The following is a 57,671-nucleotide window of genomic DNA, read 5'->3' as shown; positions in this document are numbered from 1 at the left end:
AGGTAGGACGCGTAAGGGACGAGCACCGAAGACACCACCGACATGCGGTAAATCGTGTCACGCCGGTACTCCACAGGGGGGTGATCCCGGTCAGGGGAACAGATCTACGGGTCACGAGGACTTACGCTCTTGCCCATCGGACCGGCCGGCGTCGGTCGGTCCGGGGCCCTCCCCACCTGCAGGGGGGTCTCCCGCCGCTTCGTACTTGGGAGTCACCACAGTGACCGATGTGACCAACGGCGTCCTGCACACCCTGTTCCGCTCGGATCAGGGAGGCCACGAGCAAGTCGTGATCTGCCAGGACCGTGCCAGCGGCCTCAAAGCCGTGATCGCCCTCCACTCCACCGCCCTGGGCCCGGCCCTCGGCGGGACGCGCTTCTATCCGTACGCCTCCGAGGAGGAGGCCGTCGCGGACGCGCTGAACCTCTCGCGCGGCATGTCGTACAAGAACGCCATGGCCGGCCTCGACCACGGCGGCGGCAAGGCCGTCATCATCGGCGATCCCGACCGGATCAAGTCCGAGGAACTTCTCCTGGCCTACGGCAGGTTCGTGGCCTCGCTCGGCGGACGCTATGTGACTGCCTGTGATGTCGGCACGTACGTCGCCGACATGGACGTCGTCGCCCGGGAGTGCCGCTGGACCACCGGCCGCTCCCCCGAGAACGGCGGCGCGGGCGACTCCTCCGTACTCACCGCGTTCGGTGTCTTCCAGGGCATGCGGGCCTCCGCGCAGCACCTGTGGGGGGACCCCACGCTGCGCGGCCGCAAGGTCGGTGTCGCCGGCGTCGGAAAGGTCGGCCACCACCTGGTCGAGCACCTGCTGAGCGACGGTGCCGAAGTCGTCGTGACGGATGTGCGCGAGGAGTCCGTACGCCGGATCACCGAGCTGCACCCCGAGGTCTCCGTGGCCGTGGACACGGACGCGCTGATCCGCACCGAGGGGCTGGACATCTACGCCCCGTGCGCGCTCGGCGGTGCGCTGAACGACGCGAGCGTTCCCGTGCTCACCGCCAAGGTGGTGTGCGGCGCGGCCAACAACCAGCTCGCCCACACGGGAATCGAGAAGGACCTTGCCGACCGATCGATTCTGTACGCACCGGACTACGTGGTGAACGCCGGTGGCGTGATCCAGGTCGCCGACGAACTCCACGGTTTCGACTTCGACCGGTGCAAGGCGAAGGCCACGAAGATCTTCGACACCACGCTGGCCATATTCGCACGTGCGAAGGCCGACGGAATCCCGCCGGCCGCGGCGGCCGACCGGATCGCCGAACGGCGGATGGCGGACGCCCGCCGTCACTGACGCGTCGTCGCGCGTCAGCTCTCCGTCACCGGTTCCGTGAGGAAAACCCGGTGACGGAGGCCACGCCGGGAGCGGGAGAAGGACGGCGGGCACGGGGGAGACAAGACTCACTCCGGTCGGCGGGTCGGCCGTCCACAAGAGGTTAAAATCGGGGTTGACCAGCGAGGACGGGCTCCTCCGTGGTCCTGCGCGGAGGCGCGTGACGCGGGCGGCGTACCGTATGGCCGAGGAAGCAGGTACGGTTAAAGCCACGGGCGCGGTCTCTCTGCTGAGAGTCCGTCCTGAAACATGAACGCGTGTCAAGACTCTGGGGCCGTCGAGCCCCGTCACCGAGGGGGTCGAGCCATGGGGCGCGGCCGGGCAAAGGCCAAGCAGACCAAGGTCGCCCGCCAGCTGAAGTACAGCAGCGGCGGGACTGACCTGTCGCGTCTGGCCAATGAGCTGGGCGCATCGCCTTCGAGTCAACCACCGAACGCCGAGCCGTTCGAGGACGACGACGAGGAAGATGACCCGTACGCACAGTACGCGGATCTGTACAACGACAACGAGGACGCGGACGAGGACGACCAGTCCGGTCCGTCGTCACAGCGCCGCGGCGCTTGACCTCGCGCTGACACATCAACCCGGTCCGGGCCTGCCCGGACCGGGTTTTGTGCTGTACCGGTCCGGAGGGATGCGGCACCCTCGGGTGCGGCCGAAGGGCGACACCGCCCGTCGGTCCGGTGGAGTGCCGGACCGACGGGTGAAGCGTCCTAGCGCGCGTAGTCGCCGGTCAGCTCGGCGCCCGTGGCGTGGTCACCGCGCTCGGTGATCTCGCCGGCGACCCAGGAGTCGACACCCCGGTCGGCCAGCGTCGTCAGAGCCGCGTCCACCGAGTCCGCCGGGACGATCGCGATCATGCCGACACCCATGTTGAGCGTCTTCTCCAGCTCCAGCCGCTCGACCTTGCCGGCCTTGCCGACCAGGTCGAAGACGGCACCCGGAGTCCAGGTGGACCGGTCGACCGTGGCGTGCAGCCCGTCCGGGATCACCCGGGCCAGGTTGTTGGCCAGGCCACCCCCCGTGACGTGGCTGAAGCCGTGCACCTCGGTGGTGCGGGTCAGCGCCAGGCAGTCCAGGGAGTAGATCCTCGTGGGCTCCAGGAGCTCCTCGCCGAGCGTCCTGCCGAACTCCTCGACCTGGCGGTCCAGGGTCCAGCCGGCCCGGTCGAAGACCACGTGGCGGACGAGCGAGTACCCGTTCGAGTGAAGACCGGACGACGCCATCGCGATCACGGCGTCACCCTTACGGATACGGTCCGGGCCCAGCAGCAGGTCGGCCTCGACCACGCCCGTACCGGCGCCCGCGACGTCGAAGTCGTCCGGGCCCAGCAGGCCCGGGTGCTCCGCCGTCTCCCCGCCGACCAGTGCGCAGCCCGCCAGGACGCAGCCTTCGGCGATGCCCTTCACGATGGCCGCGACACGCTCGGGATGCACCTTGCCGACACAGATGTAGTCGGTCATGAACAGCGGTTCCGCGCCACAGACGACCAGGTCGTCGACGACCATGCCGACGAGGTCGTGACCGATGGTGTCGTACACACCCATCTGCCGGGCCAGATCGACCTTCGTGCCGACGCCGTCGGTGGCGGAGGCGAGCAGCGGGCGCTCGTAACGCTTGAGCGCCGAGGCGTCGAAGAGGCCGGCGAAACCGCCGAGGCCGCCGAGGCCCGCGACCTCGGGACGCTGCGTCTTCTTCACCCACTCCTTCATCAGCTCGACGGCGCGGTCACCGGCTTCGATGTCGACGCCCGCCGCAGCGTAGGAAGCACCTGTTGTCTCAGACATTGCCCGGGATCTTTCGTGTGGGAATACGGGGCTGGTGGGGAAGCAGCCGGTCGGTCCGGATCACGGACGACGCAGCGCGTCGGCCGCCGCGGTCGCGGCGGGGCCGGCCGCCAGCTCGGTCTCCAGCAGCTGCTTGCCGAGCAGCTCCGGGTCCGGAAGCTCCATCGGGTATTCGCCGTCGAAGCAGGCGCGGCACAGATTCGGCTTGGCGATCGTCGTTGCCTCGACCATCGCGTCGAGCGAGATGTACGCGAGGGAGTCGGCACCCATGGAGGTGGCGATCTCGTCGACGGACATGCCGTTGGCGATCAGCTCGGCGCGCGTCGCGAAGTCGATGCCGAAGAAGCAGGGCCACTTCACGGGCGGGGAGGAGATCCGGATGTGGATCTCGGCGGCGCCCGCCTCGCGGAGCATCCTGACCAGGGCACGCTGGGTGTTGCCGCGGACGATCGAGTCGTCGACGACCACCAGGCGCTTGCCCTTGATGACTTCCTTGAGCGGATTGAGCTTGAGACGGATACCCAGCTGGCGGATGGTCTGCGAGGGCTGGATGAAGGTCCGGCCGACATAGGCGTTCTTGACCAGTCCCGCACCGAACGGAATTCCGCTCGCCTCGGCGTAGCCGATGGCCGCGGGGGTTCCCGATTCGGGTGTCGCTATGACCAGATCGGCCTCGGCGGGGGCCTCGGCCGCAAGCTTCCGGCCCATCTCGACCCGGGAGAGGTAGACGTTCCGCCCGGCGATGTCGGTGTCGGGGCGGGCCAGATAGACGTACTCGAAGACGCAGCCCTTGGGCTTCGCTTCTGCGAAGCGGGAGCTGCGGAGGCCGTTCTCGTCGATCGCGACGAGCTCGCCCGCCTCGATCTCGCGGACGAAGCTGGCACCGCAGATGTCGAGGGCGGCGGACTCGGAGGCCACCACCCAGCCGCGCTCGAGCCGGCCGAGGACCAGAGGACGGATGCCCTGCGGGTCGCGGGCGGCGTAGAGGGTGTGCTCGTCCATGAAGACGAGCGAGAAGGCGCCCTTGACCTCGGGGAGCACCTTCGCGGCTGCCTCCTCGACGGTGAGCGGCTTGTCGTCGTCGTCCCGCTGGCCGGCGAGCAGCGCGGTCACCAGGTCGGTGTCGTTGGTCGCCGCGACCTGGGTGGCACGGCCGTCCTTGCGGGGGAGGTCGGCGACCATCTCGGCGAGCTGGGCCGTGTTGACCAGGTTTCCGTTGTGACCCAGGGCGATCGAGCCGTGCGCGGTGGCACGGAACGTCGGCTGCGCGTTCTCCCACACCGAGGCACCGGTGGTGGAGTAACGGGCATGACCGACCGCGATATGGCCCTGGAGCGATCCCAGAGACGTTTCGTCGAAGACCTGCGAGACCAGTCCCATGTCTTTGAAGACCAGGATCTGGGACCCGTTGCTCACTGCGATGCCCGCGGACTCCTGTCCACGGTGCTGCAGGGCATACAGTCCGAAATAGGTGAGCTTGGCGACCTCTTCGCCGGGAGCCCAGACACCGAAGACGCCGCAAGCGTCCTGGGGGCCTTTCTCTCCGGGGAGCAGGTCGTGGTTGAGTCGTCCATCACCACGAGGCACACCACCGAGTGTAGGCGAGATCGACCACCGGTCCGAATTGGGTGACCCCCTGGCAGGGGCTGCCGACGGGACTGCGGGGCGCTCCCCACGGGGGCCCGGGCGGGGGTCGGGCGACTACTCCGGGTGATCGCGGCGGCGCCTCCGCTCCTCCCCCGGAGGGCCCTGCAGCGGCCGACACCCGGGGCAGGCGGCGGTTACCGGCAGGTCCGGCAATTCAGCGGCTCCGCGCCGCGATCGCCCCGCTCGTGGCGCTCGGTGAACCGGGGCGGCCGGCAAGGCGAGTGGTGACCGAACGCTCGTTTCGTGGTGAGCCTCACACCGGGCGACCGCGACGGAAGCCGTGCGGGCCACTCCGGACGTCCTCATGGCCGGGCCCGGCCACTCGGGCCGGCCCCGGAAGCACCGAGTGATACCGGTGCATTCGGGACAGCCCGGCCGGTCAGCCCTTGGCCGCCGGGGCGGACGCGACGAGCCCCTTGCCGCTCTTCCCCTCGATCGACAGCGAGCGGTGATCGATCTCGTACGTCGTCTTCCCCGCCAGCACACCGAGCAGCGCACGCTCCAGCTCCATCTCGGAACCCGGGCACATCTTCCGGGTGGAGGTGAGCGGGCCGAAGGTGAGGGTGGAGCCGGAGACCGCCGCCTTGCCGTGGAAGGAGTTGCAGCCGAGGTTCCCCTCCACCGAGCCGCCCTCGCCGAAGGTGAGGTGCGCCTTGTCCTGCGCACCGGACGGCAGGGAGGTGGTGCCACTGCCCGATGTCAGGCCGGACACCTTCCAGGCGGTGCCGGTCAGCGGGGCCGGGGGCTCGGAGGTGAGGGCGATGGAATCGCCCTCCGCAGTGGTCAGGGTCAGGGTCTTCGCGTCGCTCCGGCCCGCCACGGCGGCCGTGAGTTCGCCGCTGAAGGCCCCGCCCATCGCCTTCTCGAACTGCTGGACATCCTTCTCGCACCCCATCTCGGTGGTCGTGCCCGGCCCGACGGTGACCTTGTCGCCCTCCGTACGGACATCGGCGGTGAAGCGGTTGCAGCCCAGATTGCCCGTGGCCTTCCCCGCGGAGTCGATCTCGACGTGCGCGCCGGCGGGGGCGGTGGTCTTCTTCCCGCCGACGGTCAGGGAGGCCACGTTCCAGTGGACACCGGTCACGGATGGTCCGGTCCGTACGGTGCCGCTGCCGTCCCCGGAGCCTCCGGATTCCCCGGAACCCGCTCCGGAGGAGCCCGACTCCGTACCGCAGGCGGCAAGGGTGAGGAGGGTCAGGACGCTGACAGCCATACGTTGTTTGCGCATGGCCCTGGGACGGATCGAGTAGCCGATCCGGTTCCCCTCAGCCCATCAGCGGCAGCAGCGGGGCCAGGTCGGCCCGCTCACCACTGGCGGTGACCTGCGCCGCGTCGAGGGCCTCCGCCCACCGCGTACGTCCGGTGGCCAGCCGGATCCAGGTGAGCGGGTCCGTCTCCACGACGTTGGGCGGCGTGCCCCGGGTGTGCTTCGGGCCTCCGATGCACTGGACGACGGCGAAGGGCGGGACGCGCACCTCGACGGAACCGCCGGGCGCCTTGTCCGCGAGCGCGTCGGCGAGCAGCCGGGTGCAGGCGGCGAGCGCCTGGCGGTCGTAGCCGACCGAGAGGCCGGCCGCGCGGTTCAGGTCGTCGGTGTGCACGACGAGTTCGACGGTGCGGGTGACCAGGAAGTCGCCCAGCCGCATCGTGCCCGCCCGGGTCGGCAGCAGCCGGTCGCCGGCGTCGGAAGGCACCAGCTCCGCGAACCGGGCCGCCGTCTCCTCGTACAGCGCGTCGAGGTCGGTCCGGGCCGCGGCGAGATCCCGGGCGTGGTCGGCGATCCCCGCGGCGTTCCCGGCGGTGGAGAACGGCCACTCCAGCAGGGCGGTCTCCGGCTTGGGCCCGCCGGGCGGCGCCGGCAGTTCCATGGCCCTGCTGACCCGCTCCAGCGCCGTCGTCATGTGGGCCACGAGTTCCCTGACGGTCCACTCCCCCAGTCCGGACGGGCCGGCCAGCTGGTCCGCCGTCAGCGCGGCCACCGTCTCCCGGACACGGTCGAACTGGGCCAGGACCGCGATGCGGGTCCGGCTGAGGTCGTAGGCGCGCGGGCGCTTCTTGGCCGGGGGCATAGGGGCGAGACTAACCGGCGCCTGTGACAACGCGCGCCCACCGTACGGGCGCTCGACCCCGTGCGAACTCCGAGGCCTCGGGCCACAGCCGGCGGAAGGGCGGACGGCTGCCTTCCTCGGGTTCGGCGAGGATGTCGACCGCGTGCTCCTGCCCGTAGGCGCGCGCGCCACGGCTCGGCACCTTGTCGGCCGGGCTGTGGACGGCGGACCGGCGGCCCGCCACGGGCGGCCTCACCTCCACAGCGGGCCGGGGGGCCGTCATGCCCGCGCCGCCGGAGCGGCTCAGCGCGGAGCCGGTGACGAGAGCCACCGCGGCGGGCAGGAACACCGAGGCGAACGGGTCCAGCGGTCCCGTGGGGACGGTGACCACCACCAGTGCGACAAAGACGATCCAGCAGCAGCGGTACAGGACCATCGCGGCTCTGCGTACGGGCATGACGGCGCCCTCGTTCGTGTCGGTCCGGCTCCTCAGGGCCGGGCGGCCGTGAGCATGACCAGCAGCGGCACGACCCGAGCACCGGGCACCTCGTAGCGCCCGCGCCCCTTCGTGTGCAGCCAGCCCGCGGCGGTGAGCAGGCGCAGATGGTGGTAGATCTGGCCGGTCGTGCCCGTCGCGTCCAGCCCGGCCAGCTCGGCAGCCGTACGCCGGCCCGCGAGGATCTCGCGGAGCAGCCGCAGCCGTACCGGATGGCCGAGCGCCGCCAGGGGTTCGGCGGCATCCGCCCAGTCGGGGCGGTCCTCGTCGGTCCCCAGGAGACCTGCGGTGAGCGCGCCGTACTGCCACTCGTGCCGCTCGCCTGCGGGCAGCTTCACCGCGCCCGTGAACAGCACCCCGCCGTCGGCTGCCGCCTCCCCGACCTGTGCGAGCTGGTCCTTCAGCCCGTCCAGCGCCCAGAAGTCGCCCTCGCCCAAGCTCGGTTGCCCGCCGCCCGCCGCCCGCTCCAGCGCCGCCATGCGGCGCTCCAGCTCGGCGACGCGTTCCTCAAGCTCCACAGAACACAACCTTACGTAATTACGTAACATGCATCAACAGTTTCCGGTGAGAACGCCGAAGCCCCCGTCCGGTAGACCCGGACGGGGGCTTCGGTACGGGCAGAAACTTAGGCGAACAGACCCGTCAGAGTCCCCTCGTGCGCCGTGCGCAGCTCGCTCAGCGGGATGCTGAACTCGCCCTGGATCTCGATCTCCTCGCCGTCGACGACACCGATCCGGGTCACGGGCAGTCCCCGCGCCCCGCACATGTCGTTGAAGCGGAGCTCCTCGCTGCGCGGGACCGAGACGACCGCGCGGCCGGCCGACTCCGAGAACAGGAAGGTGAACGCGTCCACGCCCTCCGGAACGACCAGCCGGGCACCCTTCCCGCCACGCAGGCAGGACTCGGTGACCGCCTGGATCAGACCGCCGTCGGAGAGGTCGTGCGCCGCGTCGATCATGCCGTCGCGGGAGGCCGAGATCAGGATCTCGCCGAGCAGCTTCTCGCGGCCCAGGTCGACCTTGGGCGGCATGCCGCCCAGGTGCTGGTGGATGACCTCGGACCATGCCGAGCCGCCGAACTCCTCGCGGGTCTCGCCCAGGAGGTAGAGCAGCTGGCCCTCTTCGGCGAAGGCGACCGGCGTACGCCGGGTGACGTCGTCGATCACACCGAGCACCGCCACGACCGGCGTCGGGTGGATCGCCGTCTCACCGGTCTGGTTGTACAGCGACACGTTGCCGCCGGTGACCGGGGTGCCGAGCTCCAGACAGCCGTCCGCGAGACCACGGGTGGCCTCGGCGAACTGCCACATGACGTCCGGGTCCTCGGGAGAACCGAAGTTCAGGCAGTCGGAGATGGCGAGCGGCTTGGCGCCGGAGGCGGCGACGTTGCGGTAGGACTCGGCCAGCGCGAGCTGCGCGCCGGTGTACGGGTCGAGCTTGGCGTAACGGCCGTTGCCGTCGGTCGCCATGGCCACGCCCAGGTTCGACTCCTCGTCGATCCGGACCATGCCGGCGTCCTCGGGCATCGCCAGCACGGTGTTGCCCTGCACGAAGCGGTCGTACTGGTCGGTGATCCAGGACTTGGACGCCTGGTTCGGGGAGCTGACCAGTTTGAGGACCTGCTCGCGCAGCTCCGCGCCGTTCGCCGGACGGGCCAGCTTGCCGGCGTCGTCGGCCTGCAGCGCGTCCTGCCAGGAGGGACGGGCGAACGGACGGTGATAGGTCGGGCCCTCGTGGGCGACGGACCGCGGCGGTACGTCCACGATCTGCTCACCGTGCCAGAAGATCTCCAGCTGCGAGCCTTCGGTCACCTCACCGATGACGGTGGCGATGACGTCCCACTTCTCGCAGATCTCCATGAAGCGGTCCACGTGCTGCGGCTCGACGATCGCGCACATGCGCTCCTGCGACTCGCTCATGAGGATTTCCTCGGGCGAGAGGGAGGAGTCACGCAGCGGCACGGTGTCCAGCTCGACGCGCATACCGCCGGAGCCCGCGGAGGCCAGCTCGCTCGTGGCGCAGGAGAGCCCGGCGCCGCCGAGGTCCTGGATGCCCGCGACGAGCTTCTCCTTGAAGATCTCCAGGGTGCACTCGATGAGGAGCTTCTCCTGGAACGGGTCGCCGACCTGGACGGCCGGCCGCTTGGTGGGCTTGGTGTCGTCGAAGGTCTCCGAGGCCAGCACGGAGACGCCGCCGATGCCGTCGCCGCCGGTGCGGGCGCCGTAAAGGATCACCTTGTTGCCGGGGCCGGAGGCCTGGGCGAGGTGGATGTCCTCGTGCTTCATCACGCCGATGCAGCCGGCGTTGACGAGCGGGTTGCCCTGGTAGCAGGCGTCGAAGACGACCTCGCCGCCGATGTTCGGCAGGCCGAGACAGTTCCCGTATCCGCCGATGCCCGCGACGATGCCCGGCAGGACCCGCCGGGTGTCGGGGTGGTCGGCCGCACCGAAGCGCAGCGGGTCGACGACCGCGATCGGACGGGCACCCATGGCGAGGATGTCGCGGACGATGCCGCCGACGCCGGTGGCCGCGCCCTGGTAGGGCTCGATGTACGAGGGGTGGTTGTGCGACTCGACCTTGAAGGTGACCGCGTACCCCTGGCCGACGTCGACCACACCGGCGTTCTCGCCGATGCCGACGAGCATGGCGTCGTTGTCGGGGACCTTCTCGCCGAACTGCTTGAGGTGGACCTTGCTGCTCTTGTACGAGCAGTGCTCGGACCACATCACGGAGTACATGGCGAGCTCGGCGCCGGTGGGACGGCGGCCCAGGATCTCGCGGATCCGGGCGTACTCGTCCTCCTTGAGGCCGAGATCCTTCCAGGGCTGCCCGGCGTCCGGGGTTTCGGCCGCGTGCTTGACCGTGTCCAGGCTCATGCGTTGACCAGCTTCTTGATGATCGAGGTGAAGAAACCCAGGCCGTCGGTGCGACCGGTGCCGATCAGCGGCTCGACGGCGTGCTCCGGGTGCGGCATCAGACCGACGACGTTGCCCGCGGCATTGGTGATGCCGGCGATGTCGCGCAGCGAGCCGTTCGGGTTGACGTCGGCGTAGCGGAAGGCGACGCGGCCCTCGGCCTCCAGCTCGTCGAGCGTGTGCTCGTCGGCGGTGTACCGGCCGTCCACGTTCTTCAGCGGTACGGAGATCTCCTGGCCCGCGGTGTAGTCCGAGGTCCAGGCGGTCTCCGCGTTCTCCACCCGCAGCTTCTGGTCGCGGCAGATGAAGTGGAGGTGGTTGTTGCGCAGCATCGCGCCGGGCAGCAGGTGTGCCTCGGTCAGGATCTGGAAGCCGTTGCAGATGCCGAGGACCGGCATGCCGGCCTTCGCCTGCTCGATGACGGTCTCCATGACCGGCGAGAAACGCGAGATGGCGCCGGCGCGCAGATAGTCGCCGTAACTGAATCCGCCCGCCAGGATGACGGCGTCGACCTGGTGGAGGTCCTTGTCACGGTGCCAGAGGGATACGGGTTCGGCACCCGCGATCCGCACGGCCCGCAGGCTGTCCTGGTCGTCGAGCGTGCCGGGAAAAGTGACGACTCCGATACGGGTGGTCACTTCTCCTCCTCCACCTTGACGGTGAAGTCCTCGATGACGGTGTTGGCGAGGAACGTCTCGGCCATCTCGTTAATACGGGCGAGGGCGGCATCGTCGACCGGCCCCTCGACCTCGAGCTCGAAACGCTTTCCCTGACGAACGTCCGCGATTCCGTCGAAGCCGAGACGGGGCAGTGCGCGCTGCACAGCCTGTCCCTGCGGGTCGAGGATCTCCGGCTTGAGCATGACGTCGACTACGACGCGTGCCACTGGCACTCCCGGTGGTGTGGTGCGGCTGTGTCTCCGAGGGGTTCCCCAGATCCCCGCGGGTCCTCTCAGCGTACCTGGCCTGAAATTCTACGCGGGTAGATATCACCGGGGCCGATCACGGACAGATATCGGAGGCGACAACACCCGGGAAAAATCCCGGGAAAAATCTTCACCCGGATTGCACGCGGACACACGGAGGCAACACGCGGACGCAACCCACGGATGCAACACGCGGATGTAATTGGCCGGGCTTCACAATGCGGCTCCTTCCGCTGTACAAATGAATAGCGGGAAACCACGATTGCCCCGGAACAGTCGACAGCAGTCGATCCGCATCCGCCCAGCCGCCGGAAGGCCGGCATCAGCGCACGTCAGCGCGACGGTGCCGAAGGAAAGGACCGATATCCGTGGCTCAGCGCGTAGTAGTTACGTTCTCCGACGACATCGACGGGGGAGAAGCGGCGGAAACGGTCACCTTCGCCCTGGACGGGAAGTCGTACGAGATCGACCTCAATCCCACCAATGCAAAGAAACTGCGTAAGACACTCGCCCCGTACGTAGCGGCCGGCCGAAAGCAGACAAATACCGGCAAGCGCGGCAAGCCTCCCATGTCGTACCACCACACGTCGCTCGCACCGGACCCCGCGGCCGTGCGCGCCTGGGCCCGCTCGCACCGCATGGAGGTGCCGGCCCGCGGCCGGATCCCCAAGAAGGTCTACGAGGCGTTCAGCGCGGCCAGTTGAGAGCATCGCCCGGAATGTTCCATTCCGCTTCGATGCCCTCCGGAACCCCGGAGCCGCACCTCGGGAAGCCGACTTGCACAACACCCCTGCAGGTCGGCTAGAGTCTGGAGCACGCCGAAGGGCAAGGCCGAAAAGCCGGGTCCGACGCAGCGTGCGGGTGTAGTTCAGTAGTAGAACATCCCCCTTCCAGGGGGAAGGCGCAGTGTGCAATTCCTGTCACCCGCTCTGCACTGCCTTACCGGACCACTGAGTGGATCGGGTAGAGTAGTGAGCGCTCCACCGGTGAAAGCCGAGTGGTGGCATTGCGGACGTAGCTCAGTTGGTAGAGCGCAACCTTGCCAAGGTTGAGGTCGCCAGTTCGAACCTGGTCGTCCGCTCTTGGTTCAAAGGCCCCGGTCGATCTCGACCGGGGCCTTTGACGTTCCCGGATATCCTACGCATGACGTTTGTCATGCACAGTGATGACAACGCGCATTGCTCACGACCGCGAACCGGCTGAAGACTTGATCCATGACCGGCGCGGGTTTTCCCGTCCGGAACCGAATGGTTCCGGACGGGACCCGCGCAGCTGAGGTCCACGGAGGCAGGGGGAGCGGGAACCGTGTGGGTACGAGCACAGGTGCGCAGGTGGCAGAGGCGCGAGGGGTTCGACAAGATCGATCTCTACACGCGCGGGACCCTGCACTCCACGGTCTGGGGGGCGGTCCTGTGCGTGGTGCTCCTGTCGGTGACACGCCCGGTGCGGCACTCGGACGCGCCTGCCGTCCTGATCGCCCTCACGGTCCTGACCGCGATCGCGCAGGGCCTCTGTTCGGCGCCACTGGTCGCCCGGGCTCTCGACAGCTACCTCGGCCGCGGGGCCGTCGCACGACGGCTGGTCGTCCTCGCGGCCGTCCTGTCCGTGGCGAACGCGGCAGGCCTGCTGACACTCGGCGGCTACGTCGGCACCGAGACGTTTCCCGAGCTGCAGCTCGCCCTGGGGGCGGTGGCGTGGCCGTTCCTGACGCCTTTCGTCCTCGCCGTACCGGTGTGGGCGTCCGGTCCGGCCATCGCGGCGATCGCGGCCGGCATGAGCGGCGGTGCCTTGCTGGCCGGGGCCACCGGGTCCTTCGCCCTGACCACGTTGGCGGGGGTGGGCTTCAGCAGTGCGCTGCTCTCCGGCACCGTACGCCTCTCCGCCTGGACGCTCGGGATCATGCAGAAGCTACGGGACGCCCAGGACGTGGAGACCCGGCTTGCGGTCGCCGAGGAACGGCTGCGGTTCGGGCGGGACCTGCACGACGTCCTGGGCCGGAATCTGGCGGTGATCGCGCTGAAGAGCGAGCTCGCGGTCGAGCTGGGGCAGCGCGGAAAGCCCACGGCGATGGACCAGATGGTCGAGGTGCAGCGCATAGCGCGCGCCTCCCAGCAGGAGGTCCGCGACGTCGTGCGGGGATACCGGGAGGCCGACCTGAGTACGGAACTGCTGGGCGCCCAGGGCGTCTTGAGGGCGGCGGGGATCGAATGCACCGTCCACGGCGACGGCGCGCGGCTCCCCGCCCCGGTGCAGTCGGTGCTCGGCTGGGCCGTACGCGAGGCGGCCACCAACGTCCTGCGGCACGGCGATCCCCAGCGGTGTGCCATCCGGCTGGAGGCCGCACGGGACGGCGTCCGGCTCCTGGTGGAGAACGACGGCGTGACACCGGACGAGGCCGTCGTCTCCGGTGGTGGCTCAGGGCTCCACGGACTCCGGGAACGGCTGGCAGCGGTCGGTGGTTCGCTGGACGCGGGACCGACGGGTGACGGCATGTTCCACCTGGCCGCGGCCGTCCCGCTGCCCGCACCACGGAGTGCCGCTCCCTCCCCACTGGAGAACGGATGACCGCCGCGACGGACCCCGTCCGCGTCCTGCTCGCCGACGACGAGCACCTGATCCGGGGCGCGCTGGCCGCGCTCCTCGCGCTGGAGGACGACATCGTCCTCGTCGCCGAGGCGGCGACCGGACCGGAGGCGCTCGCCATGGCCATGGCGCACCGGCCCGATGTAGCCGTCCTGGACCTGGAGATGCCGGGCGCGGACGGTGTGAAGGTCGCCACATCCCTGCGGACCGGACTGCCCGGCTGCCGGACCATGATCGTGACCAGTCACGGCAGGCCGGGGACTCTGAGACGAGCCCTGGAAGCGGGCGTCCGGGCGTTCGTCCCGAAGACGGTCAGCGCCCGGCGGCTGGCCGAGATCATCCGTACCGTGCACGCCGGAAACCGCTATGTGGACCCGGAGTTGGCGGCCGACGCGATCGCCGCCGGGGACTCCCCGCTGACCGCCCGGGAGGCCGAGGTGCTGGAGCTGGCGGCGGACGGGGCACCGGTCGCGGAGATCGCGGAGCGGGCGTCGCTGTCCCAGGGGACGGTGCGCAACTACCTCTCGGCCGCCGTCTCCAAGCTCGGTGCGGAGAACCGTCATGCGGCAGTGCGTCTCGCACGCGAGCGAGGTTGGGTATAGTAGGCATCGCACTTCGGCGCATGCGGACGTAGCTCAGTTGGTAGAGCGCAACCTTGCCAAGGTTGAGGTCGCCAGTTCGAACCTGGTCGTCCGCTCCATGTAAGAAGGCCCCGGTCCTCGCGACCGGGGCCTTCTTCCGTTACATCCCCTGGGCCGGCCAGCTCGTGCCCGTCAGGAGCTCGTACGCGTCCAGGTACTTGGCCCGGGTCGCGTCGACGATGTCCTGCGGCAGCGGCGGGGGCGGCTGTTCGCTGTGCCGGTCCCAGCCGGAGGCCGGTGAGGTCAGCCAGTCGCGCACGAACTGCTTGTCGTACGAAGGCTGAGCCCTGCCCGGCTCCCAGCTCTCGGCCGGCCAGAAGCGGGAGGAGTCGGGCGTCAGCACCTCGTCCGCGAGGATCAGCTCCTCGCCGCCGTCCGCGGTGGGCGCGAAGCCGAACTCGAACTTCGTGTCGGCGAGGATGATCCCCCGCTCACGGGCGATGTCCCGGGCGCGGCCGTAGACGTCGAGCGTCGTCCGGCGCAGCACGGCCGCCGTCTCGGGGCCGACCTCGCGGGCGACCTCCTCGTACGAGATGTTCTCGTCGTGGTCACCGACCGCTGCCTTCGCGGCCGGGGTGAAGATCGGCCCCGGGAGCTCGGAACCGTCGACGAGGCCTTCGGGAAGACCGAGACCGCAGACCGTACGGGTCGCGTCGTACTCGACCAGACCGGAGCCCGTCAGATAGCCGCGCGCCACGCACTCGACCTGGACCATCCGCAGCGAGCGGCAGATCAGGGTGCGGCCGGCCCAGTCGGCGGGCGCCCCGGCGGGGAGCTCCGTCGACAGCACATGGTTGGGGACGAGATCGGCGAGCTGGTCGAACCACCACAGCGACAGCTGGGTGAGGACGCGCCCCTTGTCCGGGATCTCGGTGGGCAGGACCCAGTCGTACGCGGAGATGCGGTCACTGGCGACCATCACGAGGTCGCCCGCCTCGTTCCGGTACAGGTCGCGCACCTTGCCGGTGTGCAGATGGGTGAGCCCGGGCACCTGCACAGGCTCGGGCTTTTCTACGAAACCGGACACGCTGCCTCCGCGTAGGTTGATCCAGGAGTCGTTCCGATTGTCCCGCATGCGAAGGAGCCGTGCCGCCAGGGGTCGTCCCGTGGACACGGGGCGCCTCCCTCGGCGGCGCGGCCCCTCAGTCCCGCTTGCAGATCCGGTCGAGCAGATTGGCCGTGGTCCGCTGGATACGGGAGTCGACATGACCCGGGCGGTCCAGAGCCGGGGACCACGCGAAGGTGCCGGAGGCGAAGACGAGCGCGCCCGACGGAGCGCGGTACAGCGAGGTCTCCTGGTGCCGGGTGGCCCCCTCGCTGTCCGCGTACGGGGAATGCGCGAGCAGCATGCGGCTCTCGTGCTCGGGCAGCGACGTGCGCGGGAAGTAGCGGTCGGCCTCGCCGGCGACCAGCCCCTCGATCTCGTCGCCCTCGGCCGCGCCGGTGGCTTCCCAGAGCCAGTGGCCGGCATTCCGTACGACCAGCGGGTGGGGCTCGGGGACCCGGCCCGCGTACTGGATGCCGAGCAGCTGCTGCTCGGGGCGGTCGATCTCGCGCCACAGCGCGGACTTCCCCGGCCCGCGACGCTTGCGGCAGGTGAGCAGGCGGTCGGGTACGCCGGAAGGTGACGGCCCCAGGCCGACCTGCCAGTACAGGGTGTTGGCCGAGAGGAAGACGAGCGAGGTGCCCGTGTCCCGGGCGAGCTCCACGGTACGGCGCATCGGCACCGACCAGTACTCGTCGTGGCCGGGGAAGACCAGGCCCCGGTATCGGCTGGGGTCCACGCGGCCGGCGTGCAGGTCGCGGGCGTCGGCGTACGCGAGGTCGTAGCCGTAACGCTCGGCCCAGCGGATGAAGTCGTAGGCGTGGCCCACGTGGAGAGGCAGACCTGCGCCCGCGTAGGGGCGGTCGAAGGAGATGGTGACGGCGGCGTCCCCCTCTCCCAGCAGCCGGCCCTCCTCGTCCCAGGCGTGGTAGAGACTCGCGCCGGTGCGACCGTCCTCCGGATAGAGGTTGTACGCCTGCCAGGTGATGTCGGGGAGCAGGAGCAGCAGGTCGGCCGGGTGGTCGTCGCGGACCGTGAAGGGGACGTGCGAGCGGTGGCCGTCGGCGGTGGTGAGCACGGCGACGTAGGCGCCGACCGACCAGTAGCTGGGGATCTGAAGTCGCCAGGAGAGCCACCAGTGATGGCAGGAGACCGTCCGGTCGGCGGTCATGGGTGCCGGCTGGACGATGCCGGAGAGGCGCGGGCTGGTGGTGATCTTGGCGGCGCCGTCACCCGCGTAATGCCCGATGCGGTAGACGTCGACGGAGAACTGCTGGGGCGGGTCCACGGTGATGTGGAAGTCGATCGCCTCGCCGGGCGCCGCGGCACCGGGGGACACGAACCCCTTGATCTGCCGGCGCACGTCGTCGGCCGTACGGGTGCCGCCGCCGGATCCGCCGCGGCCGAGGTCGGGGTCGGCGTACCAGGGGACGACCTGTCCGGTGTCGTCGAAGTAGTTCTCGCTGCCGCGCAGCCAGGGCAGCGGGCCCTGCCCGAAGGGGTCGCTCACGGCATGCGCGAGGGCACCCGATTCCCATCGCCGGATCTGCTCCGCCCCCATCCCGCTCCCCTCCCTCGTCCCCCGAGACATCCGGTGGCGCCGGATGCCGGCGCCGTGCTCAGCACATCACATTACGCAGGCACTCCGTCACCGTTCGTCGCGAATCGATGGCAACAAAGCCCGATCTTCTGCGTATTGAGAGGACATTTAGGTTATTTCCGCCATCTAAGTGGACGGACGACCGTTCAACTCGCGCCTCCTCGCGGCGCAGGCGCATCGTTCAGCCCAGGCGTACGGGCTTGTCGGTGCGCACCCCCACCGCGGTGAGCCACGAGAGCAGCGGCTCCGCATCGCCGTCCTCGACGAGGCTCAGCACGGGGGCACCGAGGTCCGACCTCCGTCCGCCGTCGACCAGCAGCGCGGGGCCGTCGAGCCAGTCGAGCCCGGGTGCGGCCCCCGCCGTGTCCACGGCGGCGCAGCAGACCATCGCCACGACGTGGTCGGCGAGCAGCTCCGTGCCCGTACGCGGCGGCTGGAGAGGGAAGAGCGGGAGCGGGACAGGCCCCCACAGGTCGAGGGGGTCGGTGCCGGTCCCGGCCGCGGTGCCGTCCGCCAGGGCGCCGCTCGCGCCGGGCGGGGTGCGCGGGGCCGCCTTCTCCTCGTCACGGGCGACGGCGGCACCGATCCCGGCCGCGAGCGCCTCGCTGTTGGCGCCCGGCGTGGCGAGGTGGTCGATCACACGCGCCAGCGTGGGCACCGCCGAGCCGTCAGCCGCCACCGTGTCCGGCGCCGGGTCCGGCGCCCCCACGGAGACGCTGGTGGCCACTCCCATGGCATCGAGCACCCGGTGCAGGCGGGCGGCCTCCAAACGCCATTTCCGGTCCACGACCTCTTGCGGATACTGCTGCCAGTCGACCGGGGACCAGCCGGGTCCGGTCTTCGCCGGCCCGCCGTGGAACAGGCGCGCGGCCAGCAGCGAGGCAGCCTCGTCGGCCGCGCCGGGCTCCTCGATCAGATCGCAGGCGGGGCGCTCCCCCAGCCGCGAGGTGAAGCCCCCGGCCAGGCGGTCGCGCCGGGAGAGCTCCGTGAGCGCGGAGACGACCCCGGCGTCGAGCCGGGAGGGCCAGCGCCCCATCCGCCAGGCGGGCAGCGCGACCCGGGTCAGCAGCCGGTCCCAGCCCGCGTAGGCCAGGCCGACCTGCTCCTGGGCCACGATCCGCAGCCCGTAGTCCACCTCCTGGGCACGCCCCGACGCGGCAGCGGCGACCCCGCGCTCCATCTCTGCCGCGTGACCGCGACAGCCACGCAGCAGCACTCTGGAGACCCACCCCACGAAGACGGCGGGAATCCTGCGTACGAGCCCGTGTCCGGGCACCTCGGCGTCGGCGACCGCGGCGTCCAGGCCACGGACGAAACGGCGGGCGGCGGCTATGTCGGGGTGCGCGGACGGCCCGGTGCCCGCGACGACCGGGGCCAGCAGCGCCCGTAGTTCGGCGACCCGCATCCACCACAGGAAGGGAGAACCGATCACCAGCACCGGTGGGGCGGGGACACGGCGGCCCCTCCGGGCCCGCGCCATGCCTTTGAGGTCCTTCGCCCCCGGCTGGGCGGCGGGGTGCGTACGGTCCTCCAGCCAGCTGTCGCAGTCCGGGGTCAGCGCTATGGCCGACGGCGCCGGGACGTCGAGCCGGTCCGCGAGGTCCCGGACCAGACGGTAGAGATCGGGGGCGGCGGCCTCGGTGAGAGGCACGGTGGGACTGACCGCGGGCCTCGCGCGCGCCACCACCACGGCGACCGCCGCGGCGAGCAGCAGGACCACGACGGCGCAGGCCGCCACCGCCCAGCTGACGGTGGACCACACTCCTGGGCCGACGCGCCCCTGGGCGCCCGCGACGAGCAGCACGACGGCCGCGCCCGCCGGCAGGATCGCCAGGGCTGTGGCTCTGCTGCGGATGCGCAGCAGAGCCACAGCCCTGGCCCGCGCTGCGTGCGCACCCAGCTCCTCAACCGAACCGGTACCGGACACGGCTGGACGTCACCCCCTCTGCCCCCGCGACGGTGTTGGTCACTCCCCCACTGTGGCACCCGTCACTGACATCGCAATGCCGGTGGGCCAAGTGCCGGAACGCTTGCGCCGCACCCTAGTTGGGCCCTCGGCGGGCGTCATCCGGATGGCCGAGTCGTCACCCGATGGAATGGCTTTGGGTAAAGCTGCTGACGTGCCGGTGTCCAGGCGTTCGGTGATACCGCGCCCCCTGCCCCGGGTGCGCGGACACGGCCTCCCGCGCCCTGGCCGGGAGGCACCTGACACACCCGCGCCCGGCGCCTCCGTGGAGGGCCGGGCACAGGGGACGAGCAGGTGGCCGTCGCAGGCGTCCCGGGCGTCCCAGACGTCCCGTCTCAGGCGTCTTCAGGCGTCCCAGACGTCCCGTCTCAGGCGTCTCAGGCGTCTTCGGCAGCCTTGCGGGCGATGTCCGTACGGTGCTGGGAGCCGTCGAGCCGGATCCGGCCCACCGCGGTGTAGGCCCGCTCCCGGGCCTGTGTGAGGTCCTTGCCCGTCGCCGTGACGGAGAGCACACGCCCTCCGGCGCTGACGACCGCGCCGCCGTCCTGCCGGGTTCCGGCGTGCAGGACGAACGCGTGCGGTGCATCCTGCGCCACCACATCCGCGAGACCCTCGATCGGGTCCCCCGTGCGGGGCGTCCCCGGGTAGTTGTGCGAGGCGATGACCACGGTGACGGCCGCGTCCTCGCGCCAGGTCAGCGCCGGTACGAGGTCCAGGGTCCCGTTGGCGGAAGCGAGCAGGACCCCGGCCAGCGGCGTCTTCAGCCGGGCCAGGACCACCTGGGTCTCCGGGTCACCGAAGCGGGCGTTGAACTCGATGACCCGTACACCGCGCGACGTGATCGCGAGGCCGGCGTACAGCAGCCCGGAGAACGGGGTGCCGCGGCGGCGGAGCTCGTCGACGGTCGGCTGCAGGACGGTCTGCATGACCTCGTCGACCAGCTTCGGGTCGGCCCAGGGGAGCGGGGAGTACGCGCCCATGCCACCCGTGTTCGGGCCCTCGTCGCCGTCCAGGGCGCGCTTGAAGTCCTGGGCGGGCTGAAGGGGCAGCACCGTGGTGCCGTCGGTGATCGCGAAGAGACTCACCTCGGGGCCGTCGAGGAACTCCTCGATGACCACACGGTCGCAGGCCAGGGCATGGGCACGCGCGGCTTCGACGTCGTCCGTGACGACGACACCCTTGCCGGCCGCGAGGCCGTCGTCCTTCACGACGTACGGGGCGCCGAAGGCGTCCAGCGCCTCGTCGATCTCGGCGGACGTCGTGCAGACGTAGCTGCGGGCGGTCGGGACGTTGGCACCGGCCATGACGTCCTTGGCGAACGCCTTGGAGCCTTCCAGCTCGGCAGCCTCACCCGAGGGACCGAAGCAGGGGACACCGGCCGCGCGCACGGCGTCGGCGACACCGGCGACAAGCGGTGCCTCCGGGCCGACGACCACCAGCTCGGCGCCCAGTTCGGTGGCGAGGCGCGCGACGGCGTCGCCGTCGAGTGCGTCGACCGGGTGCAGTTCGGCCACCTCTGCGATTCCGGCGTTGCCGGGGGCGCAGTACAGAGCGGTGACATCGGGGTCGAGGGAGAGAGAGCGGCACAGGGCGTGTTCGCGGGCGCCGCCGCCGATGACGAGGACCTTCACGGGGTGCAGCCTAGCCGCCGGGGGCCGGCGGACTCGACGGGCTCCGCTCCGTGGACAGCCCGGGGGCGGGCCGGGGGCGGTCGCGGACGGGCCGGCGGCGGCTCGCGGACGGCTTATGGACGCCGTGGACAGCCGGTGGACGCCCGTGGGCAGCCCGTGGACAGTCCGAGCGGAGCCCGTGGACAGTCCGAGCGGGGCCCGTGGACAGTCCGAGCGGGGCCAGGGTGCCCCTACTCGTTGGTGAACTCCTCGACGACCGTGGCGCCCAGCTCGCGGACGATCAGGTCGTGCCCGGAGAGCGCCGAGTCGACCAGATCGGGATCGTCCGCTTCGGCGGTGTCGTCCTCGGGCGCGACCGAACGCGGGGGCTCGGGCGCCGCGCGGTCGTACGAGGACGGCTCGGGCCGCCCGGACTGCTGCGCCGGGGGCTGCTGAGCGGCCGGCGGGTCCTGCGGGGCCGGGGCGGCCGGCCGGGGCTCGTAGGACGGAGCCGGCGGGGCGGGCGCGGGCTGGTACGGCGCGGCCGGAGGCCTGCCACCACCACCGCCGCCGCTTTGCGGGGGCTGGCCGCCACCGCCCGAGGAGTCGACGACCGCGTCGACCCGCCACTTGGCGTTGAACTGCTCGGCCAGAGCCTGCTTGAGCACCTCCTCGCTGCCGCTGCTGGAGAAGGTGTCGCGCGCTCCGGCGTTGAGGAAGCCGAGCTGCAGGGTGCTGCCGTCGAAGCCGGTGACCTGGGCGTTCTGGCTGAGCAGGATCCAGGTGAACCGGCGGCGGTTCTTCACGGCCTCGAGGATGTCCGGCCACATGTTCCGCACCTGGGCCGCGCCCTGTGCCATGTCCTGCCCGCCGGGCGCGGGAGCCTGCGCGACGGGGGACGGAGCGGACGGGGCAGGGGCGGACGGGGCAGGGGCAGGCGCCTGCCCCTGCGGCACGCCGCCTCCTGGCGCGGAGGCGGTCGGCCAGCCACCGGGCCTGCACGCCGCTTCCGCGCCGCTGCCTGCTCCGGCCGCCGCGGGCCAGGCGCCGGGGCGCTGACCTGCGGGCGCCGGGGCCGCGGGCTGCTGGGGCGCGGGTTGCTGTGCGGGCGGCGCTTCTTCCTGTTCCTGCGGCACCGCGGGCCGGGGCTGCTGGACGGCCGGCGGGGCCGCGGCCTCAGCGGCCACGGGCGCGGCCCTCGGTACGTCGGCGGGGGCACCGCCCGGAACCTCGCCACGGGCTGCCGCACGAGCCGCCGCGGGACCGCCGCCTGCGCCGGGCATCCCGACGCCCGCCCCATGGGCTTCCGGCCCCGGTACGTACCCCATGGCGGGGCCGGACCCGGCCGTGGCGAAGGACGCGCCAGGGCCGGACCCGGCCGTGGCGAAGGACGCGCCGCGCTCCAGCCGGTCCAGCCGGGCCTGGAGCGAACGCTCGTCGTCGAAGGCCGCGGGCAGCAGCACCCGGGCGCAGATCAGCTCCACCTGGAGCCGGGGCGAGGTCGCCCCGCGCATCTCGGTGAGCCCCTCGTTGACCAGGTCGGCGGCACGGCTCAGCTCCGCTGCGCCGAAGACGGCCGCCTGGGCCTGCATCCGCTCCACCACGTCGGCGGGTGCGTCGATGAGCCCCTTGTCCCCGGCGTCCGGCACGGCGGCCAGAATCACCAGGTCGCGCAGCCGCTCCAGCAGGTCGGCGACGAAGCGCCGGGGGTCGTTGCCGCCCTCGATCACCTGGTCCACGACCTCGAAGGCAGCGGCCCCGTCGCCCGCCGCGAAGGCGTCCACGACGGAATCCAGCAGGGACCCGTCCGTATAGCCGAGGAGCGAGGTCGCCATGGCGTATGTCACACCGTCGTCGGCGGCGCCGGCCAGCAGCTGATCCATCACGGACATCGAGTCACGCACGGACCCGGCACCTGCCCGCACCACGAGCGGCAGCACACCGTCCTCGACGAAGCTGTTCTCCTTGCCGCACACCTCCGCGAGATAACCGCGCAGTGTCCCGGGCGGCACCAGCCGGAAGGGGTAGTGGTGCGTACGCGACCGGATCGTGCCGATGACCTTCTCCGGCTCGGTGGTCGCGAAGATGAACTTCAGATGCTCCGGCGGCTCCTCGACCACCTTCAGCAGGGCGTTGAACCCTGCCGGGGTGACCATGTGCGCCTCGTCGATGATGTAGATCTTGTACCGGCTCGACGCGGGCCCGAAGAATGCCTTCTCCCGCAGGTCACGGGCATCGTCCACGCCACCGTGGGACGCGGCGTCGATCTCGATGACATCGATCGAGCCCGGCCCGTTGCGCGCGAGGTCCCGGCAGGACTGGCACTCCCCGCAGGGGGTCGGCGTGGGGCCCTGCTCGCAGTTCAGGCAGCGGGCGAGGATGCGGGCACTGGTCGTCTTCCCACAGCCCCGCGGCCCGCTGAACAGGTACGCGTGATTGACCCGGTTGTTCCGCAGGGCCTGCTGCAGGGGGTCAGTGACATGCTCCTGACCGATGACCTCGGCGAAGGACTCGGGGCGATAGCGGCGGTACAGCGCAAGGGACGACACACATACGAGGTTATCGGGGTGGACCGACAACCGGCCCCGCCCCGGACCGAGCGCCCGGCGGAACACCACACCCGGACACGCAAGGGCCCCCCACGCACCCGCCAGAGCCAACCTACCCTTGCTGCCTTCCGGCCCTGGGGGAGTTCAGTCAGATAGCGCCACGTGAGGGGCTGACGCCCACCTTAGCCGATCCCCGCCCCCTGCCGTCCACCCGCTCCCCGACCGCACCCCTGCCGAGGACGGTCCGGAACGATCTCCGGGGAACGTGTTCGCGAGCACCCTCCAACGTCTTGTATTGTTTGCGGCGGAGGATTCGCCTAGTGGCCTAGGGCGCACGCTTGGAAAGCGTGTTGGGGGCAACCCCTCACGAGTTCGAATCTCGTATCCTCCGCCATTGCTCTCACCGGGCAATACGTCGAAGGCCCCCGCAGCTTGCTGCGGGGGCCTTCGACGTTGGTGGTTGCAGTTCTGGTTGCAGTTCCCGGCTACCGCCCGTTGAGGCCGCCCGGCACACGTTGCAGTACATGGCCGCGTTCTGCCCGTACCGCCGCATCATCTGGCTGCAGCCGGTACACAGCCCGAGCTCCCATGGTGGGCAGCCCAGCGCTGCGGAGGCTGCTGCCCGCTCGAGGGGAGTGATCCACATCGGGTCGCTGGAGCGTTGGGCCGGCAGACGGGGGAGGGTGAAGCCGTCTGTCGGTTGATCGAAGTCACGAAGAGGCCGGCCGTCACTGATGAACCAACTGTCTTCGCCTGCCCGGCAGGTGCGGTCGATCTCCTGCTCAGCGAAGGTGATCACGTCGTCGTCTTCTGCCGGGACTGCGGGCAGGGGCGTCTTCTCGTCGACGATCTCCTCCCACAGCGCGCGGTCGGCCGCCGACACCCACATGTGCCGCCCAGCGCGGCCACTGCCCCGACTGGGCACGTAGACCGGGACGCTCTCCCCCGTAGCGCTCTGCAGGACCAGGTCCTCGATGCAGACCGGCTTCTTCTCCGGGAGGCACAGCGCCGGCACGAACCAGTCCGCGTGAATCGCGCCGTAATGACCGGCGCCCTCGCTGAGGAGGCAGTGGCGCTCGCTGCTCGGTACGCACTTCCAGACTTCGAGGTGCCGGTAGCCGCCGCGGATCACCATCTCCTTGCGGTCGACAATGTCCTTCCACGGCATGTCGTCGACGCGTGCCCAGGGGGCGCGGTCGATCAGGGAAGCCGTCCGGTCCTTCGCCACCCACAGCGGGTGGTGCCGTGCTCCACGGCGTTGACCGAACGCCGGTGCACGCTGCTGGGGCTGAGGTGGTGGTACTGGATCTCCCAGCCAATCCTGCGACCACCAGGCCCGGTGACGACGGCGTCCGAGACGCGCCGCCGGTTCGCCATGGGAACCTCGGCCTCGGCGTCCAGGCCGTACCGCCCGGCGGTCTCGACGATCCGCTCCTTGGTTGCCTTGTGCTGGGCGCTCTCCGCCGGGGTCGGCTTGTGCGTGATCGGTAGGTGCGAGGCCACGAGAGGTCGTCGGCCCTCAACCCTGCCTCGACGGATGAACATCCACGGGGACTTCCCGCCGGTCTCCGACAGGCATTACCGCCCGTCGTGGTGTACGAGGCATTCGAGCAGCTGCGCGTCGCGATCGGAGACCCTGGCGGTGATCTCCCGCAACAGATCGGGACGCCCGGGGTGCCCGAAGTCAGGCAGCGACAAATTGATCTAGCCCTTACGTGGGCGGAGTCGAGGACGACGCGGGTGACGTCGACGAGGCCAACGTCGTCGAGTCGGTGCAGAACTGCTTCGTGGAGACGGCCCCAGACGCCGACCCGCGACCCTATGCGGCCTGGGGAAGTTACTCCCCGATTCCTCCCGCGGCGACGATCGTGGCGATCCAAAGTTCGCGGGTTCCGCCTTGGTTGGTGAAGTCGACGGTTTTGCCCCGGATCTGCAGGTGAAATCCTGCCAACGGGCCAAGCGTGTCCACGACTCCTGCGGCGTACACCGGCAGTTCATCGTCTACGGTCCGCAGCACGAACGACAACGCCGGTCGATTGCCGGGTCCGATGACAGGATTTGAGGCTTCCAGCGTGCCGGCGATCTCGTCCTCCGGCTCGGGCCGCGCCATGTACCACGGCTGCCCGCGGTAGACATCGACGACCACGGATAGCCTCACAGGAACATCACATGAGCCGCCCAGTAGACCGTCTGTGGACTGGATGGAACATTGAAGCCTCGAATGCGCAGCTGCCAGGCGCCGCCAGCCGCTCCGTCCTTCCGGCACCTCTCGAAAACGCTGTTGATTGAAGCACTCGATTCGAAGCGGGTACCGGAACTCAAGGAGAGGTCGATATCGTTGTGGGTGCCGGATTCGGGCCACCAGAGCGCAGCGTCCAGGAAGTACCCATTCTCTTGGACGTTGATCGGTATTTCGATCGTCGCTTGATTCGCAACGCTCACCTTCCCCCACCATGTGTGGCCTTGGAGGGGCATACGCAACGGGCCAGCGCCCTCTATGTTGTCGAACGGGTAAACTCTTCGACCGCAGAGCATGACGTGTGCATATACCTGGCCTGGATCGATTGTGGCACTGGTGCCGCGCAGCCAGTTCCGAGGGGAAGAATAAGTTCTCATACGTCACCCTGGGAGTGAATTCGTAAAGCATGTCCGAGCATCATACAAACAATTGAAGGAGGTGCAATCAATACTGCGACACAACCCCTAGAATACTGACCAGTCAGGCGCGTGCACCACTTAGCTATTTCCGCCCTGGAACCTGCGACACCGTCGAATCCAGACGAAAAGATCTGTGCAGCGCCGTAGGGGTGTTGGGGCATTAGCCGTCAGGAGGCGCGAAGCTCAGCACGTGCTGACAATTGTGGGCCGTGGCGGACAGACAAAGGCCGCGAAGGCTATAAGGCCAGGCCACGGAATCGTGGCGCGCCTATGCGGCGCAGTGTCCGAGGCCGTCTCGACGGAAGCCCTCGGCCGGCCCTCCCCTCCAGAGTGGCGACTGCATTTCCGACCTGCCAGGGTCGCCCGGTGTCGTGCTTCCGTGCGTCGCGTGTACGCCCTCCCTGCCGTAAGCGCTGCGAAGCAGTCTTCGTGAGGTCTGGAGTTCCTTGGCCTCTGAGTAGGGGGACGGAGTGGCATCTCAGTCCAGGTGCGGCGCACGCACCAAAGCTGGCACGGCGTGCCGAAACCTCGCGGTAGTCGGCACCTCTCGTTGCGCGAAACACCAAGGCCCCTGGTCGGCTTACGGTGTTGCACAGCGTAAGGAGAAGGAAGCCAAGGCAAAGAAGCGCAAGATCCGCAAGAAGCGGTAGGCACCACGGCGAGACCCACAGGACCGGCGGCTCAGTCTCATCCGTAGTCTCGTTCGCAGCCGTACGCAGTGTTCCGGTTCACCCCCAGCTCGCGCGCCACCACGATCACGTTCCCCACGGCATCCAGCCGCGCAAGGAAACGCTCCCTCAACCCCGAAACATCATCGCGTCCAACGGCCACGGTCCTCGCAACTCCCACAGATCGCGGGTGTTGTGAGGACCGTTAGAGCCCAAGCCCCAAGGGGCTTGCGGTGGGGCCCTTCGACGTATGTGGAAGAAGCGGACGACCGGCGCGGACCACACGGCGCCGGCCGCGCCGGGCCTGGTGATGCGCGACTCCACCGGTGGAACCTGGTCAGTACAGCGCGGCCGCCTTCACCGAGGTCTGCCGCCGGCACGGCATCCGTCACGGCACGGGCCGGATCGGCTCGAGCTGTTCCGCTGGGATCAACCTCAGCGTCCGCTTCGTCCAGGCCACGAGCCGGTCGGAGATGGCTGAAAAAATAGAGACTTCTTCCAGAAATTCCTTCTGTGCCCATTGAGTCGGCGGCAGACTCGATGCGTGTTCTCACCGCGTGTTCTCGCCACGTGTCCTCACGGAGTTGCCGGGGCGCGTGCCACATCGCGCAGACACGCCGGTGTCTGCGCGGCGATCGAACGAGAAGGGGGAAAGTGAGCGGCATCGTGGTTCATCTGCCACTGCGGAGCGGCGAGGGCGAGCCGTGCGGTGGCCCCATGACGTTGCGGCTGGGCCCGGGAGAGACGGCGCGCTTCGGACGGGGCTCGGCGGGAGCCCCGGTCGAACTCCGCCTCGACGATGCGGCGATCTCCCGGCTGGCGGGGGAGATCCGCGTGACGGACGACCACTGGCAGCTGAGCAATCACAGTACGAGCCAGAGCTACCTGGTCGAGAACCCGGAGGGTGCTGGGGAGTACCTGAGAGTGCCGCCCAGGCGCGCCGGAGCGCCCATCCCCTTCGAGTTCTCCCGAGTCGTGCTGCCCGCACGCGGCAACACCGCCGTCTCCTTCCACGTGTTCGCCCCGGACCATGTCTACCTGCCCGGGGACGGATCGGACGGCCAGTGGGGCAGTCGCACCGTCGCGGCCTACTCCTTGGACGAGACCTCGCTCTATTTCCTCGTACTGGTGGCGCTCTGCGAACCGCGCCTGCGCGACGAATCATCGGTCGCGGTACCCACGACGCCTCAGATCGTCGAACGGCTGCGGGATCACGACGCCTGCCGCCACCTGACGGCCCGGGCGATCAGTTCACACATCGACTACCTGGCCGACGAAAAGATGCGGATCGGTGATCCGGCGGAGCGCGGGCCCCGCACGGGAGCGCGCCGCAACGGTAAGCGGGAGGCGCTCGTCGGGCTCGTGCTGCGTTTCTGGCTCGTCCGGGAGGAGCACCTGGCGCTGCTGCCGCGGCGGGCGGGGGCCGCCCCCCGGGAGTGGAACACGCCATGACCGGACAGGCGCGTCGAAGCGACCCATGGTCCGGAGTGATGCCGTTGTCCGGCCCGGCCGACACAGCCGGACATGACGGTAGGGAGCCGCTCCCGCGTGGCTACCGCGTCCTTGATTGGGAGGTCACCGAGCCGATCGGGGCAGGGGGCTGGGCCAAGGTCTACGCGGGACGCCTCGTCGGTGGTGGTGGCCGCGACCACCACGGTGACGGCCGTCCGGCAGGTCCCGAAGAGGTCGCGCTCAAGTTCCTTCCGACAGCCGGTCTCGCACCGCGCCAGACCCGCAGCGTCGCTGAATCCGCACGCCGGGAGGTCGAACTCGGACGCCGTGCCGGCCATCCGAGGCTGATCCGCCTGCTGGACTTCGTCGTGCTCAGCGAACCCGCCCGACCGTTCCTCGACGGGGCGATCGTGCTGATCATGGAACGGGCCGCGTGCAGTCTCCGGGATGTCCTCGGCCAGGGAGTCGCCGAAGCGGAAGGCGCGCGCCTGGTCGCCGGCGTCTGCGAGGGCGTGGCTCATCTGCACCGCAGTGGTTGGGTGCACGGGGACCTCAAACCGGAGAACGTCCTGCTCATGAAGGACGGTTCCGTCAAGCTCTCCGATTTCGGACTGGCCGCTGAACTCACCGGCACCCACGGCACCCACGGCTACGCGCCCCCGATGGGAACCATGGACTACCTTCCGCCGGAGCGCTGGAAGGCTCCGCTCGGCGAGCAAGGAGTCGAGTCCCGGCCGAGCACCGACATCTGGGCACTCGGCGTCCTGATGCACGAGGTGTTCGCCTCGGGCGTCCCGCCGTTTCCCGGCGCCACCCCGATGGCGCGCGCCGCCGCCGTACAGGAGTACGCCGAAGGGCGGGCACGGCTGCGTATGGACGGTGCGGTGCCGCCGTTCTGGCATGCGCTGATCGCTGACTGCCTGGCCCCGACCCACGCGGCACGCGCCGCGCACACGGCCGAGAGCCTGCTCCCGCGTATCGCCGCGGGGCCGCCCGTCACCGACCGCGCGGGGAGGCGACCCGTGCCACGTCGGCGACGCGGCGTCCGTGTCCTCCTCGCGACCGGCGCGGTGTGCGCCGCGACCGCGGGAGTGTGGTTGTACGCCGGGCCGCCCGGCAACCTGGCCGGCCCCGTGAAGATCACGGTGTTCAACGCCGAACTCGCGTGCCAGGAAGCGGCGGAGCGGGACCCCGACTGCAGTCTCGGGCTGGCGATCGATCCCTGGGGCTCCTACACCGCCGACAATGTGGTGCCGACCCGCGTGTGGCACGGTGACGTCCTCACTGCCGACTGCGGCATCGCTCAAGGGACTCCCATCATCGACGAGGCGGACCGGCAGTCGTCCGAGTGGATCCGTGTCCGTCTCCCGAGCGGCTCCGCGCGGGACGCCGCCTGGCTGCCCGCTGTGCGGGCGGAGGGCCGGCCCGAGGTTTCCCGGTGCCGTCACCTGCCTCCTCGTGCTGACGGCGGCTCCGCGTCGGCCTCGTCGTAGCGGGCGGCTCCGCGCCGGCCCCGTCCCGGCGGGCCGCCCTGCCGGCCGACTGCGGCCGGCGCCTCCCGGTACGGAAGACCTGCCCCGTCACCGGCCCAGCCCATCAGGACCCGAGGGCTCTGTCACTCCGGATCGTTCCGGATGGCGCCGAGAACGTCGGGCGACTAGCTTCCGAGCGGGCGGAACCACCGACGCCACCACGTACCGGAACAAGTCCCCGACCAGGAGGCACAGTTGAGCGAGCAGCACCGCACCACACGCAGAAACCTTCTCAAGACCGTCGGCGGAGTCTCCGCGGCCATGGCCCTCGGCGGCACGGGCGTCGTCGCGTCGGCCTCGCCGGCGAGCGCGGCCACCCGGGGCGCCACCGCCGGTGACGGCTTCGGACTGCACATCGTGGACCGTATGGAGACCGACCCCCGCATGTGGTACTACCGGTTCCAGACCGGTGCGATCGGCGGCTGGTCCCCCGCCGTCAACGTCCTGCTCCCCGACGACTACCACTCGAGCGGTCGCACGTATCCCGTCCTCTACCTCCTGCACGGCGGCGAGCAGGACTTCATCTTCTGGGACCGCTGGGGCATCCGTCCGGCGACCGCCGGCAAGCCGGTCATCGTGGTGATGCCCGACGGCGGACGCGCGGGCTGGTACTCCAACCCGGTCAGCACCAACGTCGGCGCCCGTGACTGGGAGCACTTCCACATCGAGCAGCTGATCCCGTGGATCGACGCGAACTTCCGGACGTACGCCGAATTCGACGGCCGCGCCGTCTCCGGCTTCTCGATGGGCGGCTTCGGCGCGCTGAAGTACGCGGCCAAATACTGGGGGCACTTCGCCTCGGTGAGCTCCCACTCCGGTCCGGCCAGCCTGCGCGGTCCCGTCGCCGGAGTCAACGGCGCTGTCGTGCACTGGGCCAACGCCTCGTCCGCTGCCGTCGAACTGGGCGGCGGCACGGTCTACGGCGCGCCGTTCTGGGACCAGGCCCGGGTCAGCGCGGACAACCCGATCGAGCGGCTCGAGAGCTACCGGGGCAAGCGGGTCTTCATGGTCGCCGGCACCAGCCCCGAGCCGACCTTCTGGGACACGTTCAACGAGGTCGGCGTGCTCGATACCCAGCGGGAGTTCCGCGGCTTCCTCGACAGGGCGGGCATCCAGCACGAGTCGCACGAGAGGGCAGGCGGCCACAAGGTCGACCCCGGGTTCTTCGATCAGGATCTCAACGGCATCATCGGCCGCCTCCGCAAGGCGTAGCCGGACAGCGGCGTCGCGGCGGCCACCTCCGGGACCGGCCCCGTGGCGGCCGCCGCGACGGCGCGACGGTCCCCACACCGACCGCCCCGGACGGACCGGCGATGACATCGCCCCTCGCCCGCCCCGCCGGTCAGCCGCGTGCTCACCGCCGTGCCGGTTGACGGACGGCGGGCCGTCGTCTCGGTGAGGTTGCGTCGGCTGATGTGCCCGGTGCTCGACTGCTTTCTTCGTGGTCAAAGACATGCGGCAGCAGACGAGGGGCCTTTGATCTCGAGCTCTTCGAGGACAAGAGGAACTAAGGTCGGTGAACTCGGCCCAGTTCCTCATCGACACCAGCGCCCTCGCCCGGTTCTTGCGTGGTGACGCCGAGCAGTACGGATGCGACCAGGTCGAGCGGCAGGTCTCATCGCGACCTGTCCAATCACCGAACCCGAGTTCTTCTACAGCGCCCGCTCCGCCGACGACCGCGCGCAGGGAATCGAGAACCTGCGTCTCCTCTTCGGGTGGGTCCCCGTAGACGATCGGGCATACAGCCGGGCCTGGCAGGTCCAGGGAGCCCTGACCAAACGAGGTCAGCACCGCAGCACAGGGGCAGCCGACCTGGTGGTAGCAGCCACCGCCGAGCTCCAAGGCCTCACGCTCCTGCACCGCGACCGCGACTTCGAGTGCATCGCCGCCGTCACCGGGCAAGCCGTCCAGTGCTACGGGCCTGACGCCGGCAAGTGACTTTCATAGTCTCAGTCCTGGTCTCATTCCCCCCTCCGGGCCCGTCCGGACAGGGCCACGCAGAGTCCTCCCTCGCAGGTCAGGACCCCCACGGCCCCGCCGGACCCCCGGACGGACATCTGGAACGTGTTGGAGGCAACCCCTCACGAGTTCGCATCTCGTATCCTTCGCCATTGCTCTCACCGGGCAATACGTCGAAGGCCCCGACCGGGATACCTTGGGTTCAAGGGGCCTTCTGCGTTGCCTGGTCACACACCGACTGCTGCGGCGATCAGCCCAAGGCTCAGGATCACGCTGCCGGCGAACGCGGAGCCTGCCACGAGGGCAGCGTCGGCAGCTCGTGTTCCGGTGCGCGTCTTCAAGATGAAGGCCGCTAACCCGACGACGACAGAGAACAGCAGGACCACCAGGAGCCACGCGAACCTCGCGGCAAAGGGCAGGTCACTCATCGTGAGGTCCTCTCGGGGAAGGCGCCGGCTGAGGTAGGCAGAGTTGAACCGGAGAGGGCGGCAAGTCCGATCAGTTGCTCGGCCAGATTCTTGTGCACCTGGGATGCCGCCCGAGCAACCTCCGAGTGCCTGGCGATCTGCTCGTCGAGCGCTTCCAGTGCCTCAGCGATGCGCCGTTGCTCGGACCACATCGGCAGATGCACCGGCAGTGCCTGAAGGTCCGTCTTGCTGATTGAGGGGACTGTGGTCTTCTCGGACCGGCTCTTGATCCATTCGACGGTCTGCGGGAGCGAGAGGTAGGCCAGCAGATAGGCGGGGCAGACCTCGGGCGCGAACCGGTGGAGACGGATCAGGTTGCTGCCGAACAACCAGCCCACCTGGTCCGCCTGCACGTGAGCCACGGGCCCCACTGTGCCCGTCCGCGCGCACAGGATGTCTCCTTCTTCCAGAGCGAAGCGCCGCATCCTCTGCGCCTTGTCGTACGAAACGGCCGTATCGCGCGCGTCGGCGACCCTGCGATCGCGCAGGTGCTTGGGCTGCACAACCGGCACCGCGCCGGCGGGCACGTAGGTCTCCTTCGGCAGCAGTGATGGAGAGGGGCCTGCTTGCAGCTCGCACAACTCGCCGAGGCTCCGCCATTCCCGGTCATCTGGTGCTGTACCGAGCAATCCGCCGATCCCGCCGTCGACTTGCCTGAACTCAGCAACCCTGGCGTCGGTCCGGGCGTCGGCCTGCCCAGCCGCCTTCCGTGACCTCAGCAGAGCGCCATAAGGATCTGTCAGCCCTTCGGCTTCTACGCTTGACCGCCTCGCGGGCCGCGCGTAGTCGGCAGGGCGCAACGAGGAACCAGCTGCGTTGATGGCCTCCCTTCGGACAGCCGCGCAGGGAAGCCGGGAGTCCGGGATGACCGCGTCGTTTCCGCCCGTCCCGCGCCACGCATGGTAGGCAGCCGCGATGAGCGCGCAGTCGTCAGCCTCCAGGACGGACAGCTTCCTGGATACCTTGTTCCCCAGGCCGGACGCGTCGATGAACAGAACCTGTCCCGAGCTCTGCTCCTGCGTTTCTGGTTTCAGGATCCAGACGTTGACAGAGATCGTGGTGGCGCTGAACATCTTGGCCGGTAGTGCGACGACGCATTCCACGACTCCGCGATCCACCAGGGCGTGCCGAATACGCTGTTCCTTGAGGTTGGAGGAGGTGGCGGCGCTGTTGGGCATGAGGACGGCTGCCCGGCCGCCTTCGTTGAGGGACATGACCGCGTACTGGGGCCACGCCAGGTTGGCGTTGGATGCCGGCGGTTCTCCATAGATCCACCAGTCGGCATCAACCGGCGCCGCAGGAACGTTGAACGGCGGATTGGTGAGAACGAGATCCGCCCGGCGCCGTTGACGAACCCCCGCCGACCAAGGGCGGGTTGAGCCCGTAAGGTTCAGCCACTCCGGACGAGCACCGTGCACCATGAGATTCATGGCCGCGAGGTCGCGCGTCTCCGGATGGGCGCTCCCTGCAACGACAGCCGGAACCTGTCCGCCGACCTCATCTCCCGGCTCCGGCCTGGCGGCCAATACGGCTGACAGGAGTTCGCCACCCCGGCCGTTCGGGTCGTACAGGCTCTGGGCCGAGGAACTCGCGCCGAGCAGTGCTGCCAGAAGACGTGCAACGCCAGGCGGGGTGAAGGCATCACGGCTGCCCAGCCCGGCTTCATGCGCATGGTGACTCAGCAGTTCGGTGAAACATCCGCGCCCCAGATCTTCGATCATGTCCAGGAGGTGGACGATGTCGTGGTGGCTGCGGGGTTTGAGGCCCTCGAGCCTCACTGCCATGGCGCTGGTCACCCCTTGCGCGGCGAGAGCCTGCTCGACCTGCTGGGCGACCGTGGGCAGGAATGTGTGGAGGTGCGTTCCTGCCTGACCGTGTGCGGCGGCCCGCCGCACATCTGCCCACCTCCTCGGCTCGGCCCACCTCAGGAAGAGGAGGCAGAACAGCAGGTACAGGAAGCTGGCTCGCGGTCCTGCTCCCCAGTTCCCCTCGTTCTGCTCGCGGAACAGGACCTCGACCGAACTGAGGCGCTTGCCGTCGGTTTCATCAGCCGCCATGCCCCGGACGGCCGGGAAACCCTCCGTTTCGAGGGCCCCTGCGGTTTCGGTTTCCGACGCCGCCGTGAGAGACGCCATTACACGGTCGGCGTATGTGACATCTGCACCCTCATCGCCCCGACGGGCCCTCGGCGGCACCGAGCGCCCACTCAGCCAGGTGAGCACGTGGGACAGGTAGTAGTAGTCAGTACCGCCGGCCCTCGTGGGGCTGGGGAAGTCCGTGTACCTGCGCTCCCAGTTGGTGATCGCCGAGCGCCGCACACCGGCCATCTCTGCGATAGCTGCCCTCGACACCAATTTCTGCTTCTGGTGTCTCGTGATTCTCATGCTGGCCCCGTTCTGCTGCGCGAACCGCCCCGACAGCGGATCCGATGGCTGCGATGTTAGGGAGGTCAGCCATGTGGCATCAACTGCGCATTGCAGTGCTCATAGAGGGGAGGTGACCCCACCGGCACAACCCAGCGCGCGGAAGATTGACAGAATGCCCAAGAATATCCCTTATGCGCCTGCATAGATCCGCGGATATCAGACTTCCCGCCCACGCATCGCTGTCTCGTGGTGTGAACACCCTCAACATACTGCCCGGCACCGACCACTCTGGGGACCCAGGCATCGACACCATCAGGACCCGAGACATCCACTGAGATATACTCGACTCCATAATTGATATCTCAGGAGGTGCTCGATGAGCCGTACGGTTATCGACCTGGACGACGATCTGCTGGCCGACGTAGCCCAGGCTCTGGGTACCGGCACCAAGAAGGAAACGGTCAATACCGCTCTGCGCGAGGTGCTCGAGAACCGCCGACGGGCGCTCGCCCTCACTCGGCTGCGGGCTGCCGCAGGCGATGGAGGCTTCGATCTGGATCTCTTCGCGGACAAGAGGGACTACCGGCGGTGAGCGCGGCGCAGTTCCTGATCGACACCAGCGCGCTCGCCCGATTCCTCCGCGACGACGCCGAGCAATACGGCTGGGACCAGGCCGCCACAGCAGGACTCATCGCGACCTGCCCTGTTACCGAGCTGGAGTTCTTCTACAGCGCCCGCTCCGCCGCAGACCGTGCGCGCGGCATCGAGGACCTGCGAGTGCTGTTCGGCTGGGTGCCCGTCGATGACCGCGCCTACGACCGCGCCTGGCACGTTCAGGAGTTGCTGACCCAGCGCGGCCAGCACCGCAGCGCGGGAGCTGTGGACCTCGTCGTTGCCGCGACCGCGGAGCTCCAGGGACTGACCCTCCTGCACCGCGACCACGACTTCGCATGCATCGCCGCCGTCACCGGCCAGGCCATGCAGTGGTACGGCCCGGAGGCCGGCAAATGAACGGGCATCAGGTCTCAGTTCTGGTCTCGTTCGCAGGCGTACTCCATAGTTCGGCAAGCCCGTAGCCGCCGCCTCCGCCCAGGTCGGGATGCCCGTACCCGTCCCCGTGCAGCCGGGCGAAGGCTTGGGAAGCGTGTTGGGGGCAACCCCTCACGAGTTCGCATCTCGTATCCTCCGCCATTGCTCTCACCGGGCAGTACGTCGAAGGTGAGCGGCGGCGTCCAGCGCCCCGACCAGGGCGCCCGGCTGGGCGCGCGGCTGGGCGCGCGCCACTCGCGTCTCGGGGTCGACGGTGATCGTCTTCATCGCCGAGAGGGACCAGCACGCCGCCGGGCACCGCGTACCCGTCCGAGCCGCACACCACGCCGGCCGGGCATGCGCACTCCCGCGTCAGCGGATGATCCGTTCCGCTCTACTGAGTCGCTGACCTGCGCCGCTGGAGCGCGGTGTCAGGTTCGTCGGCCTGAAGATCGGCAAGCAGTTCGGCCTGGCCCGTCAGCACGCCGGACAGGATGGTTCGCGCCACCCGCAACAGCTCCGCCACGTGTGGGTTGGTCAGCGAGTAGTAGACGGCGGAGCCCTCGCGACGGGGGACGACCAGGTTGGATCGGCGCAGGACGGCCAGTTGCTGGGAGAGGTGGGCCGCTTCGATGCCGATCTCGGACAGCATCTCGGAGACCGCGTGCTCGCGCTGGCTGAGGAGTTCCAGGACGCGGATACGCACCGGGTGTCCGAGGGTTTTGAAGAACTCCGCTTTCAGCTGGTACAGCGGCGCGCTCACCGAGCGGACCCCGTTCCGCGCGGGGCCGCCGGACAGCGAGACGGCCGGCCGGCCGCTGTCGTGCGAGTACCTGGTGGAGCGCCGCGCAGTGTGCCGCATCCGAAGGAACGGCCCTACCGAGGTTCCAGCCTCAGGACGCCCTGCTCACCCGGCTCGTCACATGTGGGCAGCACGTGGGGGGCAGCCTTTCACGCGTTCGAAATCCCGTACGCGAGGACGACACGCCGAGTGCCGCCGGGGACCCGGCCACGGAGCAGGGGCGCGTTCCCCTCCGTCCCGGGCGTCCGCCCCCTCGTCGCCGCCGCGTTCAGCGGGTCAGAGCGATGACATGGTCGCGTACGACGGACGCCAGAGCCGCAGTGTGGTCTGCCAGGTAGAAGTGACCGCCGCTGAAGCTGAGGAGGTCGAACTGTGCCGATGTCCGGGCATCCCAGTGGCGCATCTCGGCCGGGGACGCCACTGGATCGCTGTCGCCGGCCAGGGCGAGCACCGGGCAGGAGAGCAGCGGCCCCTCGGTCTGCCGGTAAGTCTCCACGGCCTGGTAGTCGGCGCGGAGAGTCGGCAGGAACAGGGCGCGCATCTCCGGGTCCTCGAGCACGCGCGTGTCCGTCCCACCCAGTCGCCTGATCTCTGCCACGACCCCGTCATCGTCCCGCCGGTGCACCTCACGCGCCGGCCCGTCACCGTGTGCGCGACTGCCGGAGACGATGAGGGTGACGGGCGGGCTGCCGGCCGCGGTCAGCCGTCCGGCCACCTCGTAGGCGACCACCGCTCCCATGCTGTGTCCGAACAGGGACAGCGGTCGGTGGGCCCACGGACCCAACGCCTCCACGCTGTCGTCGACCAGCTGGTCGATGGTGCCGACGAGGGGCTCGGCCCTGCGGTTCTGGCGCCCCGGGTACTGGACCGCCAGAACGTCGATGCCAGGGCTCAGCGCGGCGGAGAGCGGCCGGTAGTAGTTCGCAGCGCCGCCGGCGTGCGGGAAGCACACCAAGGTTGCTTCCGCGCCGGGGGACGAATGGAACTGCTGTATTCCCTTACTCGTGGCGCGGGCGGCGTGGCTCACCATGGTTGCTCCTCGACGGTGGGTCCGTAGCGGCAGGACACCCGCCCGGGGGCGATCTCCGGCGGGAGCATCGCCGAGGCGGGCCGCGTCCTTTCGCGCCGACTCTTCGCACGGGCATGTGACCGACGAAGGGACGCTGACGGTGGATGTGCGACGAACGCGCTCGCTTCTCGACGAACGCGCTTATGGAAACAGGTTATTCGACGTCGGCCCGGACGAATAGCCTGACGATCCGGCCTGGATGGTCCGTACCAAGAGCGTGGCCGGTGGTGATCGGGGGGTGTGACCAGGCCATTGTTCACTCGCCTCCACCGATCTGTCCAGCGACCCGAGGCAGTTCGGAGCACCGCACTGCGGATGATGTGAGAAGTGGGAAATGGAGAGCGGGGCGAGCCGTTACCCCCTGTTGACCAATTCCCCGGTTTCTGCCCTGTGTTCGGCAGTCCGACAGGGCCGAGAATCGCCCGGGAATGGGGCGCCACCCGTCATGCGATTCCCTTGCCCACGGCCCACGGAACACCGAGTCAGGGGGTGGGTGACACCACCGGGCAGTGTAGGGAGAGCCCCTTGATGGCGAATCAGCGGCATGCCTAACGTGAACCCACGCGGATCGCGCTCAAGACCTGCAGTTGCCGACCGTTTGTCTGCGGCGAGACCGAAATCCGCTCTGCCGGAAAGACACCTGAAGGCGAAAGTTCACTTGCTGCCTCATGCGATTCACAGATTACACAAAACCTCCTCACAGCACGGCAATGAGGCTGTGTGCGTGTACGTGTAGATCCGTGTCTGCTTCCCGGGTGACACCGGAAATACACACAAGCTACACGCGGCCCTGTCCCTTCGTTCCGCCGTCCAATCCCGACGGATGACATTCCGCAACCACCTTCCTGCCTTCCTTCGCGCTGCGGTGCTCTCACACGCCGTGTGACCGATGCACCCCAGCAGGGATTTCGTCACTGCCGCAAGATGGGAACAGTGCCATGAGCGTTTCTCCAGAGGCCCCCGATCCCCGCGACGACATCGCAGTCATCGGACTGTCGTGCCGCCTGCCCGGTGCGGCTGATCCAGACGCGTTCTGGCATCTGCTCAGCGCCGGTGCGAACGCTGTCACCGAGGTCCAGGACGGGCGGTGGGACGGGCCGGCGCTCTACGATCCCGACTCCACCCGCCTGGGCAGGACCAACTCGCGCTGGGGCGGATTCCTGGAGGACGTCGGCCACTTCGACGCCGAGTTCTTCGGCATCTCCCCTCGTGAGGCCGCGGCCATGGATCCGCAGCAGCGGCTCATGCTCGAACTCAGCTGGGAAGCGCTGGAGAACGCGGGCATGGTGCCCGACGCGCTGCGTGGCGCGCAGGTCGGCGTCTTCGCCGGCGCGATCGGTACCGACTACGCGACGCTCAGCCAGCAGCAGGGCCTGGAGAGCATCGACCACCACACCGTGGTCGGTCTGAGCCGCGGCCTCATCGCGAACCGCGTGTCGTACGCGTTGGGACTGCGGGGTCCCAGTTTCGTCGTGGACTCCGCCCAGTCCTCCTCGCTCGTCGCCGTGCACCTGGCCTGCGAGAGCTTGCGGTCGGGTGAATCCGAACTGGCGCTGGCCGGTGGCGTGCACCTGAACGTCGCGCCTGACAGCACGGTGGCGGCCTCGAAGTTCGGCGGGCTGTCGCCCGACGGACGCTGCCACACGTTCGACGAGCGGGCCAACGGCTACGTCAGGGGTGAGGGCGGCGGCCTCGTCGTCCTGAAGCCCCTGCACAAGGCACTGGACGACGGCGACACGGTGTACTGCGTGATCCGGGGCAGCGCGGTGAACAACGACGGGGCGAGCGACGGCCTCACCACCCCTGACGCCTCGGCGCAGGAGTCCGTCCTGCGGACGGCGTACGAGCGGGCGGGCGTCGAGCCGAGCAGGGTGCAGTACGTCGAACTGCACGGCACCGGCACCAAGGTCGGCGACCCGATCGAAGCCGCCGCGCTGGGCGCGGTGACCGCTCCCGGGCGGGCGGCCGACGCACCGCTCGCCGTGGGGTCGGCCAAGACGAACGTCGGCCACCTGGAAGGCGCCGCGGGCATCACCGGGTTCCTCAAGGCGGCCCTGGCGATCCGGTACGGCCAACTTCCCCCGAGCCTGAACTTCGAGCGGCCCAACCCCCGCATCCCCTTCGCGGAACTCGGGCTGCGCGTGCAGACCGAACTCTCCGACTGGGGCCACCCGGCCCACGACCGGCTGGCCGGCGTGAGCTCCTTCGGCATGGGCGGGGCCAACTGCCACGTCGTCCTGGCCGGCGCGCCCCGGACGGTGCCGGCCGCTCCGCAGGAGACGCCTGCCGCCCCGGCGGTCGCCGGTGGGACGCCGGTGCCCTACGTGCTCAGTGCCAGGAGTGCGGCCGGCGTGCGCGGCCAGGCCGCGCGGCTGCACGCGTTCCTGGCGCGACGGCCCGGCATCGACCCCGTCGGCGCAGCCTCCACGCTGCTCACCTCCCGCACGCTCTTCGACCACCGGGCCGTCGTCCTGGCTCCGGACGGAGACGCTCTGCGGGCGAGCCTCGACCGGATCGCGCACGGTGCCCCCGGGGAGGGTGCCGTCGTGGGACACGTGGGCTCCTCGCATGACACCCGAAAGGTCTTCGTCTTCCCCGGCCAGGGCGCCCAGTGGGCCGGCATGGGCAAGGAACTCCTGGCCTCCTCCGCCGTGTTCGCCGACTCCATAGCCCGCTGCGACCGGGCACTCGGCGCCCACGTGGACTGGTCGTTGACCGAAGTGCTGGCCAACGGGGAAGGACTGGATCGGGTCGACGTCGTCCAGCCCGTCTCGTGGGCCGTCATGGTGTCCCTCGCGGCCATGTGGGAGGCGGCAGGCGTGTCGCCCGACGCCGTGGTCGGCCACTCCCAGGGGGAGATCGCGGCTGCCGTCGTCGCCGGCGCGCTGTCCATGGAGGACGCGGCGAAGGTGGTGGTGCTGCGCAGCAGGCTGATCGCCGACCGGCTGGCGGGGCAGGGCGCCATGACGTCGGTCGGCCTGCCGGTCGACGAGGTGCGTGCACAGATCCAGTCCCACCCCGGCGTCTCGGTGGCCGTGGTCAACAGCCCGAGGTCGACCGTGCTCTCCGGCGATCCGGGGGTTCTCGAGGGCCTGGAGGCCGAATGGGACCGGACCGGCGTCAGGGTCTGGCGCATCGCCGTGGACTACGCCTCGCACAGCCCGCAGGTGGACTCCCTGCGGGATGAACTCCTCGACGACCTGGCCGGCATCACACCGGTCGCCGGGCGAGTGCCCCTGATGTCGACGGTGGAGTGCGCCTGGCTGGACGGTGACGCCCTGGACGCCGAGTACTGGGTGCGCAATCTGCGCGAGCCGGTGCGCTTCAGCACGGCGGTCCAGGAGCTGCTGGCCGCAGGTCACACCGATTTCATCGAGTGCAGTCCGCACCCCGTTCTGACAGCGGCCGTCGCCGACATCGCCGACGAAGCGGCCGTGGCGGGCGTCTTCACGACCGGTTCGCTGCGGCGCAACGAAGGGGGGCTGGAGCGGTTCCTCACCTGCCTCGCGGAAACGTACGTGCGAGGCGCTCGCGTCCGCTGGACCGAGTTCCTTCCCGACGGCATCGAGCCGTTGCCGGCGCACGAGCTTCCGACGTACGCGTTCCAGCGGCGGCGGCACTGGATAGCCGCCGGGCCCTCACGCCCGAACGGCCCCGCGCCGGCCGTCACCGCGCCGTGGGACGCGGACGCCGAGCCGGAGCGACAGGAGACCGACGCGCTGGTCTCCGCGCTCGACCTCGTCCGTGCGCAGACCGCCCTGGTCCTGCGCACCGATCCGGCGGACGTCCAGGTCAACCGGTCGTTCAAGGACCAGGGTTTCGACTCGGTCATGGCCGTGGAGCTGCGCAACCGGCTCAACGCCGCCACCGAACTCGCGCTGCCGTCCGGCGTCGTCTTCGACCACCCCACCCCTGAGCGCCTGGCCGGGGAGATGGACGCCCTGCGCGGCACGGGTGGCGCTTTTACCGCGGTGGCCGAGGCGGTGCGGGCCTCGGTGATACCGGTCGAGGACGATCCCGTCGCCATCGTCGGCATGAGCTGCCGGTTCCCCGGGGGCGTCCGGTCCCCGCAGGATCTGTGGCGACTGGTGTGTGACGCGGAGGAGGCCCTGGGCGACTACCCCACCGACCGCCACTGGGACGTGCTGGACCCCCTCGTCGGGGGTGCGGCCGGTGAGGGACGTCCCCGCAAGGGCGGCTTCCTCTACGACGCGGCCGAGTTCGACGCCGAGTTCTTCGGGATCGCACCGCGCGAGGCACTCGCGATGGACCCCCAGCAGCGACTGCTGCTGGAGGCGTCATGGGAGGCGCTGGAGGCGGCCGGCATCGTGCCGGACACCCTTCGGGGCAGCCGGACGGGAGTCTTCGCCGGGGCCATGGCGGGGGACTACGGGACACGTCTGCACGAAAGCCCGGACCATGTGGCCGGGCATCTCCTGACCGGTCAGGCGGGCAGTGTGGTGTCGGGCCGGGTGGCGTACAGCCTCGGGCTCGAAGGGCCCGCCCTCACGGTGGACACGGCGTGCTCGTCGTCCCTCGTGGCGCTCCACCTCGCCGCCCACTCGCTGCGTCAGGGCGAGTGCTCCCTCGCGTTGGCCGCAGGCGTCACGGTGATGAGCACGCCCGGGATGTTCACCGAGTTCGGACGTCAGCGTGGACTTGCCCCGGACGGCCGCTGCAAGGCGTTCTCGGAGACGGCGGACGGCACCGGATGGGCGGAGGGCGTCGGTGTCCTGGTGGTGGAGAGGCTGTCCGACGCCCGGCGCAACGGTCACCGCGTCCTCGCGGTGCTGCGGGGTTCCGCGGTCAACCAGGACGGCGCGTCCAACGGCCTGTCCGCGCCGAACGGGCCCTCGCAACAGCGGGTGATCCGCCAGGCGCTGGCCGGCGCCGGCGTGTCGGCGGCCGGGGTCGACGCGGTGGAGGCACACGGCACCGGTACCGCGCTGGGCGACCCGATCGAGGCGCAGGCGCTTCTGGCGACCTACGGACAGGAACGCGACGCCGAGCATCCCCTGTGGCTCGGCTCCCTGAAGTCGAACATCGGGCACACCCAGGCCGCGGCAGGTGTCGCCGGCGTGATCAAGATGGTCATGGCCCTGCGACACGGCGTACTGCCCCAAACCCTGCATGTGCAGGAGCCCTCTCGGAAGGTCGACTGGACCGCGGGCTCCCTCGCGCTGCTCACCCGGGCGCAGCCCTGGCCCGAAGGCGAGCGGGCCCGGCGTGCGGCTGTCTCCTCCTTCGGCATCAGCGGAACCAACGCCCACGTCATCATCGAGCAGGCGCCCCCGGGCGAGCCGGCCGGCGACCGGCCGGAGCAGCCCCCCACGACGGAGCGGACGGCCCTTCCGTGGGTGGTCAGTGGGAAGTCCCCGGCCGCCGTGGCGGCCCAGGCGGAGCGCTTGCGCTCCTTCGTCGCGGCGCGGCCTGAACTGCGGCCGTCGGACATCGCGTACTCACTGGCCACGGCGCGTACCGCCTTCCCGCACCGCGCCGTCGTCGTCGGCCGCGACCACAAGGAGCTGCTGTCGGGGCTGGAGGCCCTGGCGGGCGGCCGCAGCGCCCCGGGCGTGGGCAAGGGACACGTCGTACCGGAGGGCAAGCTTGCCTTCATGTTCACCGGTCAGGGCGCCCAGCGCCTGGGTATGGGCCGGGAACTGCACGCTGAGCACCCGGTGTTCGCCGCCGCGTTCGACGCCGTGGTGGCCGAGCTGGACAGGCATCTGGACCGTTCGCTGCGCGAAGTCGTCTGGGGTACGGACAAGGAACTGCTGGACCGCGCGGTCTACACCCAGGCAGCATTGTTCGCCGTCGAGGTCGCGCTGTACCGGCTGTTGGAGGACTGGGGGATCCGGCCGGACTACGTCACCGGCCACTCGATCGGAGAACTGACGGCCGCACACGTGTCCGGCGTGCTGTCCCTGCCGGACGCGGCGCTCCTGGTCGCGGAGCACGGCCGTCTGATGCAGCAACTGCCGGCGGGCGGCGCCATGGTCGCCGTCCAGGCTGGCGAGGACGAGGTGCTGCCGCACCTCACCGACCGGGTGGGCGTCGCGGCCGTCGACGGCCCCGAGTCGGTCGTCCTGTCCGGTGACGAGGAAGCCGTACTGGCGCTCGCCGACGAGTGGGCGCGACGCGGCCGCAGGACGCGCAGGCTGGAGGTCGGCCACGCCTTCCACTCGCCCCTGACGGAACCCATGCTGGAACGTTTCCGCAGCGTTGCGGAAGGTCTCACCTACGGCGCCCCGGGCATCCCCCTCGTGTCCAACCTCACCGGGCGCGGCGCGTCCGCACAGGAACTCGGTGACGCCGAGCACTGGGTCACGCAGGCACGGGACACGGTGCGCTTCGCCGACGGCGTCCGCCACCTCAGGGAACAGGGCGTCACCCGCTTCCTGGAACTCGGCCCGGACGGCGTGCTGAGCGCGATGGCACAGGGCTGCCTGGACGACACCGGCCGGCTGATCCTGCCGGTACTGCGCGAGGACAGGCCCGAACCGACGGCGCTGGCCCTCGCCGTCGGCCAGTTGTACGCGTCGGGCACGGAGATCGACCGGGCCGCCTGCTTCTCGGGCACGGACGCCCGCGTGGTGGAACTGCCGACGTACGCGTTCCAGCACGAGCGTTACTGGCTGGAACCGCTCGCCGTGGAGGCGGACCTCGCGTCCGCCGGCCTGATCCCCATGGGGCACCCGCTGCTGGCGGCGGCCGTGCAGCTGGACGACGGAGCGGTGCTCACCGGCCGGCTCAGCACCCGGCGCCTCCCCTGGCTCGTCGACCACCGGGTGGCCGGTGCCCTCGTGGTGCCGGGTACGGCGCTGCTGGAGACGGCGGCGCGGGCCGCCGAGCAGACCGGCCACGGCGAGGTCACGGAACTGCTGCTGCACGCTCCGCTGGTCATCGCCGACGGTGAGGCGACCGACGTACAGGTGAGGATCGAGGCGACGGGCACCCCCGGTGTCTCCGCGCTCCACCTGCTCGCCCGGCGCGCCGGTGCCGACGAGTGGACCGCGCACGCCACGGGGACGCTGGGCGGGGAGCCGGCAGCCGCACCGGAGGGCGCGGAGTCCTTGACCGCGTGGCCTCCGGCGGGCGCCGTGGCGCTGGACATCGAGCACCACTACGACGAACTCGCGGCACGCGGCCTCACGTACGGTCCGGCCTTCCGCGGCGTGCGGGCGGTCTGGCGGGACGACGACGAACTGTTCGCCGAGGTGCGGCTGCCGGACGCCGACGCGGCGCAGAGCGGCAGGTACCTGCTGCACCCCGCGTTGCTGGACGCGGTGCTGCATCCGCTCGCCGCAGGTGAGCTGTTGCCCGACGCGCAGGGCGCGCGGCTGCCGTTCTCCTGGTCCGCCGTACGCCACCATGCCCGCGGAGCCTCGGCTCTGCGCGTGCGGATGCGGAGGGAAGGACCCGACACGGTCCGCCTGACGGCCTGGGACACCCAGGGCGGCCCCGTCCTCGAGGCCGGTGTGGTGCTGCGTCCGGTGTCGGCGGCGAAACTCCGGCTGGCGCTGTCCGCCGGCCGCGAGGAGCCGCTGTACCGGATGGTGTGGGAACCGCTCGGGGCTGCGACCGCGAGCGGTGGGCAGGCTCCGTCGGCGCGGCGATGCCTGGTGGTCGGCGACGGTCCTGTCGTCGAGGCGGTCCACGACCACCTGGCCGGTGCCGCCTCGGCGGTCGACCGCGTCAGCGATGTCGCGGGGACGACACCCGAGCGGGTGCGCGCCGGGCTGGCCGCGCTGCTGGAGCGGATCCAGTCGTGGCTCGCCGGGCCACGGCACGAGGGCGAGTCCCTGGTGGTGATCACCCGGCAGGCGTGTTCGACCGGTCCCGACGCGGCGGTCGATCCGATGCACGCGGCCGTCTGGGGACTGGTCCGGACGGTGCAGACCGAGCACCCCGGGCTGGTGCGGCTCATCGACACGGACGGGACGCCGGACGCGCCCCAAGGGCTCTCCTCGGCCCTGGCCGCCGCGGCACCGCAGCTCGCGGTGCGGGGCGGTGAGCTCCTCGTCCCGCGACTGCAGCACGTCGAGGCATCGGCCGGCGCTCCGTCGCCGGCGGCCGACCCGGGCGGTGACGCCGGATCAGGGTGGGCGAACGCCTCGGTGCTGGTGACCGGGGCGGGAGGCGTGGTGGGTTCGGCGCTCACCCGTCATGTCGTAGCCGCTCAAGGGGTCGGCCATGTCGTCCTCATGAGCCGGCGTGGCGCGGCGGGACCGGGCGTGACCGAACTCGCCGACGAGCTCCGGGAGCTGGGGGCCACGGTCACCGTCGCCGCCTGTGACGCGGCCGACAGCGGGCAGGTCTCCGCGGTCCTGGCGGACATCCCCGCCACACACCCGCTGCGGGGCGTCATCCACGCCGCGGGGACGCTGGCGGACAACCTCGTCGACACTCTGACTCCCGACGGGTTGAACGCCGTGCTCGGCGCCAAGGTGGACGCGGTGCACGTGCTCGACGCGGCCACCCGGGAACTGGAGCTGGACTGGTTCGTGGCGTGCTCGTCCGTCGCCGGCTGGTGGGGGACCGCCGGACAGGCGAACTACGCGGCGGCGAACGCGTGTGTGGACGCGCTGATCGAGGACCGGCACCATGCGGGTCACCGCGCGCTGTCCCTCGCCTGGGGGCTGTGGGAGGAGAAGAGCGAACTCTCCGGGCACCTGAGCGACGTGGACATCCGCAGGATGGCACGTGTGGGGATCGAGCCGCTGTCCACGGCGGACGCGCTGCGGGCGTTCGACCGTGCGCTCGCGCGGCGGGAACCGGTCCTCGCACCGGTCCGGCTGAGCGCGGTCGGGCTGCCGGGTGCCGCCACGGAATCCCTTCCGCCCTTCCTCGCGGCACACGCCTCCGGTGCGCGCGTCCCGGCCCGCGTGCACGCGGCACAGCCGCAGCCGACGAGCCCGGCCCCCGTCCCGGCCGGCTCTTCACCCATGGCACTGCCGCCCACGGGGGAGCAGCGGCGTCAGACCCTGACGGACCTCGTCCGCACGAGCACCGCCGCGGTCCTCGGACGGCAGGACCTTCGTGAGGACCAGTGGGAAGCGTCGTTCTCGGAGCTGGGTGTGGACTCGCTGATGTCCCTCGAGCTGCGCGGGATCCTGAACGCCGCCACGGGGCTCCGGCTGCCGCCCACCCTGCTGTTCGACCGGCCCACCCTCGCGTCGCTGGCTGATCACCTCGTGCAGACCCTCGACGCGGGGGAGGAGCCGGCGGCGGCCCAGGTGCCGCAGAACGCGGCCACCACGGCCGTGGAGGACGACCCGATCGTCATCGTGGGCATGGCGTGCCACTACCCCGGAGGCGTCGATTCCCCCGACGACCTCTGGAACCTGGTGGCGAGCGGTTCCGAGGGCGTGACGCCGTTCCCCACGGACCGTGGCTGGGACTTCGAGACACTGTTCGCCGACGATCCGGACCTGCCGGGCACCAGCCACACACGGTCCGGTGGCTTCCTGCACGACGCCGCGATGTTCGACGCCAAGTTCTTCGGCATCTCCCCGCGTGAGGCGCTCGCCACCGACCCGCAGCAGCGACTTCTGCTGGAGACGTCCTGGGAGGCGCTGGAGCACGCGGGCATCAACCCGCAGACGCTCAAGGGCTCACCGACCGGCGTGTTCGCCGGCGTCATGTACCACGACTACGGCTCCCGCCTCCACGAGACCCCGGACGGCATGGAGGGCTATCTGATCAACGGCAGCCTGGGCAGCGTGGCGTCGGGCCGGGTCTCGTACGTCATGGGGCTGGAGGGTCCGGCCATGTCGGTGGACACCGCGTGCTCGTCCTCCCTGGTCGCGTTGCACCTGGCGAGTCAGGCACTGCAGCGGGAGGAGTGCTCACTGGCTCTCGTGGGCGGGGTGACCGTGATGTCCATCCCCAGCACGTTCATCGACTTCAGCCGGCAGCGGGGGCTCGCGCCGGACGGACGCTGCAAGGCCTTCTCGGCCGACGCGAACGGCACTGGATGGGCCGAGGGCGTGGGTGTGCTCGTCGTCGAGAAGCTGTCGGAAGCCCGGCGCAACGGCCACCGGATCATGGCCGTCGTGCGTGGCTCCGCGGTGAACCAGGATGGTTCCTCCAACGGTCTGACCGCCCCGAGCGGTCTCGCCCAGCAGCGCGTCATCCGGCAGGCCCTCGCCGACGCGGCCCTGTCCCCCGAGGACGTCGACGTGGTCGAGGCGCACGGCACGGGCACCGCCCTGGGTGACCCGATCGAGGCCCAGGCGCTCCTGTCGACGTACGGACAGGACCGTGAACGACCCCTGTGGCTGGGTACGCTGAAGTCCAACATCGGGCACAGCCAGGCGGCCGCCGGGGTGGGCGGCGTCATCAAGACCGTCATGGCGATGCACCACGGTGTCATGCCGCGGACGCTGCACGTGAGTGAGCCCACACCGCACGTCGACTGGAGCTCCGGGGCGGTCCGGTTGCTGACCGAGCAGCGGACGTGGCCGACGGAGCAGGGCCCGCGGCGAGCGGCCGTCTCCTCCTTCGGCATCAGCGGCACCAACGCCCACGTGATCCTGGAGCACCCGGCGGACCCCGCCCCGGCGGACCCCGCCCCGGCGGACCCCGCCCCGGCGGACCCTGCCCCTGAGCGGCCCGCGACGAACGTGCTTCCCTGGGTGCTCAGCGGCACGACGCGCAATGCCCTCGTGGCCCAGGCGACCCGTCTGCTCGACTTCGTCGACGGGCGGCCCGAAGCGGACGGCCGCGCGGTCGCCGCGACACTGGCCTCGGGGCGCGCGACCTTCAGGCACCGTGCCGTCATGCTCGGCGCCGATCACGAGGAGCTCGTCAGCGGACTGTCCGCCGCCGCGCGGAGGGAACCGCATCCTCACGCCGTTCTCGCCGACGACACCCGCGAGGCGGGGAAGACCGCGTTCCTGTTCTCCGGGCAGGGCAGTCAGCGGCCGGCGATGGGCCGCGAGTTGTACCGGGCGTTCCCCGCGTACGCCGAGGCGTTCGACGCGGTGAGCGCGGCCCTGGAGGTCCATCTGGACCGCCGGCTGACGGATGTCGTCTTCGCCGACGACCCCGAGGCGGCCACGGTGCTGAACCGCACCGAGTACGCACAGCCGTGTCTGTTCGCCCTGCAGGTCGCCCTCTTCCGGTTGATCACCTCCTGGGGGGTGCGTCCGGCGTACCTGGCCGGCCACTCCGTCGGCGAGATCGCGGCGGCGCACGTGGCCGGCGTCCTGTCGCTGCCGGATGCCGCCGCACTGGTCACGGCGCGTGGCCGTCTGATGCAGGAACTGCCCGACGGCGGCGCCATGGTCACGGTCCAGGCTCCGGAGGACGAGGTCAGGGCCCTGCTGGCGGGTCATGACGCCGTCGGTGTCGCGGCTGTCAACGGGCCCGCCGCCACGGTCGTGTCGGGCGACAGCGGGCAGGTCGCGGACATCGTCGGACAACTGGAGCGGCGCGGCCGCAGGACCCGTGCGCTGCGTGTGAGCCACGCGTTCCACTCGCCGCTCATGGAGCCCATGCTCGACGGCTTCCGCGCCGTCGTGTCCCGGATCGACTTCGGCGTGCCGCAGATCCCGCTGGTCTCCACACTCACCGGCGCACAGGCCGGAACCGGCGATTTCACCTCGGTCGAGTACTGGCTGACGCACGTGCGCGAACCCGTCAGGTTCCACGACGGCGTGCGCGAGCTGGAAGCACAGGGCGTGCGGACGCTCGTGGAGCTGGGACCGGACGGAACACTGTCCGCCCTGGCCGCGGGATGCCTGCAGGACCCGTCCGGTGCCACGCTGGTCCCCCTGCTGCGCAAGGACCGGCCGGAGAACAGGGCGCTGCTCGAGGCGGTGGCCCGTCTGTTCGTGCAGGGCGCCCCCGTGCAGTGGAGCTCGGTGCTCGGTGAGGCGGGCGGGGCCCAGCCGCCGCTGCAGCTGCCCACCTACGCCTTCCAGCGGGAGCGGTACTGGCTCGACCCGGCTCCCGCCCCCGCCGCCCGCCCCGCCGCGGACCTGCCCGGTCAGCTGGGACATCCGCTGCTGAACACGGCGATTCACCTCGCGGGCGGCGCAGTGGCCCTGACCGGCCGGTTGTCCACCACGGACGCGGAGTGGCTGCCGGATCACCAGGTGGGCGGTGCCGTCGTCGCGCCGAGCACCGCGATCCTGGAGATGCTGGCCGCGGCCGGACAGCGGCTCGGTGCCCCGCGGGTCGCCGAACTCGTCCTGCGCGCGCCGATGGTGATTCCCCCGGAGAACGACCTGGACGTCCAGTTGTTCGTGTCGCCGCCCGACGGTCAGGGACTGCGCGACGTGAGCGTGCACTCCAGGGCCGCCACGGCCGGGGACGACGTGCCGTGGACCGACAACGCGACGGCCCGGCTCACGGCGCAGGGAGAGCGGAAGGCTCCGGAGGCCGACACGATGCCGGCCTGGCCGCCCGGCGGAACGGAGAGCTTCGACCTGGAGGGGGCGTTCGCCGACCTCGAATGGCAGGGCCTTCGCTACGGACCCGCCTTCCGGGGCGCCGGCCATGTCCGGTACCGGGACGGCGAGGTCTTCGCCGAGATCGAACTGCCGGAGCACGTGGCGCAGGAAGCGCGGACCTATCTGCTGCATCCGGCCCTGCTCGACGCGGCACTCCATCCGCTGACAGCGCCGGGAGTCCTGCCGGCAGCCGCAGGACTGCGACTGCCGTTCTCCTGGGCAGGTGCGGAGATCCACAAGCACGGCGCCGCCCGCCTGCGCGTCCGGCTCGTGCAGACCGGTGACAACACCGTGGCGTTCACCGCGTGGGACCCGGACGGCAGTCCGGTGATGACGGCTGACGGCCTGACCCTGCGGGTGATGGGACCGGACGAGCTCAGGGCGCTGGAGAGCACGCCGCAGCAGTTCCTCTACGAAGTGCGGTGGACGCCGGTACCGGCGGTCTCACCGGCGGCCGACGGTCCGGCGTACCGGTACCTGATGCTGACCGGGGACGCCGGGACGGACACGGCCGGCGCCCGTCTGGCGCAGGGTGGCAGGGACGTCCGCCTCCTGCGGTGCCTCGACGGTAACGCCCCGGCTCCCGCACAGGTGCGTGCCGCACTCTCCGCCGTCCTGACGGAGGTACAGGGCTGGCTGGCCGAGGAACCGGCTCCGCACGAACGTCTGGTCGTCGTCACGCAGGGCGCGGTCATGACGGACGGGCAGTCCCAGGGCGGTGACCCCGCTCAGGCAGCGGTCTGGGGCATGCTGCGCGCGGCACAGACCGAGCACCCCGGACGACTGCTGCTGGTCGACCTCGACGCGGACCCCGCGTCGGTCGACGGGCTTGCGGCACTGCTGTCGGACGGCGAGCCGCAGATCGCCGTCCGGGCCGGGAAGGCACATGCTCCCCGGCTGGTCACGCCGGCGGTGGACGCCACCGGACAGACGACGGCCGACACTCTTCCGGCGGACTCCGGCACTGCCTGGGCGACGGCCTCCCTGCTGGTGACGGGAGCAGGTGGCGTGGTGGGCTCGGCGCTCGCACGGCACGCGGTCCGTACACACGGTGTGGGCCACGTGGTCCTGCTGAGCCGACGTGGCGAGCGGGCTCCCGGCATGGTGGAGCTGGCGGACGAGCTGCGCGCTCTCGGTGCCACGGCCTCGATAGAGGCTTGTGACGTCAGTGATCGCAGTCAGCTCGCGAGCGTCCTGTCACGCGTACCGGCGGACCGTCCGCTGCGCGGTGTCATCCACGCGGCCGGTACGACCCAGGACGGCACGTTCCGCGAACTGGTGTGGGAGAGGCTTGAGGGACTGCTGCCGTCGAAGGTGGACGCCGTGCACCACCTCGACGAACTCACCCGGGATCTCTCGCTCGCCTGGTTCGTCGTGTGCTCGTCGGCCGCCGGCTGGTGGGGCAGCGCCGGACAGGCGAACTACGCGGCGAGCAACGCGTGCGTCGACGCCCTCGTGCAGCGACGCCGCGCGGCGGGACACGCGGCACTGTCCCTGGCCTGGGGGCTGTGGGCGGAGCGCAGCGAGCTGAGCGGTCACCTCGACAGCGGTGACCTGCGCCGGCTCGCGCGTCTCGGCATCGCTCCCCTCGCCACCGTGGACGCCCTGACGGCCTTCGACACCGCGCTGGTGGCGGACAATCCCGTGCTGCTGCCTCTGCAGCTGGACGCCCGGAATCTGTCCGACACCGAGGCCTCGCCGCTCACACCGCTGCTGCGCGACCACCTCCGTCAGGCGTCGGCGGCGAAGCCGTCGGGCCAGGCGGAAGGCGCGAGGCCGCTCGGGGAGATGCTGGCCCCGCTGGACGCGGACGAGCGGGCGAAACTCCTGGAGTCGGTGGTGGCGGAGGAAGTCGCGGCGGTCCTCGGGTTCACCACGACGGAGGATGTCGAGGCGGACCGCGACTTCTTCGAGATCGGGTTCGACTCGCTGACCGCTCTCGAACTCAGGAACCGCATCGAGAAGCTGGTGGGACAGCCCCTCGCAGCCACCGTGGTCTTCGACCACCCCACTCCGGATGCTCTGGCACGGTACCTGCACACGCAGGTCACCGTCCCGGCCGGAGAGACGCGGCCTTCGGTGAGCGTCGTCGAGGGCGGGCGTGAGACTGCGGCGGTGCCCGAGCCGGTGCTTCCCCTGGAGGGACGGACCGTCCTGCTGACAGGAGCCACCGGAGAGCTGGGGCAGCTGTTCGCGACGACGATGGCGGAAGCCGGGGCGAACCTCGTGGTCACCGGGCGCGACGTGGACAGGCTCGGTCTTCTCGCGCACCGGCTTCGGGAACGGCGGGCCGAAGTCCTCGCACTGCCGACGGACCTGGGTGATCGCGAGTCGATGCCGCGGCTGCTGGAGGCGGTCGGCGAGCGGTTCGGTTCGGTCGACGTCCTGGTGAACAACGCGGGAGTGACCGGCCCGGCCGGCCCCCTGTGGGAGACGGACGACGACGCGTGGTGGCACGCCATGGAAGTCAACCTCCGTGGAGGCACCCGCGCTTGCCGCGCCGTCCTGCCAGGCATGATCGAGCGGGGCGGTGGCCGTGTCATCAACATCGTCAGCTCTGCGGGGAAGCACCGGTGGCCTCTTGTCTCCGGGTACTCCGTGTCGAAGGCCGCGTTGATCAAGCTGGGTGAGAATCTGGCGCCCGAACTGGAGGGGACGGGAGTCACGGTGTTCAGTTACCACCCCGGCCTTGTCGACCTCGGCATCACCAAGCGGCAGATCGAGGGCGGGGTGACCGGAGAGCGGTGGAGCGACGAAGTCCGGGTGTGGCTGCTGGCCCAGCGCGAGGGCCGGCGGCTCGCCGACCCCCGTCGCTCGGCGGAGATGCTCATCCGTCTGGCCGCGGGTGAGGCCGATCCGCTGTCCGGCCGTTACCTCACCGTGGACGACGACATCGCCTCCATGCTGAAGTCCCGGCGACCGGTCAGGTGAGCGGCACGGACAGGTAGCACGGCCGGCCCGGCGGGTTCGGCGCCACCGGCCGGTGAGGCGGTCTCCTCCCACAGAGGATTCCCCTCGCCGGCCGGGGCCTGTACGGGGCGCCGTACGGTGCGGGCGGCGACGGCCTCGCCCGGCCGACGGCCGCTCCCGAAGGGCTCACTCGTCGGTGATCCTGGACATCTCGAAGGCGAAACGGAAGGCGAAGTCACCTGCGTTCAGGGGCCGGTCCACGACCTCCGAAGCCCGGTTGAGGCGCTTGACGAGGGTGTTGACGTGGACGTTGAGGCGTCGGGCGGCTCGGGTGGGGCTGCCGAGTTCCTCGAACCAGACGCGGAGTGTCTCGTACAGGACCGCGTGACGCGGTTCGACGAGGCTCCCGAGCTGGCTCCGGACGAAGTGCCGCGCCAGTTCCACGTCACGGCTGGCGAAGACCAGCGCGACGACGTCGCAGAAGGAGACGATGCTGTTGGCTTCGCCCGGTGCGTCGGAACGTGCGAGCTGCGGCACGGCCCGGTCGGTGAGGGACTGGGTCTCCAGCGCCTCGCGATGAGTGATCCGAAAGCCGACGCCGCCGTGGTGGGGCATACCCAGACTGATGCGGATGCCGGCAGGCACGGCCGTACGGGCACGCAGCTCGTCCAGCCCGGGGGCGTTCTCCGGGACGCTCAGCCATCCGTGCAGAGCACACTCGCCCGGCAGCACCACCAGGCCCTGCCGTGCTTGCAGTTGGGACCGCAACCGCGCGGCGACCCCCCTCAACACGGCTTCGGTGGCTCCAGGGCCCCACACCACGAAACCCACGTGCCGGGCGTTCATCCGGTAGCCCAGCCGCCGCTCGGCCTCGACATCGTCCAACTCGCCCGCCAGCGCCTCCCGGACGGCTTCCAGTACGTCGGAAGTCTCGCGACGCTGCAGTCGCTCCTGCTCCTGGCTGTAGACCGCCATCGCCTGGGACAACGCCGCCCGGCGGAACTGGAACAACCGGCCCGCCACCACCGACAGCACCTCGGCACGGTCGCTGTCCCCCGACCAGCCGGCGCTGTCTCTCAGATCCCTGCTGAAGGCGTCGAGCAGCTCGTTCCCCGCTACGTCGTAGCTGAGTACGAGATCCACGAGGCTGATCCCCGCTGCGGGGAGCCACCGTGCCAAATGCTCCGCCGCTTCGGGCAGCGAAGCCCCACCGGTGAACTCTCCTGTGACCACCGCCTCGCTGAGGCCCGGCAGGAAGGAGAAGCACGCTGTCCGGAAAGCGAGTTCGGTCTCACGGCCGCTCGTGACGAAGGAAGGAACGGCCGTGACGCACGCCTGGAACACCGTGTCCGCAAGGGCGTCCCGATGTGCGTCGACCCATTCGGCGAAGGCGGTGACACGATGGGTGTCAGGCGAAACGGTGCTCATATTGTGCAATTTACAACGATCTTTGCAGCGAATGAGCGCCGCGAGGTCACATTGCGGTGAACTCTGACCTCTATCAGTCACGAGCCCTCGCCGGTAGGACTCATCGGCGTGGTCCTGGTGAACCGCCCGCACCCGGCCCGCGTTCCACCGCGTGACCGCCCCCACCCGGCACAGGAGACCAACCGGACATGACCGACAAGGATGTTGAGAAGACCGACGAGCGGGGTGACGCCCCGGAGCCCTGGTGGGCGGATCTCGGGACGTGGGGGGCTGTCGCGCTGATCGCCCTCGGGGGTCTCGCGGCAGCGTGGGCCTTCTTCCGGCTGCCCGGCGCCCCGGAGGAACCGGTGGCCGGCTACTACCAGGCCGCCAAGGTCGTCGCCATCGGCCTGGTGATCGTGGGCACCTCCTTGCTGAGCCGTCGGCGCGCCGGGGCCGGGGTCACCGAGGAGACGCACGAGGCGGAAGGTGCTGACGCCACCGGCCGGTGAGCAGGGCCGGACCGCGGCGATGCCTCGTCGTCCCACTCACGGGCGTACGCCGGTCCCGGCGGGCCTCAGCCGCTGGTTCCGCCACGGATTCGGTCTCGTTCAGCCCTGTCCGGAGCGTCCCAGCGATGAGTTCCGCCTTCCCTGGCAGTCTCAGCACCGTCGTCGAGCACAGGAGGAACCCGTGGGACAGCTGCTGAGGGTCCAGAACTTCACCGTCTCGCAGGACGGATTCGGAGCCGGTGAGCACCAGAGCCTCGAGAGACCGTTCGGCCACGCCGACCCCGGGGCCATGTTCGCCTGGGCCGGTGCCACGGCGAGCTGGCCCAACCGCACGGACCCCGGCGGAAGCCGCGGCCTCGACGACTACCTCACGCGGGACTTCTCGCGCAACATCGGCGCCGAGATCATGGGCCGCAACAAGTTCGGGCCCCAGCGCGGGCCCTGGCCGGACCTGGAGTGGCGCGGCTGGTGGGGGGACGAACCCCCCTTCCATACACCGGTGTTCGTCATGACCCACCACACGCGCCCCTCGTTCACGCTCTCCGACACCACATTCCACTTCGTCGACGCCGAGCCCGCCCAGGTACTCGCACAGGCGCGAGAGGCGGCGCAGGGCAAGGACGTCCGGCTCGGCGGCGGGGCGACCACCATCCGGCAGTTCCTCGACGCCGACCTCGTCGACGCCCTGCACGTGGCGGTCTCGCCGGTGCGGCTCGGATCCGGGGTACGGCTCTGGGAATCACCCGACGAGCTGCTCGACCGGTTCCACCTCGACGTCGTGCCCAGCCCGAGTGGTGTGACGCACCACCTGTTCTGGCGAAGGTGACCGGCAGCCCGCTCCCTTTGACCGAAACGAGTGCCGCTCCGGCCCGCCACGCCTACAACCAACAGGGACCGCCGGGAGTCTGGCCCCGTGGCCGACAGGGCGTACGCCCCACGCGGCCACCAGGAAGCTTTGTCTCACCGCGAAGGAACGCTCACTGATGCTCGCACGGCACCTCTTGCGCACCGCAGCCGTCTCGTTGGCTCTCGGCTCCACCCTGCTCACCGCCGGCGGTGCCGGCGCGGCGGGGTCATCCGGCTGGGAGGTCTCCCTCTCGGGCAGCAGCCCTGCCGGATCCCTGCTGTCGGTGTCCTCCGTCGACGACGACCTCGCGTGGGCGGTCGGCAGCAAGGACGGACAGGGCGCCATCATGCGCTGGGACGGCGTGGAATGGAGCGAGGACACCGCTCCGGGGCTTCCCGACGTCTGGCAGTGGTCAGCGGTCAGCGCTGTGGCCGCGGACGACGTCTGGGCCTACGGGTCGGTGGGCAGGGACCAGGCGCTCGTGCACTACGACGGCGAACGCTGGAGCACCGTCCCGACGGCCGGCGCCGCCGACCAGGCCTGGCCCGAGGTGCCGATCGACGCCGTCCCCGGCCGGCTCTTCAAGGGCGGCAACGCGCTCTACACCTACTCCGGCGGCACGTGGGAGACCTTCGCACTGCCCCCTTCCGTCGACATCCGGGACATCGAGGCGCTCTCGGCGGACGACGCCTACGCCACCGGTATGCGGTACCCGGTGAAGGGCGGCCACCCGGTGACCTACCACTGGGACGGGACCACCTGGACGCTGATGGACACGCCGCCCGTGCGCGCCGGTACGGACACCGCCACGGTGGCCGCCGAGTCCCCGGACAGCGTCTACGTCGCGGGGTGGGCCACCGATCCCGAGGTCACCGAGCCCATACCGAGCGTCGTCCACTGGAACGGCACCACCTGGGAGGACGTCACCGGGGCACTCGCCACCTTCTACGTCCACGCCATCGCACCCGACGGCCACGGCGGTCTGTGGGTCACCGGCAACGACCAGGCGGAGCCGGCCCATGCCGGGCCGGTCTTCTGGCACTTCGACGGCACCACCTGGACCAAGGAAGCCGGAGCCACGGCACCTGACGGCGACACCCGGTGGCCGTCGTACACCTTCTACGACCTGGCCCCGGCCGGCGACTCCGGAGCCTTCTGGGCCGTCGGCGACTACTCCACTCCCCTGGACGCGCACGGCGACCGGACGGTCAACGGCCTGATCGAGCGGTCCACGGCGCCCTCCACAGCGGTGACCGGCGGCAGCTGAGGCCCTGCGGAGAGATCAGCGCACTTCCTGGATGCGGATCAGGTTGCCGGCGGGATCGCGGAAGGCGCAGTCGCGGACGCCGTACGGCTGCTCGGTCGGCTCCTGGACGACCTCGGCGTCACTCGCCTGCAGCTTCTCGAAGGTGGCGTCGAGGTCCTTGGTGGCCAGGAGGATCCAGCCGTAGGTCCCCTTGGCCATCATCTCGGCGATGGTGCGGCGCTCGTCCTCGGTGATGCCCGGGTCGACGGCCGGCGGTGCCAGCAGGATGGATGTGCCGGGCTGGCCGGCGGGGCCGACCGTGATCCAGCGCATCGTGCCGGCCCCGACGTCCTTGCGGACCTCGAAACCGAGGATGTCGCGGTAGAAGGCGAGGGTGGCGTCCGGGTCGTCGTGCGGGAGGACGCTGGTGTGAATGGTGATGTCCATGGCCCTCACGCTAGCGGCGGTCCGGTGTGCGTGCTTCTCGATTCCTGACCGGTCGGGTGACCTGTTTCGCCACGCACGGCGGCACCCCCTCCGTCCCGCTCTCCGCCTGGCGCCGGTAGGCGCTGGGGGGCATCCCGACCAGTTCGGTGAAGCGGGTGCTGAAGGTGCCGAGAGACGAGCAGCCGACCTCGAAACAGACGTCGGTGACGCTGAGGTCGCCACGCCGCAGCAGCGCCATCGCCCGCTCGATCCGGCGTGTCATGAGATAGCTGTACGGCGACTCCCCGTAGGCGAGCCGGAACTGGCGGCTGAGGTGGCCCGCCGACATGTTCGCGCCGCGGGCGAGCCCCTCGACGTCCAGCGGTCGCGCGTACTCCCGGTCGATCCGGTCCCGCACGCGGCGCAGCCGGGCGAGGTCGCGCAGCTGCTGGGCCTCTGCGGGTCTGCTCGTCACCTGTGCGATCGTGCCACGCCGGCCGGACCGGCGCAGCGGGATCCACCGCGAGGCCGCCTCCCAGGTGAAGGCGTCCGGGGCGGTGAACGGCCCGCTGTCGCCGACGATCGTGAGCCGGTGCACCGCGGCGGGGGGGGGCCCCCCCCGGGGGGGGGGCCCCCGGCGGGGGGGGGGGGGGGGGGCCCCGGCGCGGGCGCCCCCCCCCCCCCGGCGGGGGGGGGGGGCCCCCGCCGGC

40 protein-coding genes, 4 tRNA genes, 1 other RNA gene and 2 pseudogenes (1 of these 47 only partly in view) are annotated in these 57,671 nt (G+C 70.4%); 19 read left to right on the top strand and 28 right to left on the bottom strand.

Features of this window, described 5'->3' with window-relative positions:
* Positions 1–44, bottom strand: the 5' portion of a protein-coding gene (locus tag ACFYQ5_RS29110; RefSeq protein ID WP_389201819.1) for a hypothetical protein. It extends 817 nt beyond the left edge of the window; only the first 44 of its 861 coding nucleotides appear in the window; its start codon is at positions 42–44; its stop codon lies beyond the left edge, outside the window.
* A gap of 176 nt (positions 45–220) precedes the next feature.
* On the opposite strand from ACFYQ5_RS29110, the gene ACFYQ5_RS29105 reads away from it, so the two are divergent.
* Entirely contained in the window at positions 221–1,303 is a 1,083-nt protein-coding gene (locus ACFYQ5_RS29105; protein WP_389201817.1) for a Leu/Phe/Val dehydrogenase, read from the top strand.
* 345 nt (positions 1,304–1,648) lie between these two features.
* Positions 1,649–1,906: a DUF3073 domain-containing protein gene (locus tag ACFYQ5_RS29100; RefSeq protein WP_389201815.1), complete on the top strand. Its 258-nt coding sequence runs from the start codon at positions 1,649–1,651 to the stop codon at positions 1,904–1,906.
* A gap of 149 nt (positions 1,907–2,055) precedes the next feature.
* Here the strand turns inward: ACFYQ5_RS29100 and purM are convergent, their stop codons facing one another.
* The 9 genes from purM to purS all read right to left on the bottom strand — a co-directional run bounded on the left by purM (position 2,056) and on the right by purS (position 11,120).
* Positions 2,056–3,129, bottom strand: coding sequence for a phosphoribosylformylglycinamidine cyclo-ligase (purM, locus tag ACFYQ5_RS29095; protein ID WP_389201813.1), 1,074 nt, complete (start codon positions 3,127–3,129; stop codon positions 2,056–2,058).
* Positions 3,130–3,189: 60 nt separating this feature from the next.
* On the bottom strand, positions 3,190–4,716 hold the full coding sequence (gene purF, locus ACFYQ5_RS29090) for an amidophosphoribosyltransferase (RefSeq protein WP_389201811.1): 1,527 nt from the start codon (positions 4,714–4,716) through the stop codon (positions 3,190–3,192).
* A 439-nt stretch (positions 4,717–5,155) separates the two neighbouring features.
* The gene (locus ACFYQ5_RS29085) at positions 5,156–5,989 is read right to left on the bottom strand and encodes an META domain-containing protein (RefSeq protein WP_389201809.1); all 834 of its coding nucleotides are present in this window, start codon (positions 5,987–5,989) and stop codon (positions 5,156–5,158) included.
* Positions 5,990–6,041: 52 nt separating this feature from the next.
* A complete protein-coding gene (locus ACFYQ5_RS29080; protein WP_389201807.1) occupies positions 6,042–6,845 on the bottom strand; it encodes a sterol carrier family protein in 804 nt (267 codons plus the stop codon).
* Positions 6,846–6,855: 10 nt separating this feature from the next.
* Positions 6,856–7,281, bottom strand: coding sequence for a hypothetical protein (locus tag ACFYQ5_RS29075; RefSeq protein WP_389201805.1), 426 nt, complete (start codon positions 7,279–7,281; stop codon positions 6,856–6,858).
* Positions 7,282–7,313: 32 nt separating this feature from the next.
* On the bottom strand, positions 7,314–7,838 hold the full coding sequence (locus tag ACFYQ5_RS29070) for an ArsR/SmtB family transcription factor (protein WP_389201804.1): 525 nt from the start codon (positions 7,836–7,838) through the stop codon (positions 7,314–7,316).
* Between the two features lie 107 nt (positions 7,839–7,945).
* On the bottom strand, positions 7,946–10,195 hold the full coding sequence (gene purL, locus ACFYQ5_RS29065; RefSeq protein WP_389201802.1) for a phosphoribosylformylglycinamidine synthase subunit PurL: 2,250 nt from the start codon (positions 10,193–10,195) through the stop codon (positions 7,946–7,948).
* Positions 10,192–10,872 carry a phosphoribosylformylglycinamidine synthase subunit PurQ gene (purQ, locus tag ACFYQ5_RS29060; protein WP_389201801.1) on the bottom strand — a complete coding sequence of 227 codons (681 nt, stop codon included), beginning with the start codon at positions 10,870–10,872 and terminating at the stop codon, positions 10,192–10,194. Before purQ ends, purL begins: the two co-directional genes overlap by 4 nt.
* Positions 10,869–11,120 carry a phosphoribosylformylglycinamidine synthase subunit PurS gene (purS, locus tag ACFYQ5_RS29055; protein WP_033296931.1) on the bottom strand — a complete coding sequence of 84 codons (252 nt, stop codon included), beginning with the start codon at positions 11,118–11,120 and terminating at the stop codon, positions 10,869–10,871. Before purS ends, purQ begins: the two co-directional genes overlap by 4 nt.
* 407 nt (positions 11,121–11,527) lie before the next feature.
* On the opposite strand from purS, the gene ACFYQ5_RS29050 reads away from it, so the two are divergent.
* The 6 genes from ACFYQ5_RS29050 (at position 11,528) to ACFYQ5_RS29025 (ending at position 14,442) form a co-directional block, all read left to right on the top strand.
* The gene (locus ACFYQ5_RS29050; RefSeq protein ID WP_389201800.1) at positions 11,528–11,863 is read left to right on the top strand and encodes an Lsr2 family protein; all 336 of its coding nucleotides are present in this window, start codon (positions 11,528–11,530) and stop codon (positions 11,861–11,863) included.
* 153 nt (positions 11,864–12,016) lie between these two features.
* Positions 12,017–12,088: transfer RNA gene (locus ACFYQ5_RS29045), tRNA-Gly, on the top strand.
* A gap of 79 nt (positions 12,089–12,167) precedes the next feature.
* Positions 12,168–12,240 (top strand) — tRNA-Gly (locus tag ACFYQ5_RS29040).
* A gap of 224 nt (positions 12,241–12,464) precedes the next feature.
* Positions 12,465–13,724, top strand: a complete 1,260-nt coding sequence (locus tag ACFYQ5_RS29035) for a sensor histidine kinase (RefSeq protein ID WP_389201798.1) — start codon at positions 12,465–12,467, stop codon at positions 13,722–13,724.
* Positions 13,721–14,344, top strand: coding sequence for a response regulator (locus ACFYQ5_RS29030; protein WP_389201796.1), 624 nt, complete (start codon positions 13,721–13,723; stop codon positions 14,342–14,344). The genes ACFYQ5_RS29035 and ACFYQ5_RS29030 overlap by 4 nt, the downstream gene beginning before the upstream one ends.
* A gap of 22 nt (positions 14,345–14,366) precedes the next feature.
* Positions 14,367–14,442 (top strand) — tRNA-Gly (locus ACFYQ5_RS29025).
* Positions 14,443–14,483: 41 nt separating this feature from the next.
* On the opposite strand, the gene ACFYQ5_RS29020 is transcribed toward ACFYQ5_RS29025, so the two are convergent.
* From ACFYQ5_RS29020 to ffs, 6 genes are all read right to left on the bottom strand, one after another.
* On the bottom strand, positions 14,484–15,410 hold the full coding sequence (locus ACFYQ5_RS29020; RefSeq protein ID WP_389201876.1) for a phosphoribosylaminoimidazolesuccinocarboxamide synthase: 927 nt from the start codon (positions 15,408–15,410) through the stop codon (positions 14,484–14,486).
* Positions 15,411–15,525: 115 nt separating this feature from the next.
* Positions 15,526–16,989, bottom strand: coding sequence for a N,N-dimethylformamidase beta subunit family domain-containing protein (locus ACFYQ5_RS29015; RefSeq protein WP_389201794.1), 1,464 nt, complete (start codon positions 16,987–16,989; stop codon positions 15,526–15,528).
* Positions 16,990–17,209: 220 nt separating this feature from the next.
* Positions 17,210–18,955 carry a hypothetical protein gene (locus ACFYQ5_RS29010; protein ID WP_389201792.1) on the bottom strand — a complete coding sequence of 582 codons (1,746 nt, stop codon included), beginning with the start codon at positions 18,953–18,955 and terminating at the stop codon, positions 17,210–17,212.
* A 416-nt stretch (positions 18,956–19,371) separates the two neighbouring features.
* Entirely contained in the window at positions 19,372–20,625 is a 1,254-nt protein-coding gene (purD, locus tag ACFYQ5_RS29005; protein ID WP_389201790.1) for a phosphoribosylamine--glycine ligase, read from the bottom strand.
* 230 nt (positions 20,626–20,855) lie between these two features.
* On the bottom strand, positions 20,856–23,153 hold the full coding sequence (locus ACFYQ5_RS29000) for a DNA polymerase III subunit gamma and tau (RefSeq protein WP_389201788.1): 2,298 nt from the start codon (positions 23,151–23,153) through the stop codon (positions 20,856–20,858).
* A 78-nt stretch (positions 23,154–23,231) separates the two neighbouring features.
* Positions 23,232–23,328: signal recognition particle sRNA small type (gene ffs / locus ACFYQ5_RS28995), an RNA gene on the bottom strand.
* A 131-nt stretch (positions 23,329–23,459) separates the two neighbouring features.
* On the opposite strand from ffs, the gene ACFYQ5_RS28990 reads away from it, so the two are divergent.
* Positions 23,460–23,547, top strand: a tRNA-Ser gene (locus ACFYQ5_RS28990).
* A 6-nt stretch (positions 23,548–23,553) separates the two neighbouring features.
* Here the strand turns inward: ACFYQ5_RS28990 and ACFYQ5_RS28985 are convergent.
* The 5 genes and pseudogenes from ACFYQ5_RS28985 to ACFYQ5_RS28965 form a co-directional block, all read right to left on the bottom strand.
* Positions 23,554–24,381 carry a hypothetical protein gene (locus tag ACFYQ5_RS28985; RefSeq protein WP_389201787.1) on the bottom strand — a complete coding sequence of 276 codons (828 nt, stop codon included), beginning with the start codon at positions 24,379–24,381 and terminating at the stop codon, positions 23,554–23,556.
* Positions 24,354–24,656, bottom strand: coding sequence for a hypothetical protein (locus ACFYQ5_RS28980; protein ID WP_389201786.1), 303 nt, complete (start codon positions 24,654–24,656; stop codon positions 24,354–24,356). Before ACFYQ5_RS28980 ends, ACFYQ5_RS28985 begins: the two co-directional genes overlap by 28 nt.
* Positions 24,657–24,855: 199 nt before the next feature.
* Positions 24,856–24,976 (bottom strand): annotated as a pseudogene (locus ACFYQ5_RS28975) (IS5/IS1182 family transposase); the annotation flags it as partial.
* Positions 24,977–24,990: 14 nt separating this feature from the next.
* Positions 24,991–25,299 (bottom strand): hypothetical protein, encoded by a 309-nt coding sequence (locus ACFYQ5_RS28970; protein ID WP_389201784.1) that lies wholly within the window; start codon positions 25,297–25,299, stop codon positions 24,991–24,993.
* Positions 25,300–25,307: 8 nt separating this feature from the next.
* Positions 25,308–25,595, bottom strand: coding sequence for a hypothetical protein (locus ACFYQ5_RS28965; protein ID WP_389201782.1), 288 nt, complete (start codon positions 25,593–25,595; stop codon positions 25,308–25,310).
* 1,538 nt (positions 25,596–27,133) lie between these two features.
* On the opposite strand from ACFYQ5_RS28965, the gene ACFYQ5_RS28960 reads away from it, so the two are divergent.
* From ACFYQ5_RS28960 to ACFYQ5_RS28945, 4 genes and pseudogenes are all read left to right on the top strand, one after another.
* Positions 27,134–27,931: a serine/threonine protein kinase gene (locus ACFYQ5_RS28960; protein ID WP_389201780.1), complete on the top strand. Its 798-nt coding sequence runs from the start codon at positions 27,134–27,136 to the stop codon at positions 27,929–27,931.
* Positions 27,928–29,424, top strand: a complete 1,497-nt coding sequence (locus ACFYQ5_RS28955) for a serine/threonine-protein kinase (protein ID WP_389201778.1) — start codon at positions 27,928–27,930, stop codon at positions 29,422–29,424. Before ACFYQ5_RS28960 ends, ACFYQ5_RS28955 begins: the two co-directional genes overlap by 4 nt.
* Positions 29,425–29,658: 234 nt before the next feature.
* The gene (locus ACFYQ5_RS28950; protein WP_389201777.1) at positions 29,659–30,675 is read left to right on the top strand and encodes an alpha/beta hydrolase; all 1,017 of its coding nucleotides are present in this window, start codon (positions 29,659–29,661) and stop codon (positions 30,673–30,675) included.
* 304 nt (positions 30,676–30,979) lie between these two features.
* Positions 30,980–31,401 (top strand): annotated as a pseudogene (locus tag ACFYQ5_RS28945) (PIN domain nuclease).
* A 248-nt stretch (positions 31,402–31,649) separates the two neighbouring features.
* Here ACFYQ5_RS28945 and ACFYQ5_RS28940 read toward each other — a convergent pair.
* Together ACFYQ5_RS28940 and ACFYQ5_RS28935 are read right to left on the bottom strand one after the other, a co-directional pair.
* The gene (locus ACFYQ5_RS28940; RefSeq protein WP_389201776.1) at positions 31,650–31,850 is read right to left on the bottom strand and encodes a hypothetical protein; all 201 of its coding nucleotides are present in this window, start codon (positions 31,848–31,850) and stop codon (positions 31,650–31,652) included.
* The gene (locus tag ACFYQ5_RS28935) at positions 31,847–33,946 is read right to left on the bottom strand and encodes an N-6 DNA methylase (RefSeq protein WP_389201774.1); all 2,100 of its coding nucleotides are present in this window, start codon (positions 33,944–33,946) and stop codon (positions 31,847–31,849) included. Before ACFYQ5_RS28935 ends, ACFYQ5_RS28940 begins: the two co-directional genes overlap by 4 nt.
* A gap of 685 nt (positions 33,947–34,631) precedes the next feature.
* Between ACFYQ5_RS28935 and ACFYQ5_RS28930 the strand changes: the two genes are divergently transcribed.
* Positions 34,632–34,847, top strand: coding sequence for a type II toxin-antitoxin system VapB family antitoxin (locus tag ACFYQ5_RS28930; protein WP_389201773.1), 216 nt, complete (start codon positions 34,632–34,634; stop codon positions 34,845–34,847).
* Positions 34,844–35,266, top strand: a complete 423-nt coding sequence (locus tag ACFYQ5_RS28925) for a PIN domain nuclease (RefSeq protein ID WP_389201772.1) — start codon at positions 34,844–34,846, stop codon at positions 35,264–35,266. Before ACFYQ5_RS28930 ends, ACFYQ5_RS28925 begins: the two co-directional genes overlap by 4 nt.
* A gap of 412 nt (positions 35,267–35,678) precedes the next feature.
* On the opposite strand, the gene ACFYQ5_RS28920 is transcribed toward ACFYQ5_RS28925, so the two are convergent.
* Together ACFYQ5_RS28920 and ACFYQ5_RS28915 are read right to left on the bottom strand one after the other, a co-directional pair.
* Positions 35,679–36,047, bottom strand: coding sequence for an ArsR/SmtB family transcription factor (locus tag ACFYQ5_RS28920; RefSeq protein ID WP_389201874.1), 369 nt, complete (start codon positions 36,045–36,047; stop codon positions 35,679–35,681).
* 307 nt (positions 36,048–36,354) lie between these two features.
* Complete coding sequence (locus ACFYQ5_RS28915; RefSeq protein WP_389201770.1) at positions 36,355–37,116, bottom strand: thioesterase II family protein; 762 nt, start codon at positions 37,114–37,116, stop codon at positions 36,355–36,357.
* A gap of 977 nt (positions 37,117–38,093) precedes the next feature.
* On the opposite strand from ACFYQ5_RS28915, the gene ACFYQ5_RS28910 reads away from it, so the two are divergent.
* Positions 38,094–52,544: an SDR family NAD(P)-dependent oxidoreductase gene (locus ACFYQ5_RS28910; RefSeq protein WP_389201768.1), complete on the top strand. Its 14,451-nt coding sequence runs from the start codon at positions 38,094–38,096 to the stop codon at positions 52,542–52,544.
* Positions 52,545–52,709: 165 nt separating this feature from the next.
* Here the strand turns inward: ACFYQ5_RS28910 and ACFYQ5_RS28905 are convergent, their stop codons facing one another.
* Positions 52,710–53,951, bottom strand: coding sequence for a PucR family transcriptional regulator (locus ACFYQ5_RS28905; protein WP_389201766.1), 1,242 nt, complete (start codon positions 53,949–53,951; stop codon positions 52,710–52,712).
* 188 nt (positions 53,952–54,139) lie between these two features.
* On the opposite strand from ACFYQ5_RS28905, the gene ACFYQ5_RS28900 reads away from it, so the two are divergent.
* From ACFYQ5_RS28900 to ACFYQ5_RS28890, 3 genes are all read left to right on the top strand, one after another.
* Entirely contained in the window at positions 54,140–54,442 is a 303-nt protein-coding gene (locus tag ACFYQ5_RS28900; RefSeq protein WP_389201764.1) for a hypothetical protein, read from the top strand.
* A gap of 181 nt (positions 54,443–54,623) precedes the next feature.
* Entirely contained in the window at positions 54,624–55,268 is a 645-nt protein-coding gene (locus ACFYQ5_RS28895) for a dihydrofolate reductase family protein (RefSeq protein WP_389201762.1), read from the top strand.
* 157 nt (positions 55,269–55,425) lie between these two features.
* Positions 55,426–56,556, top strand: coding sequence for a hypothetical protein (locus tag ACFYQ5_RS28890; protein WP_389201761.1), 1,131 nt, complete (start codon positions 55,426–55,428; stop codon positions 56,554–56,556).
* Between the two features lie 15 nt (positions 56,557–56,571).
* Here the strand turns inward: ACFYQ5_RS28890 and ACFYQ5_RS28885 are convergent, their stop codons facing one another.
* Together ACFYQ5_RS28885 and ACFYQ5_RS28880 are read right to left on the bottom strand one after the other, a co-directional pair.
* Entirely contained in the window at positions 56,572–56,982 is a 411-nt protein-coding gene (locus ACFYQ5_RS28885) for a VOC family protein (RefSeq protein WP_389201758.1), read from the bottom strand.
* A 10-nt stretch (positions 56,983–56,992) separates the two neighbouring features.
* Positions 56,993–57,436, bottom strand: coding sequence for a helix-turn-helix transcriptional regulator (locus tag ACFYQ5_RS28880; RefSeq protein ID WP_389201872.1), 444 nt, complete (start codon positions 57,434–57,436; stop codon positions 56,993–56,995).
* Positions 57,437–57,671: the final 235 nt, after the last annotated feature.

The organism is Streptomyces sp. NPDC005794 (genome assembly GCF_042871445.1).
Classification (GTDB): Bacteria; Actinomycetota; Actinomycetes; order Streptomycetales; family Streptomycetaceae; genus Streptomyces.
Note: the sequence above shows the minus strand (reverse complement) of the source record. Positions and strands in the feature narration are given on the sequence as shown.

What these genes read in the sequence shown, in the direction of transcription:
- ACFYQ5_RS29100 (WP_389201815.1), top strand. Translation starts at nt 1,649, where the DNA reads ATGGGGCGCGGCCGGGCAAAGGCCAAGCAGACCAAGGTCGCCCGCCAG.
- purM (WP_389201813.1), bottom strand. Translation starts at nt 3,129, where the DNA reads ATGTCTGAGACAACAGGTGCTTCCTACGCTGCGGCGGGCGTCGACATC.
- ACFYQ5_RS29085 (WP_389201809.1), bottom strand. Translation starts at nt 5,989, where the DNA reads ATGGCTGTCAGCGTCCTGACCCTCCTCACCCTTGCCGCCTGCGGTACG.
- ACFYQ5_RS29080 (WP_389201807.1), bottom strand. Translation starts at nt 6,845, where the DNA reads ATGCCCCCGGCCAAGAAGCGCCCGCGCGCCTACGACCTCAGCCGGACC.
- ACFYQ5_RS29075 (WP_389201805.1), bottom strand. Translation starts at nt 7,281, where the DNA reads ATGCCCGTACGCAGAGCCGCGATGGTCCTGTACCGCTGCTGCTGGATC.
- purL (WP_389201802.1), bottom strand. Translation starts at nt 10,195, where the DNA reads ATGAGCCTGGACACGGTCAAGCACGCGGCCGAAACCCCGGACGCCGGG.
- ACFYQ5_RS29030 (WP_389201796.1), top strand. Translation starts at nt 13,721, where the DNA reads ATGACCGCCGCGACGGACCCCGTCCGCGTCCTGCTCGCCGACGACGAG.
- ACFYQ5_RS29015 (WP_389201794.1), bottom strand. Translation starts at nt 16,989, where the DNA reads ATGGGGGCGGAGCAGATCCGGCGATGGGAATCGGGTGCCCTCGCGCAT.
- ACFYQ5_RS28955 (WP_389201778.1), top strand. Translation starts at nt 27,928, where the DNA reads ATGACCGGACAGGCGCGTCGAAGCGACCCATGGTCCGGAGTGATGCCG.
- ACFYQ5_RS28940 (WP_389201776.1), bottom strand. Translation starts at nt 31,850, where the DNA reads ATGAGTGACCTGCCCTTTGCCGCGAGGTTCGCGTGGCTCCTGGTGGTC.
- ACFYQ5_RS28935 (WP_389201774.1), bottom strand. Translation starts at nt 33,946, where the DNA reads ATGGCGGCTGATGAAACCGACGGCAAGCGCCTCAGTTCGGTCGAGGTC.
- ACFYQ5_RS28930 (WP_389201773.1), top strand. Translation starts at nt 34,632, where the DNA reads ATGAGCCGTACGGTTATCGACCTGGACGACGATCTGCTGGCCGACGTA.
- ACFYQ5_RS28915 (WP_389201770.1), bottom strand. Translation starts at nt 37,116, where the DNA reads ATGGTGAGCCACGCCGCCCGCGCCACGAGTAAGGGAATACAGCAGTTC.
- ACFYQ5_RS28910 (WP_389201768.1), top strand. Translation starts at nt 38,094, where the DNA reads ATGAGCGTTTCTCCAGAGGCCCCCGATCCCCGCGACGACATCGCAGTC.
- ACFYQ5_RS28905 (WP_389201766.1), bottom strand. Translation starts at nt 53,951, where the DNA reads ATGAGCACCGTTTCGCCTGACACCCATCGTGTCACCGCCTTCGCCGAA.
- ACFYQ5_RS28900 (WP_389201764.1), top strand. Translation starts at nt 54,140, where the DNA reads ATGACCGACAAGGATGTTGAGAAGACCGACGAGCGGGGTGACGCCCCG.
- ACFYQ5_RS28890 (WP_389201761.1), top strand. Translation starts at nt 55,426, where the DNA reads ATGCTCGCACGGCACCTCTTGCGCACCGCAGCCGTCTCGTTGGCTCTC.
- ACFYQ5_RS28885 (WP_389201758.1), bottom strand. Translation starts at nt 56,982, where the DNA reads ATGGACATCACCATTCACACCAGCGTCCTCCCGCACGACGACCCGGAC.